The organism is Sporosarcina sp. NCCP-2331 (genome assembly GCF_023707945.1).
GTDB lineage: Bacteria > Bacillota > Bacilli > Bacillales_A > Planococcaceae > Sporosarcina > Sporosarcina cascadiensis.
Map to the genome: position 1 here is coordinate 173,015 of NZ_BRCD01000001.1, position 56,962 is coordinate 229,976.

The 56,962-nt window shown below is 43.4% G+C and carries 58 protein-coding genes and 1 pseudogene (2 of these 59 cut by a window edge); 22 read left to right on the plus strand and 37 right to left on the minus strand.

Features of this window, described 5'->3' with window-relative positions:
- The 5 genes from NCCP2331_RS00850 to NCCP2331_RS00870 all read left to right on the plus strand — a co-directional run.
- On the plus strand, positions 1 to 94 hold the 3' portion of the coding sequence (locus tag NCCP2331_RS00850; RefSeq protein ID WP_194841090.1) for a Bug family tripartite tricarboxylate transporter substrate binding protein. It extends 884 nt beyond the left edge of the window; 94 of the gene's 978 nt are visible here — the last part of the coding sequence; its start codon lies beyond the left edge, outside the window; it ends in the stop codon at positions 92 to 94.
- Positions 95 to 165: 71 nt separating this feature from the next.
- Positions 166 to 606, plus strand: a complete 441-nt coding sequence (locus tag NCCP2331_RS00855) for a tripartite tricarboxylate transporter TctB family protein (protein WP_153721618.1) — start codon at positions 166 to 168, stop codon at positions 604 to 606.
- A 29-nt stretch (positions 607 to 635) separates the two neighbouring features.
- Complete coding sequence (locus NCCP2331_RS00860) at positions 636 to 2,147, plus strand: tripartite tricarboxylate transporter permease (protein ID WP_153721617.1); 1,512 nt, start codon at positions 636 to 638, stop codon at positions 2,145 to 2,147.
- Between the two features lie 49 nt (positions 2,148 to 2,196).
- Entirely contained in the window at positions 2,197 to 2,853 is a 657-nt protein-coding gene (locus NCCP2331_RS00865) for a GntR family transcriptional regulator (protein ID WP_251667857.1), read from the plus strand.
- Positions 2,854 to 2,922: 69 nt separating this feature from the next.
- On the plus strand, positions 2,923 to 3,684 hold the full coding sequence (locus tag NCCP2331_RS00870) for a purine nucleoside phosphorylase YfiH/LACC1 family protein (RefSeq protein WP_251667859.1): 762 nt from the start codon (positions 2,923 to 2,925) through the stop codon (positions 3,682 to 3,684).
- Between the two features lie 154 nt (positions 3,685 to 3,838).
- On the opposite strand, the gene NCCP2331_RS00875 is transcribed toward NCCP2331_RS00870, so the two are convergent.
- The 6 genes from NCCP2331_RS00875 to NCCP2331_RS00900 form a co-directional block, all read right to left on the minus strand.
- The gene (locus tag NCCP2331_RS00875; protein ID WP_251667861.1) at positions 3,839 to 4,018 is read right to left on the minus strand and encodes a hypothetical protein; all 180 of its coding nucleotides are present in this window, start codon (positions 4,016 to 4,018) and stop codon (positions 3,839 to 3,841) included.
- A gap of 8 nt (positions 4,019 to 4,026) precedes the next feature.
- Positions 4,027 to 5,352 (minus strand): DUF4179 domain-containing protein, encoded by a 1,326-nt coding sequence (locus NCCP2331_RS00880; RefSeq protein WP_251667862.1) that lies wholly within the window; start codon positions 5,350 to 5,352, stop codon positions 4,027 to 4,029.
- The gene (locus tag NCCP2331_RS00885) at positions 5,345 to 5,869 is read right to left on the minus strand and encodes a sigma-70 family RNA polymerase sigma factor (protein ID WP_251667863.1); all 525 of its coding nucleotides are present in this window, start codon (positions 5,867 to 5,869) and stop codon (positions 5,345 to 5,347) included. Before NCCP2331_RS00885 ends, NCCP2331_RS00880 begins: the two co-directional genes overlap by 8 nt.
- Before the next feature lie 114 nt (positions 5,870 to 5,983).
- Positions 5,984 to 7,399: a VWA domain-containing protein gene (locus NCCP2331_RS00890; protein WP_251667864.1), complete on the minus strand. Its 1,416-nt coding sequence runs from the start codon at positions 7,397 to 7,399 to the stop codon at positions 5,984 to 5,986.
- A gap of 150 nt (positions 7,400 to 7,549) precedes the next feature.
- A complete protein-coding gene (locus NCCP2331_RS00895; protein ID WP_251667865.1) occupies positions 7,550 to 9,544 on the minus strand; it encodes a methyl-accepting chemotaxis protein in 1,995 nt (664 codons plus the stop codon).
- A 162-nt stretch (positions 9,545 to 9,706) separates the two neighbouring features.
- Positions 9,707 to 10,036: a DUF378 domain-containing protein gene (locus NCCP2331_RS00900; protein ID WP_153721606.1), complete on the minus strand. Its 330-nt coding sequence runs from the start codon at positions 10,034 to 10,036 to the stop codon at positions 9,707 to 9,709.
- 163 nt (positions 10,037 to 10,199) lie between these two features.
- Between NCCP2331_RS00900 and NCCP2331_RS00905 the strand changes: the two genes are divergently transcribed.
- Together NCCP2331_RS00905 and NCCP2331_RS00910 are read left to right on the plus strand one after the other, a co-directional pair.
- Positions 10,200 to 11,114, plus strand: a complete 915-nt coding sequence (locus tag NCCP2331_RS00905; protein WP_153721605.1) for a patatin-like phospholipase family protein — start codon at positions 10,200 to 10,202, stop codon at positions 11,112 to 11,114.
- A 75-nt stretch (positions 11,115 to 11,189) separates the two neighbouring features.
- The gene (locus tag NCCP2331_RS00910; RefSeq protein WP_153721604.1) at positions 11,190 to 11,342 is read left to right on the plus strand and encodes a hypothetical protein; all 153 of its coding nucleotides are present in this window, start codon (positions 11,190 to 11,192) and stop codon (positions 11,340 to 11,342) included.
- Positions 11,343 to 11,373: 31 nt separating this feature from the next.
- Here NCCP2331_RS00910 and NCCP2331_RS00915 read toward each other — a convergent pair whose 3' ends face one another.
- Entirely contained in the window at positions 11,374 to 11,601 is a 228-nt protein-coding gene (locus NCCP2331_RS00915) for a group-specific protein (RefSeq protein WP_251667866.1), read from the minus strand.
- A gap of 347 nt (positions 11,602 to 11,948) precedes the next feature.
- Here NCCP2331_RS00915 and abc-f point away from each other — a divergent pair, with 347 nt between their 5' ends.
- Positions 11,949 to 13,499: a ribosomal protection-like ABC-F family protein gene (gene abc-f, locus NCCP2331_RS00920; RefSeq protein ID WP_251667867.1), complete on the plus strand. Its 1,551-nt coding sequence runs from the start codon at positions 11,949 to 11,951 to the stop codon at positions 13,497 to 13,499.
- A 15-nt stretch (positions 13,500 to 13,514) separates the two neighbouring features.
- On the opposite strand, the gene splB is transcribed toward abc-f, so the two are convergent.
- Positions 13,515 to 14,543, minus strand: coding sequence for a spore photoproduct lyase (splB, locus tag NCCP2331_RS00925; protein WP_251667869.1), 1,029 nt, complete (start codon positions 14,541 to 14,543; stop codon positions 13,515 to 13,517).
- Between the two features lie 237 nt (positions 14,544 to 14,780).
- Here splB and NCCP2331_RS00930 point away from each other — a divergent pair, with 237 nt between their 5' ends.
- The 5 genes from NCCP2331_RS00930 to NCCP2331_RS00950 all read left to right on the plus strand — a co-directional run bounded on the left by NCCP2331_RS00930 (position 14,781) and on the right by NCCP2331_RS00950 (position 18,610).
- Positions 14,781 to 15,152: a GntR family transcriptional regulator gene (locus NCCP2331_RS00930; protein WP_251667871.1), complete on the plus strand. Its 372-nt coding sequence runs from the start codon at positions 14,781 to 14,783 to the stop codon at positions 15,150 to 15,152.
- A gap of 5 nt (positions 15,153 to 15,157) precedes the next feature.
- The gene (locus NCCP2331_RS00935; protein WP_251667873.1) at positions 15,158 to 16,018 is read left to right on the plus strand and encodes an ABC transporter ATP-binding protein; all 861 of its coding nucleotides are present in this window, start codon (positions 15,158 to 15,160) and stop codon (positions 16,016 to 16,018) included.
- A complete protein-coding gene (locus NCCP2331_RS00940; RefSeq protein ID WP_251667875.1) occupies positions 16,015 to 16,686 on the plus strand; it encodes an ABC-2 transporter permease in 672 nt (223 codons plus the stop codon). Before NCCP2331_RS00935 ends, NCCP2331_RS00940 begins: the two co-directional genes overlap by 4 nt.
- A gap of 81 nt (positions 16,687 to 16,767) precedes the next feature.
- Positions 16,768 to 17,694 (plus strand): ABC transporter ATP-binding protein, encoded by a 927-nt coding sequence (locus NCCP2331_RS00945; RefSeq protein WP_251667877.1) that lies wholly within the window; start codon positions 16,768 to 16,770, stop codon positions 17,692 to 17,694.
- Positions 17,672 to 18,610, plus strand: coding sequence for an ABC transporter permease (locus tag NCCP2331_RS00950; RefSeq protein ID WP_251667879.1), 939 nt, complete (start codon positions 17,672 to 17,674; stop codon positions 18,608 to 18,610). The genes NCCP2331_RS00945 and NCCP2331_RS00950 overlap by 23 nt, the downstream gene beginning before the upstream one ends.
- A gap of 140 nt (positions 18,611 to 18,750) precedes the next feature.
- Here the strand turns inward: NCCP2331_RS00950 and NCCP2331_RS00955 are convergent, their stop codons facing one another.
- Positions 18,751 to 20,205, minus strand: coding sequence for a protein adenylyltransferase SelO (locus tag NCCP2331_RS00955; protein ID WP_251667881.1), 1,455 nt, complete (start codon positions 20,203 to 20,205; stop codon positions 18,751 to 18,753).
- Between the two features lie 228 nt (positions 20,206 to 20,433).
- Between NCCP2331_RS00955 and NCCP2331_RS00960 the strand changes: the two genes are divergently transcribed.
- Positions 20,434 to 22,167 (plus strand): globin-coupled sensor protein, encoded by a 1,734-nt coding sequence (locus NCCP2331_RS00960; protein ID WP_251667883.1) that lies wholly within the window; start codon positions 20,434 to 20,436, stop codon positions 22,165 to 22,167.
- A gap of 56 nt (positions 22,168 to 22,223) precedes the next feature.
- Here NCCP2331_RS00960 and NCCP2331_RS00965 read toward each other — a convergent pair whose 3' ends face one another.
- Complete coding sequence (locus NCCP2331_RS00965) at positions 22,224 to 23,078, minus strand: YitT family protein (RefSeq protein ID WP_255425138.1); 855 nt, start codon at positions 23,076 to 23,078, stop codon at positions 22,224 to 22,226.
- A gap of 277 nt (positions 23,079 to 23,355) precedes the next feature.
- Between NCCP2331_RS00965 and NCCP2331_RS00970 the strand changes: the two genes are divergently transcribed.
- Positions 23,356 to 24,141: a TspO/MBR family protein gene (locus NCCP2331_RS00970; RefSeq protein WP_251667885.1), complete on the plus strand. Its 786-nt coding sequence runs from the start codon at positions 23,356 to 23,358 to the stop codon at positions 24,139 to 24,141.
- Positions 24,142 to 24,246: 105 nt separating this feature from the next.
- Here the strand turns inward: NCCP2331_RS00970 and NCCP2331_RS00975 are convergent.
- Positions 24,247 to 24,594, minus strand: a pseudogene (locus NCCP2331_RS00975) (glycosyl-4,4'-diaponeurosporenoate acyltransferase CrtO family protein); the annotation flags it as partial.
- Between the two features lie 383 nt (positions 24,595 to 24,977).
- Between NCCP2331_RS00975 and exaC the strand changes: the two are divergent.
- Together exaC and NCCP2331_RS00985 are read left to right on the plus strand one after the other, a co-directional pair.
- On the plus strand, positions 24,978 to 26,498 hold the full coding sequence (gene exaC / locus NCCP2331_RS00980; RefSeq protein ID WP_251667886.1) for an acetaldehyde dehydrogenase ExaC: 1,521 nt from the start codon (positions 24,978 to 24,980) through the stop codon (positions 26,496 to 26,498).
- A 21-nt stretch (positions 26,499 to 26,519) separates the two neighbouring features.
- Complete coding sequence (locus NCCP2331_RS00985) at positions 26,520 to 26,882, plus strand: DUF779 domain-containing protein (RefSeq protein ID WP_251667888.1); 363 nt, start codon at positions 26,520 to 26,522, stop codon at positions 26,880 to 26,882.
- Positions 26,883 to 26,951: 69 nt separating this feature from the next.
- On the opposite strand, the gene NCCP2331_RS00990 is transcribed toward NCCP2331_RS00985, so the two are convergent.
- The 6 genes from NCCP2331_RS00990 to NCCP2331_RS01015 form a co-directional block, all read right to left on the minus strand.
- Complete coding sequence (locus NCCP2331_RS00990; RefSeq protein WP_251667890.1) at positions 26,952 to 28,142, minus strand: M20 family metallopeptidase; 1,191 nt, start codon at positions 28,140 to 28,142, stop codon at positions 26,952 to 26,954.
- A gap of 75 nt (positions 28,143 to 28,217) precedes the next feature.
- Positions 28,218 to 29,045: a MetQ/NlpA family ABC transporter substrate-binding protein gene (locus NCCP2331_RS00995; RefSeq protein ID WP_251667892.1), complete on the minus strand. Its 828-nt coding sequence runs from the start codon at positions 29,043 to 29,045 to the stop codon at positions 28,218 to 28,220.
- 13 nt (positions 29,046 to 29,058) lie between these two features.
- Positions 29,059 to 29,712, minus strand: coding sequence for a methionine ABC transporter permease (locus NCCP2331_RS01000; protein ID WP_153721586.1), 654 nt, complete (start codon positions 29,710 to 29,712; stop codon positions 29,059 to 29,061).
- Complete coding sequence (locus NCCP2331_RS01005) at positions 29,709 to 30,731, minus strand: methionine ABC transporter ATP-binding protein (RefSeq protein WP_251667894.1); 1,023 nt, start codon at positions 30,729 to 30,731, stop codon at positions 29,709 to 29,711. The genes NCCP2331_RS01000 and NCCP2331_RS01005 overlap by 4 nt, the downstream gene beginning before the upstream one ends.
- Positions 30,732 to 30,939: 208 nt before the next feature.
- The gene (locus tag NCCP2331_RS01010) at positions 30,940 to 32,091 is read right to left on the minus strand and encodes a hypothetical protein (RefSeq protein ID WP_251667896.1); all 1,152 of its coding nucleotides are present in this window, start codon (positions 32,089 to 32,091) and stop codon (positions 30,940 to 30,942) included.
- Positions 32,084 to 32,608 carry a sigma-70 family RNA polymerase sigma factor gene (locus NCCP2331_RS01015; RefSeq protein WP_251667898.1) on the minus strand — a complete coding sequence of 175 codons (525 nt, stop codon included), beginning with the start codon at positions 32,606 to 32,608 and terminating at the stop codon, positions 32,084 to 32,086. Before NCCP2331_RS01015 ends, NCCP2331_RS01010 begins: the two co-directional genes overlap by 8 nt.
- A 199-nt stretch (positions 32,609 to 32,807) precedes the next feature.
- Here NCCP2331_RS01015 and NCCP2331_RS01020 point away from each other — a divergent pair, with 199 nt between their 5' ends.
- On the plus strand, positions 32,808 to 33,347 hold the full coding sequence (locus NCCP2331_RS01020) for an ECF transporter S component (RefSeq protein ID WP_153721582.1): 540 nt from the start codon (positions 32,808 to 32,810) through the stop codon (positions 33,345 to 33,347).
- Positions 33,348 to 33,391: 44 nt separating this feature from the next.
- Here the strand turns inward: NCCP2331_RS01020 and NCCP2331_RS01025 are convergent, their stop codons facing one another.
- From NCCP2331_RS01025 to NCCP2331_RS01055, 7 genes are all read right to left on the minus strand, one after another.
- Positions 33,392 to 34,099 (minus strand): ABC transporter permease, encoded by a 708-nt coding sequence (locus tag NCCP2331_RS01025; protein ID WP_251667900.1) that lies wholly within the window; start codon positions 34,097 to 34,099, stop codon positions 33,392 to 33,394.
- On the minus strand, positions 34,096 to 34,944 hold the full coding sequence (locus NCCP2331_RS01030) for an ABC transporter ATP-binding protein (protein ID WP_251667902.1): 849 nt from the start codon (positions 34,942 to 34,944) through the stop codon (positions 34,096 to 34,098). The genes NCCP2331_RS01025 and NCCP2331_RS01030 overlap by 4 nt, the downstream gene beginning before the upstream one ends.
- Positions 34,945 to 35,174: 230 nt before the next feature.
- The gene (locus NCCP2331_RS01035; protein ID WP_251667904.1) at positions 35,175 to 36,197 is read right to left on the minus strand and encodes a LytTR family transcriptional regulator DNA-binding domain-containing protein; all 1,023 of its coding nucleotides are present in this window, start codon (positions 36,195 to 36,197) and stop codon (positions 35,175 to 35,177) included.
- A gap of 149 nt (positions 36,198 to 36,346) precedes the next feature.
- The gene (locus NCCP2331_RS01040) at positions 36,347 to 37,846 is read right to left on the minus strand and encodes a malate:quinone oxidoreductase (protein ID WP_153721578.1); all 1,500 of its coding nucleotides are present in this window, start codon (positions 37,844 to 37,846) and stop codon (positions 36,347 to 36,349) included.
- Positions 37,847 to 38,095: 249 nt separating this feature from the next.
- Positions 38,096 to 39,364 carry a DUF4179 domain-containing protein gene (locus NCCP2331_RS01045; RefSeq protein ID WP_251667906.1) on the minus strand — a complete coding sequence of 423 codons (1,269 nt, stop codon included), beginning with the start codon at positions 39,362 to 39,364 and terminating at the stop codon, positions 38,096 to 38,098.
- On the minus strand, positions 39,357 to 39,887 hold the full coding sequence (locus NCCP2331_RS01050) for an RNA polymerase sigma factor (protein ID WP_251667907.1): 531 nt from the start codon (positions 39,885 to 39,887) through the stop codon (positions 39,357 to 39,359). Before NCCP2331_RS01050 ends, NCCP2331_RS01045 begins: the two co-directional genes overlap by 8 nt.
- A gap of 358 nt (positions 39,888 to 40,245) precedes the next feature.
- Positions 40,246 to 41,436 (minus strand): DUF4317 domain-containing protein, encoded by a 1,191-nt coding sequence (locus NCCP2331_RS01055; protein WP_251667909.1) that lies wholly within the window; start codon positions 41,434 to 41,436, stop codon positions 40,246 to 40,248.
- A gap of 176 nt (positions 41,437 to 41,612) precedes the next feature.
- Here NCCP2331_RS01055 and NCCP2331_RS01060 point away from each other — a divergent pair, with 176 nt between their 5' ends.
- Entirely contained in the window at positions 41,613 to 42,035 is a 423-nt protein-coding gene (locus tag NCCP2331_RS01060; RefSeq protein WP_251667911.1) for an organic hydroperoxide resistance protein, read from the plus strand.
- 41 nt (positions 42,036 to 42,076) lie between these two features.
- On the opposite strand, the gene NCCP2331_RS01065 is transcribed toward NCCP2331_RS01060, so the two are convergent.
- The 9 genes from NCCP2331_RS01065 to isdC form a co-directional block, all read right to left on the minus strand.
- A complete protein-coding gene (locus NCCP2331_RS01065; protein ID WP_251667913.1) occupies positions 42,077 to 42,703 on the minus strand; it encodes an NUDIX hydrolase in 627 nt (208 codons plus the stop codon).
- A gap of 825 nt (positions 42,704 to 43,528) precedes the next feature.
- Positions 43,529 to 44,812 carry a M48 family metallopeptidase gene (locus NCCP2331_RS01070; protein WP_251667914.1) on the minus strand — a complete coding sequence of 428 codons (1,284 nt, stop codon included), beginning with the start codon at positions 44,810 to 44,812 and terminating at the stop codon, positions 43,529 to 43,531.
- A 161-nt stretch (positions 44,813 to 44,973) separates the two neighbouring features.
- Complete coding sequence (srtB, locus tag NCCP2331_RS01075; protein WP_251667915.1) at positions 44,974 to 45,750, minus strand: class B sortase; 777 nt, start codon at positions 45,748 to 45,750, stop codon at positions 44,974 to 44,976.
- A gap of 11 nt (positions 45,751 to 45,761) precedes the next feature.
- Entirely contained in the window at positions 45,762 to 46,532 is a 771-nt protein-coding gene (locus NCCP2331_RS01080) for an ABC transporter ATP-binding protein (RefSeq protein ID WP_251667916.1), read from the minus strand.
- A 6-nt stretch (positions 46,533 to 46,538) separates the two neighbouring features.
- Entirely contained in the window at positions 46,539 to 47,504 is a 966-nt protein-coding gene (locus NCCP2331_RS01085) for a FecCD family ABC transporter permease (protein ID WP_251667917.1), read from the minus strand.
- Positions 47,505 to 47,545: 41 nt separating this feature from the next.
- The gene (isdE, locus tag NCCP2331_RS01090; RefSeq protein ID WP_309296350.1) at positions 47,546 to 48,463 is read right to left on the minus strand and encodes a heme ABC transporter substrate-binding protein IsdE; all 918 of its coding nucleotides are present in this window, start codon (positions 48,461 to 48,463) and stop codon (positions 47,546 to 47,548) included.
- A gap of 3 nt (positions 48,464 to 48,466) precedes the next feature.
- A complete protein-coding gene (locus NCCP2331_RS01095) occupies positions 48,467 to 49,378 on the minus strand; it encodes a hypothetical protein (protein ID WP_251667919.1) in 912 nt (303 codons plus the stop codon).
- A 106-nt stretch (positions 49,379 to 49,484) separates the two neighbouring features.
- Positions 49,485 to 50,957 carry an NEAT domain-containing protein gene (locus NCCP2331_RS01100; protein WP_153721566.1) on the minus strand — a complete coding sequence of 491 codons (1,473 nt, stop codon included), beginning with the start codon at positions 50,955 to 50,957 and terminating at the stop codon, positions 49,485 to 49,487.
- Positions 50,954 to 51,595: a heme uptake protein IsdC gene (gene isdC, locus NCCP2331_RS01105; protein WP_251667920.1), complete on the minus strand. Its 642-nt coding sequence runs from the start codon at positions 51,593 to 51,595 to the stop codon at positions 50,954 to 50,956. Before isdC ends, NCCP2331_RS01100 begins: the two co-directional genes overlap by 4 nt.
- 421 nt (positions 51,596 to 52,016) lie before the next feature.
- Here isdC and NCCP2331_RS01110 point away from each other — a divergent pair, with 421 nt between their 5' ends.
- On the plus strand, positions 52,017 to 52,508 hold the full coding sequence (locus tag NCCP2331_RS01110) for a hypothetical protein (RefSeq protein WP_251667921.1): 492 nt from the start codon (positions 52,017 to 52,019) through the stop codon (positions 52,506 to 52,508).
- Between the two features lie 170 nt (positions 52,509 to 52,678).
- On the opposite strand, the gene NCCP2331_RS01115 is transcribed toward NCCP2331_RS01110, so the two are convergent.
- Both NCCP2331_RS01115 and NCCP2331_RS01120 read right to left on the minus strand, forming a co-directional pair.
- The gene (locus tag NCCP2331_RS01115; protein ID WP_251667922.1) at positions 52,679 to 52,972 is read right to left on the minus strand and encodes a hypothetical protein; all 294 of its coding nucleotides are present in this window, start codon (positions 52,970 to 52,972) and stop codon (positions 52,679 to 52,681) included.
- 286 nt (positions 52,973 to 53,258) lie between these two features.
- Positions 53,259 to 54,047, minus strand: coding sequence for a TatD family hydrolase (locus NCCP2331_RS01120; RefSeq protein ID WP_251667924.1), 789 nt, complete (start codon positions 54,045 to 54,047; stop codon positions 53,259 to 53,261).
- Positions 54,048 to 54,135: 88 nt separating this feature from the next.
- Between NCCP2331_RS01120 and NCCP2331_RS01125 the strand changes: the two genes are divergently transcribed.
- Complete coding sequence (locus NCCP2331_RS01125) at positions 54,136 to 54,753, plus strand: YczE/YyaS/YitT family protein (RefSeq protein ID WP_251667926.1); 618 nt, start codon at positions 54,136 to 54,138, stop codon at positions 54,751 to 54,753.
- Positions 54,754 to 54,795: 42 nt separating this feature from the next.
- On the opposite strand, the gene NCCP2331_RS01130 is transcribed toward NCCP2331_RS01125, so the two are convergent.
- Positions 54,796 to 55,497, minus strand: a complete 702-nt coding sequence (locus NCCP2331_RS01130) for a peptidylprolyl isomerase (RefSeq protein ID WP_251667927.1) — start codon at positions 55,495 to 55,497, stop codon at positions 54,796 to 54,798.
- Positions 55,498 to 55,648: 151 nt separating this feature from the next.
- On the opposite strand from NCCP2331_RS01130, the gene NCCP2331_RS01135 reads away from it, so the two are divergent.
- On the plus strand, positions 55,649 to 56,458 hold the full coding sequence (locus tag NCCP2331_RS01135) for a DUF817 domain-containing protein (RefSeq protein ID WP_251667928.1): 810 nt from the start codon (positions 55,649 to 55,651) through the stop codon (positions 56,456 to 56,458).
- 78 nt (positions 56,459 to 56,536) lie between these two features.
- Here the strand turns inward: NCCP2331_RS01135 and NCCP2331_RS01140 are convergent, their stop codons facing one another.
- Positions 56,537 to 56,962: the 3' portion of a Fic family protein gene (locus tag NCCP2331_RS01140; protein ID WP_251667929.1), read on the minus strand. It continues 306 nt past the right edge of the window; only the last 426 of its 732 coding nucleotides appear in the window; its start codon lies off the right edge, out of view — the gene reads right to left on this strand; the stop codon is at positions 56,537 to 56,539.

Sequence of the window (56,962 nt, forward strand, 5' to 3'; positions counted from 1 at the left end):
GTCTGATTATATACTATATGGCGATGATTTCTCAGAGTTCCTTGAAGAAACTAACACGAAATTTAAAGATTCATTAGAGTCAGCGAACCAATAATTATTATAGAAACTCTGTCTTTTTGAAACAGAAGACAGAGTTTTCTTATCAGGAAAGGAGTCCAGCTTGAAATGAAAAATATATTTACGATCTTTTTATTAGTTGTTTCCTGCTTCTACTTATCCATAGCCTTTACGTTTAAATTCTTTTCAAATGATATACCCGGAAGTGGTTTTTTTCCTATCGTAATCGGCATAACACTTATTATTTTAATCGCATTTGATTTAATCAAGAATTATAAAGGTAATCGTGAAGAAAAGATTTCCCTCTTACACATATCTATTTTCTTCAAGTTATTAATTGTTACAACTGTTTACATAGCTATTTTTAATATTTTAGGGGCATTGCTGTCCACTATATTGTTTATGTTCGTAGTTCTTCTGTTATTTAATGAAAATAAGTTGAAGCAAAATATAATACTGGGACTTACAATTCCACTTTCAATCTTTATTTTATTTGAATTTCTTTTAAAAACAGGATTGCCTCAAGGCTTCTTTGAAAATATCTTTTAAATTCATACTCTCTTGTTAGGAGTGATATCATGCAAGAAATAATCACTAATCTGATTCAAGGTTTTTCTGTTGTATTGACACCGATGAATATGCTGCTTCTCATTGTAGGCGCTTTCATTGGAATGATTGTTGGTATTATTCCTGGTTTTGGGGCTTCAGCTGGAATAGCCATTTTATTACCTCTGACGCTCACCTTGGACCCAACTTCAGCTATTATTATGCTGGCAGGTATTTATTATGGTTCACAATACGGCGGTGCTACAACCTCCATATTAATTAATACTCCTGGGGATTCCGCAGCTGTAGCAAGTACATTTGATGGTTATCCCATGACGCTTCAAGGAAAAGCCGGAAAGGCATTAATTGTACAGGCAATCGCATCCTTTGTAGGTGGTACAATTGGCGTTATACTAATTTTCACTCTAGCACCCACATTCGCTAAAGTAGCTCTCAAATTTGGTCCACCTGAATATTTCATGTTGATGATCATGGGGTTACTCACCCTAATTTGGATGACTGATGACAGCAAATTGAAAGGTTTTATCTCGGCGTTAATTGGACTTGCAGTAGCAACCGTCGGAGTGGATGTTATCACAGGAACCCCAAGATACACATTTGGTTCACCTGAGCTAATCAGCGGTGTCAGTTTTATTCCTGTTACAATAGGGTTATTTGGAATTGGAGAGTTATTATTCAGGGTATACTCTGGATCCCATAAAGATGGAAAGTTAGAAAACTTAGATCTTTCTTTAAGAAGCAAGGAAAACTGGCCTTCTTGGAAAGAATTGATGAAAGCAAAGTTCACATTTTTAAGAGGTTCTATAATTGGTTTTGTAACCGGAGTGTTGCCTGGTGCAGGTGCAACAATTGCCTCTTTCTTCTCTTATTCAATTGAAAAGAAAGTATCAAAAGAACCTGAGAAATTTGGTAAAGGACATTTGCCTGGTTTAATCGCGCCAGAGACTGCGAATAATGGTGCTACATCTGGAGCTATGGTGCCATTAATGACTTTAGGTATCCCAGGTTCCGCATCAACTGCCATTCTTTTAGGAGCGTTCTTAATGTACGGTTTACAGCCTGGTCCTTTACTAATGATTGAAAGACCAGACTTTGCTTGGGGTATTATCTCAAGTATGTATTTTGGAAACGCAATTTTACTTCTGATCAATATAGTTGCTATACCATTCTTTTTGATGATTGTTAAATTGCCATATCGATTTCTCATACCTGTAATAATCTCTTTATGCTTAATTGGGACTTACAGCTTAAATCATAGTATAATCGAAATATGGATATTACTAATATTCGGTGTCATAGGGTTTTTCATGAAATTATATGGCTACTCTCCTGCTGCCCTTGTTTTAGCTTTAGTGCTAGGCCCATTAGCTGAAAATACGTTAAGACAGTCTTTAATCATGTCTGAGTCTGGACTTGGTATTTTTATCACTAGACCTGTTTCTTTATTATTTTTAGTACTCATAGCACTTATTGTTTTCTACCCTGTTTTTAAGCGCATTTTCATGAAAACACAAAAAGCTTAAACACGTTGTTTCATGAATCTACGACTAAAGCAAATGAAAGGAATATTATATGAGCATTGAAAATATTAAAACTGTTGGACGTCAGCCCTTAAATGTCATGGTTTATGAGAACATTAAAGTAGCTATTGTCGAAGGAGACATAGCACCGGGAACACGACTCACAGAAACCAAAGTAAGCGAGCAATTAGGCGTCAGCACCACTCCAGTACGCGAAGCTTTCAGGAGACTTGCTTCTGAAGGTTTGGTCAAGATCATACCTTGGAGAGGTGCGATTGTACAAGAGTTCACTACAAAGCAGTTAGCTAATGTGTATACATGCAGAGAGTCTTTGGAAGCTTTGGCAGTCGACTTGGCTATTGATAATATGGATGACAACGGGATAAGTGAACTCTATAATTTTGTAGAGCGCTCAGTAGAGACCACTTCTTCTTCTGAATACTTTGAACTCAGCTCTGCGATACACAATACCATCTTGAGATATGCCGATAATGACACGCTAAGCAATCTGCTTGTACAGTTGAACGACGTCATCTATCATAATAGAAATATATCTTCTTTTAACGATGAAAGAAGAAACGAAATCTATAAAGAACATATGGAGATTGTAAAAGCTATTGAAGAAAAGGATAAAACACAAGCAAAACTTGCGATGCAGTCTCACGTCAGAAATGGTTTCAATTATATTCAGAATCACTTAGCTAAATAAGTTTAATATAAGACGACTTCTAACTAGTCGTCTTTTTACTATTACTACGAATAAAGGAGTTGCTGGTCTATGAAAATAAACACCTACATTGAAAATGAAGGACTGCTGGCAGGCATGACGATGAAAGACAAGGCTGAACCCGAAAACGGCAACATGGCACTCCACGCCTGTGAATCTGCAGATCATGTCCGCAGCAACCGACAGCAGCTGGCGGGATTCCTTGGATGTTCGCCTGCTGATTTCGTCTTCGCCAATCAAACACATAGCGCGAATTTTCATCGTGTGACAGAAGGCGACCGGGGACGCGGAGCGGATGACCGGGAAACCGCCATCCCGGAGACGGATGCGCTGTATACATTTGATTCGGGTATTGTCCTTTGCACTCTGACAGCAGATTGTGTGCCTGTTATTTTTTACAGCGATGAAAATTCGTTGACCGGGGTTATTCATTCCGGCTGGCAAGGAACAGTGAAGGAAATTACGCTGAAATTATTCCGTCATTTGCAGCTGGAGGAACAATGCGATCCTCGGCGTATACACGTGCAGATCGGTGCGGCGCTCAGTCAGGAAAAGTTCGAAGTCGATGAAGATGTCTATATAAAATTCCATGATCTCGGCTATGCAGATGAATTTATAGAATATAATGCAACGACAAATAAATACCATATTGATAATCAGCTGACGGTGCAAAAGCAGTGTGAACTGGCCGGAATTCCTGCTGAGAACATAACAATTGACCGCACCTGCACATTCCAGAGTGCTGAAGGTTTTTCTTATCGTGAGGATAGGAAAGCGGGACGTCATGTGAGTTTTATTCAGAGAAAAGCATGAAAAAACAGCGTTGTTTCCGGGAGAGAAATCTCATTCCGGAACAGCCCTGTTTTCATTTAGTTGAATTAAAGCAGCAAAAGCGCCAAAGTTTGCCGGCACCGAACCAAACTCCCTGACGAACGAACCAAAACAGCCGTCAGCCGCACGTTCAATCTTATCCTGCAAAGCTCCAATTGCTCTCTATGAGCGCACGAAGCAACTCCATGATCAAATTCGAAAGCTCCATGATCACGTGAAGGACCGCCATGATCACCAGAGGAAAGTTAATGAGCACGAGCATATTTTTATGAGCGCACGCACCAAGTTCATGATCACCAGCGGCATTCCGCAGCATCCCCGACCCTACTTCAGCTCCAACTTCACATCGCCTTCCAGGTAATTTGGATAGGCAGACAGCTCCAGCTTCAGCGGATTTTGGTGATCAGTCGGACTGAAGCTGATATTCCAGTGATCGAAACCGTCTATTGTATACATCCCGGTGGATGTTTTGTTCACTTCTTTTCCTGCCGAATCTGTTATTGAGCTGAATAAATCATAATGCACGCCGTTCTCCCCTTCGCTTGGCATCCGGAGTTCCACATGATATTTATCTGATTCCACCAGCTCGATTTTCTGATCGGCCGGCTGATTGAGCCACTCTCCTGTTTCGGTGTTAATTTCCGCAACTGCATCTTCCTGCCTGACTGCCTGCACTTTGTTCATGCGTAAATAAAGCTTTTTCGGCTGGTTGAAGTAATTACTTTGCAGGAAATATGTTCGTCTGCTGTCGTCCACTTCACCAAAAGCCGTGGTGCCGTTTTTGATAGAACTCCAAACTTCTCCTTTTTCGTCTTCCAGCCTCATATCTTCAAAATTAAGGATTTTCATGCGATTAGATGGATCAAGCACAATCTTTACTCCCACCCGCAGCGGCGAAATGGTGACAGTTTCCACTGTAAACTTTTGTGAATCAATTTCGACTTCTTGATTCAATGTATATACTTCGCTGGATTTTATTTTCTCCGGGACAGTAAACGGCACAGAAAACGCCGTACCCTCTCCACTCACCAGCGCCTCCACTTTCAAATCGAATGAAAGATTTTGCGATAGATAGGGATCTACAAAATGAAAATCTATACGATCTGTATACTTTCGGTCCTTTTCATCCTCTTCCTGCGGCGAACCGTATGAAACACTTCCTTCCGGCATGCCTCCTTCCATTTCTAAATCGACAGTTTCTATCCTTATACGTTCCAGCAACTGCTCCGAATCAATCGTATAGAACACATTCATTCCTGATTCATCCAAAATGACTCCGTCGATTGTAAGTGTCAGATCGCCGATTGTTTGCGAAGCTCCGATCTGCTGATAATAATCATTTTGAAACGCTGCATCGAGACCTTTGTCCATTGAGATGAGTTCAACGAATTTCTCCATTCCTGGAATGGAAGCCACCGCATTCGCAAACGCAGGAGAAACACGGATCGAAGTAACAAACGTCAAAAGCAGCAGCGCAACAACCGCGACAGTGCCATAGAACCGCTTGCGTCTTTTCCGTACCTGCCGAGTTTCCCGCTTCGCCCGCTCCATTCCTTCACGAATTGCCTGATCAGCTTCAGTCAAAGGCAGGGGGCGACTGTCCAATTGCTCTTTCAACTTCTTCAACTTTTCCTCTTCCTTCTCATACATGTCCGGTTCCCCCCTTCTCTTCAAAATAAGATCGTAGTGTCCGCAAAATTTTATGCAGCCGCGATTTCACTGTTCCTTCCGGGATATTCTCCAGCTGTGCGATATCTTTGATTTTTACTTCCTGAAAATATTTCAAATAAATTAACTGCTGCTCTTCATTTGATAATCCAGCCAGCGCCTCCTGCATTTCGAGGTATGAGACATCTTCTTTTCCTGCTGCATATATACCGGCGTTATCCGATGTAAATCGCTTATTATTTTTCAATTGATCCTGGCAATAGTTCATCATGATGCGGATCAGCCACGTTTTGACAAAAGCCGGATTTTTTACTGTGTGAATCTTTTTATAAGCACGGTATGTCACTTCTTGCAGCGCCTCCAGAGCGTCATGCTCATTCCGCAAGAACGCAAGAGCCGTCCGCAGAAGATCTTCTTTATATAACTGCATCAGCGCGAGAAAGGCTTCATCATCGCCTGCAATCGCTCTTACTTGTATCTCTCTGTCTGTTGTTTCCATTCAGTCCCACCCCCGCTTCTTATACATTAGACTGCGCAAACCTGAAAAAGTTCAACTGTTTTTGAAATTAATAAGGACCCCGGTCATCACTCGGGGTCCCGTTGACATCTAATTTTATTCCAATACCCCAGACCACTCTTCCTTCCACTCATTCACTGCCTCATCAATTTCTTCTTTTGCCGCTTCAGCTTCATCATTTTTCTGGTTTTTCAGTTCTTCAAAATGTGTATTTCGCATCTCTTGCTGCTGCTTTGCTGTTTCAATTACTTCATCCGCTGCTTCATCGCTGATATACCCTTCATTGCGCAGGAAAGAGGCAGCATCTGTAATTCTTTGGCTTTCGCGCGTCGCAAGATTGGTCAGCCGGCCATATAAATCAATCAGCTCTTCCATTTTCCAGACAGAGTCCTGCAGTTTCACACCCTGCTGGGTAATCACTTGCATACGGCTGGGCTGCCATTTATGGATCAGCACTTCTTCAAATTCTGATTGGTTTCGAACCGTCGCATATTGACCGCCCCCTGCCTCCGCCACTTGCTTAAGCTGGTTTTGGCCTTCATCATCAACGTCAAAACCGATAATGTTGACCTTGGCTTCAATTTGACTGTCATGCAGCCGCTTCGCTGCTTTCATCGGATCGCCGCCGCAAGTTTCTACGCCGTCACTGACGATGTAGATGATATTACGGTGCTGTTCTCGATCATAATCAGACAAGTACTCGCGCGCTTTTTCCATAGCACCTGCCAATGGCGTCCATCCGCTTGCCTGAAATGAATTCAATGCTTCATGAAACGATTCTTCATTATAGGCATTTAACGGATACAGATTATCTATAGATGCACACGACAACTGACGGTCCGCCTCCGTGCCTTTTCCTTTATGACCATAAGCGAATAATGCAATATTCACCGTATTATCCAATCCGCTGGTGAATTGATCAATTGCATCTTTTGCCAGATCCATCATCGTTTCCCCCTGGATTTCGGCTTTCATGCTGCCGCTCGCATCCATCAAGACAACAATATTGGTCTTTTGGGCTTTCGCACGTTCAATTTCATCTTCTCCATCCGGCAGTTCAGGCATGATATAGCCATGATCGAAATCTTTCAGCTGCTCATAGTACTTCTTGTACTGGCCTGAACCAAGTGTATACACCAGATAATTATAGACATGGTCAGCATCTGCTTCCGGATGCTCTTTAAAATAGCCTGGCAAATCATTCTCCACTACACTCTTAAACGTATCTTCATAAAAACGGAGGTAATGAACGAAATTAACCGTCCGCGATGCCTCAATATCAGGATCCATGAATTCTTCCACCAATGTACCCGGAGGCTGTTCCATCAACTCCTCAATGGTTTGTGCAGCAGTTGGAAAATTATCGCCTCCGTTTTCCTCTGTCACTTCTTGATCATCTGTATTTGCAGCAACAGAATCCTGAATCTGCTGATCCTCTGTTTGATTGGAACAAGCTGCCATCAGTAAGAAACTGCATGTAATAAATAAGAACATGATCTTTCTGCGTGTCATTCCGACCCCTTCCCTTCGTAACTATCTGTACTCTATTTACGTTTTGACAGACGAAGAGGTTTCTATGTAGAACTTCCTGACTTTTCCACTACAACTTTCATTACATAGTAAAAAAGACGCTGACTAGGTCAACGCCTTTCTGAATTTATATTAAATCTTAAACTTTTCAATTGCGTCATTCAGTTCTTCACTGAGCTCGGTCAGTTTCATTGCTGAATCCGTTACTGATTGGGTAGCGCGCAGCTGCTCTTCTGTTGATGCACTCACTTCCTCACACGCTGCTGCTGTTTCCTGAGAAGTTGCAGCCATCATCTGAATGGTTTGTGCCACTTGTTCTTTATATTCTGACACGCTCTGCACTTGACGGAATACATCATCAATTGACTCCTGCATACCGCTCATCATTTTCGAGATGTCTTCAAATATCATTTCTGTATCTTCCACGACACCACTTTGACGATGAAAGTTATCCATTGTCTCTTGCATTTGGGCCGTAACCATTCTGGATTCTTCCTGTAGCTCCAGCACAGTTACCTTGACTTCGTCTGTAGAGCGGGCAGATAGCTCTGCCAAATTTCGTACTTCATCAGCCACTACCGCAAAACCTTTTCCATGCTCTCCTGCGCGGGCAGCTTCAATACTTGCATTTAACGCCAGCAGATTAGTCTGAGAAGAGATGCCGGTTATAGTTTCCATGACACTGCCGATTGCTTTCACCTTATCTCCAAGATTGCCGATTACGCTGAACATAGATTTCAAATCGTCTTCCCAATCTGTGAATGAACCCTGCATCTGCCTCATCTGACTGGAACCTCTCGTGTTCATCACACCGGCTTGCTGGGCCATTTCCGTCATCTGTTGAGAGCGGCTGGCAATTTCATTGATTTGGTCGCCTAATAACTCTGCCTGGGCAGTGACCTCTTCTGCGTCCTCAGCAGATTTTGATGCACCTTTTGCAATTTCATGAACAGCATGAGCCACTTCTGAGCTGGAAGCACTGGTTTCTTCCGCCACAGCACTCATACTCTCTGAATTCATTCTGACATCTTCTGAAGATCGATTGACCACTGTAATGATCTCGTCCATATTCTCGACCATCGTGTTAAATGAATTTCCTAAATCACCAAATTCGTCCTTCGACTGATTAACGGAACGGACAGTCAAATCACCTTGTGCGACAGAGGCCATAAGATTTTTCAGCGCACTTACCGGTCTCAATGTTCTGGACATCAATACGTATAAGAAAGCAGCGATGATGATCAGTGTAAGTACGGTAATCACAATCATGGAGATTCTTAACTTGGATGCCATTGCGTTCACGTTCTCCGTGTCATAAACCGCACCGATTTTCCAACCCAAATCAGGGAGTGTAGAATAGACCATTAAGTGATCCTTGCCATCTAATACATACTCGAGGATGCCTAGTTTCTTATTTTCCTTATACAGTTCGGCAATGAAAGGAAAATCCATGACGCTTTCCCCTTGAAGAGTGGGGTGTGAAATAGCTGTGCCTGTATTGTCCAGCATAATCGGATAACCATTGAAACCCAAATCGGTTGATTCCAGTTCTGATGTAAATGTGGACAAATCCAGTGTGATACCGATTACCCCGGCAACCTTTCCGCCTCTTACAACTGCTTTTGCACCTGTAATAGCCAATTCATTCGTTCCTGCATCTATATATGGATCTGTCCAAAATACTGAATCAGGATCTTTTTCAGCTCCTATGTACCAGCCTCTGCTTGTTGGATCAAATCCTTCTTCCATTTCAATAAACGGAACATGAAGCATATTTTTATCAGGTGTCGCATAATAAATAAAAGTTGTTTGGTCATAGACATCTAAAAAGTCCTGTAATTCTTCATGGAGCGGCTGCTGCGTGGTCGATTTAAACTGAGCGGAAGTACTTTTATACCCTTCGAAGTCTGATGATTTTGCTAACTGATCCAGACCTTTCTCGAATTGCCCTATGTATTTCTCTATCGAACGACTCATTTCATTCACAATCGCTGCACTTGCTTCCACATTGTTTTCAAAGGAATTACTTTGTACAGCCGAACTGCTAAAAACTGTCATTACAGTGGCTCCTAAGAAAAACAGAACCATAGAAGTGGTGATGATTTTTGTTTTAATTGATCTTTTCATGTACTATTCTCCCTATCCGTGTATAATGTTATACAAGTTAGTTATCGGTCAAAGGACTCAAAACTTTAGTTTTTTTCAAATATTTTTAAAAATATTATATTTTAAAAAAGAAAAATCCCCTCTACCTAAAGTAAAGGGGACTGCTGTTATACCATATGATAGTTATTGCTTTTTCTTACTATCATTCTGCTTGGTATCCTTGCGTACGTCGGTAAAGTCCGGCTCATCACCGAATTCTGTGCTGTAATCCATATTTCTGGCTGTGTCCCGGTTTGTTCTAACCGCTTCTTCCGCCTCTTCATCCGGACGGAACAGCAGTGCTATCGCAGCTAAGCCGCTAAGCCCTACTACCGCATAAATAATCTTTGCCAATAGAGTGTTCTGTCCTCCAAAAATAGTGGCTACCAAGTCAAAGCTGAAAAATCCGATCAGTCCCCAGTTAAGAGCACCTATAATGACCAAAGCCAATGCAACCCGCATAAACATACTCATTCCATACACCTCCTCGGCATCACATGATTGAATCCAATGATGAAGATTCTTTCCTATGATTCGCCAATCGGGCGTTTTCATGCATCTTTCATGAGGATTCGGTTCTATTTCATTGTGTGCAGCTCTACAGTAGAAGAAGACTACAAATGAAAGCAGGGATGATGTGCGCATTGACGGAGTGTTCTCAGGCGGCGGATTGAAAGGATTTGCATTAGTCGGGGCTGTACAGGAATTGGAGAGACAGGGTTATCAATTTGAACAAGTAGCCGGAACAAGTGCTGGCGCCATATTGGCCAGTTTTTTAGCGGCCGGTTATACAGCAGATGATATTGGGGAACTCTTAGCAGAAGAAGATTTTCAGTCACTCCTTGATCCCAGAAAAACACTGCTTCCGTTTCCTTTCATGAAATGGGTTTCGCTTTATTGGCGGATGGGACTGTACCAGGGAAAGGCACTGGAAGACTGGTTTTTCGATAAGCTGGCTCGCAAAGGCTGCTATGCATTCGGCGATTTGCCGAGCGGTTCATTAAAGTTAGTCGCTTCTGATCTGACCAATGGCAAAATGATGGTGCTTCCTGATGATTTAGAGCAATACGGTTATGATCCTGACAAATTTTCCATCGCCAAAGCATTGCGCATGAGCTGCGGTATCCCTTACTTTTTCGAACCCGTCCGTCTCGACGCACCGAAAGGCACTATTGTTGTAGACGGCGGCGTGCTCAGTAACTTTCCCATGTGGATTTTTGACGATAGGAAATCAAAAAAGCGTCCGGTGATCGGGCTGAAATTAAGCCGGCGCCAAGAAGACATGCCGGGGCGTACCATCCATAACGCGTTACAGCTATTTGAAGCTTTGTTCTCCACCATGAAAAATGCACATGATGAAAAATATATATCCCGTGAGCACGAACAAAACATCATCTTCATTCCGGTCGATGATTACAGCGCCACACAATTTGACATGACAGAGGAGCAAATGGAAGAACTGCTTACGATCGGAAGAAACCGGACAAAACAATTTCTGCGGACCTGGTCCCCCAATCGTTTGCAGTTAGTCAGACAGCAAAATGTCATCTAAATGAAATATTTGACTGATATTCAGTTTATAACCGCTTTGTATCGGGTAAATTGACTTATAAGGAGGGTCGCGATTATGAATAATATAAAAGAGAGTTTCATTCTCAGCCGAGAACTTCAACTTCTGACAGACGAATACAATACTGCACCCGCCGATATCAAAAGCATTATCCTTGAAGACATCAAGCTGCTTACATCAGCAATTGCTTTATTGCTGGGCGAGTTATAATACATTACACCCGGTTGATTTCACTATTTACTCAACTAAGCAGTTTCTCAAGCTGCTGATCCCGCTCCAGTCTTTCTTTTTCCGTTGCCAAATCATATTTTTTCAATAGATGAAACACCTCATTCAATGTCTCCTGTCCCAATGGCCTTCTCAAAAAAATCTCACAGCTTTCCATTAGACTTACCGGTAAATAATCCCGCTGTTCTTGCAGCTTTTTCAGCGTGTCTTCTTGTGAATGATCTATTGTACATCTGCCCATTAATCTACACTCCCTTTGCACCAGCTTATCACAGTATTTAGACAATTTGAAATAACGCTTGGCCAGTTGAACCTTTGCCAGTCTCAAAAGTTTTATCTTAATTTGACAATTCAGAGATTGCCTACTATACTAATTCTACTATTACAAGATCGGAGTGACGGGTGGACGATGGATAACTAATCTATGGCAAATGAATGAAACGAATATTTTTTCGCTTTCAACACCATAGGATTAGTCTGTACATTTTGCCGCCCGCACAATAATTGTGTGTTTTTTACACATGGCTAATCCTTCTAAACTATTCGTTTAGAGGGATTTTTTTCTTTCTAAACAAAAGGAGAGAGATTATGCAAATCACGGTATCGCATCGTTTATTCGAAGAAAAAAACGTATCCATTAAAAAAGGTGAAGTAATTGGAATTATAGGAAGGAATGGTTGTGGCAAATCTACCTTACTGCATCAACTACACGCAGCCATCAAAACGAGCTCCCTTGTGGAGCAAGAAACACAAAATGAAAAACTGGACTATACATCTGAAGAGTTGGCTCTTCTGAGTGATTGGAGAGTACCTCACTTTGCTTACAGGGAATTAAGCGGAGGCGAGCAATTAAAGATACGGTTAGCCAAGGCTTTAACATCAGGCGCCTCTATTATTTTACTTGATGAACCAACTAATCACTTGGATGAGGCCAGTGTAACAAAATTAATTGAAATAATTACAGCAAGTTCTAAGACTTGGCTCATTGTTTCGCATGACCGCTTCTTTTTAGATCAAATCACGACAACTATCTGGGCAATTACTGATGGTAAAATAGATGTATTGCCTGGTAATTACAGTCATTATGAATCTTGGCGTAAAGCACAGCGCGACAGCCAGGAACACGCATATGCTGTCCAACAAAAAAATATAGCGCATGTCGAACAGCAGATGGACGATTTGAAAAAATGGTCCGCCACTATGCATAAGGAATCTACGGCTTCGCACCATCCAAAAGCAATGGGTGCGAAGGAGTATTACCGCACCAAGGCCAAACGTGCAGATCAGCAAGTGAAATCAAAAAGAAAAAAACTGGAACAGCAGCTGCAGGAACATCGTGTGGAAAAGGTAAGTAAAGAACAAAGCATTCACTTCTCCATTAAAACGGAACAAACAGTGGGCAAACGGATACTGGAGATAAAAAAAGGTGCGGTTTATCCAGTATTACGAGATATCAACCTGGTAGTGACACGCGGCGAAAAAATCGCAATACTCGGTGCCAACGGAGCCGGAAAGTCTACTCTACTGCGTGCGATTTATGCTAGTACTGTGAGTCAGGGAGAACTGTGGCTTTCTGAATCGGCTAATACAGGTTATTTATCTCAATCCGTTTTTGACCTCCCCCTTCAGCAAACTGTTGCCGAATTTTTTTCGTATGAAAACTTTGATGAAGAAGGCCAGATTCGTACACAGCTTATCCTTTTAGGTTTCAGCGATGCTCACTGGCACACAGTGATTAATAATTTAAGTATGGGCGAGCGTATTAAACTCAAAATTGCCCAATTTATTTTTGAGGATAGAAATCTGCTGATATTGGATGAACCAACCAATCACCTTGACCTCGCCTCACGTAAGCAGCTGGAAGAAACATTAGCTGCTTATGAAGGCACCATACTATTAGTTTCACATGACCATTTCTTTCGTGAGAAAATCGCAACCAGAAATGTCATAATTAAAAACGGAACCCTTCATTTACCTAACGCTGTGAACAATACAAATGAAGAACTGCTTGCACTAGAAACAGAAAAACAAGCCGTGTTAGGAAAACTATCCTTTATGACACCGAAAGATCCGCAATATAAGGCTCTGGACAAGCGATTCAATGAATTATTACAACTAATCAAAAATGTGAAATCCTAACGCTGCAATTAAAGATCAAGTAAAATATTCCAGCTTCGCATTCGGGAAATATTCATCGATATAGCTGTACAGCCTGCCCTTAATCTGATCTTCCTCATTTTTCGGATAAATATACTTACCGATTCCGTATTTCCCCCATTTATACCGGCGCTTTTCTTCATCCAGCTCAAGCTTCGTCTTGGGATAGTTTTTTTCTATGACTTTCTTAGCCGGTTTTGTAAATCGATGCTGAATTAATTCGAAAGTGATGTCATCCCGGGCGTCTTGCGGCAGTTCTTCATCGAGGCGTTCAAATAAATGACGGTAGCCCTCTTCCCAGCCATCATGCAAATAAATGGGTGCTACAATGAAACCAAGCGGATAGCCCGCCCGTGCCACTTTCCCCGCTGCCTCGATTCTTTTATCCAGCGGGGAGGTGCCGGGTTCAAAATTTTTGATAACGTAATCCGCATTGACGCTGAAACGGAAGCGAGTATTGCCATTGTGCTCCGCATCTAATAAATGATCGACAAAATGAAACTTCGTTACGAATCGCAGACGGCCAAGCTCAGTCCGGCCGATATGCTCAATCGCCCGTTTTAATGAATGAGTCAGGTGATCTATGCCCACGATATCGGAAGTGCAAGTCGCTTCAAAACGAGTGATTTCCGGTGCACGCTCTTCGATATACTTGTCGGCAGCCTCTAAAATTTCTTCCACATTCACATACGTCCGGATATACGGCTTGGTCCCCATCGTCGTCTGCAAATAGCAGTAATGGCAATGGCCCATGCAGCCTGTCGCCAGCGGAATGGCATACTCCGCAGACGGTTTGGAAGTATCGAATTTTAATGTCTTTCGGATACCGACGACTAATGTGGACTTGGCAATGCGATATTTCTGGGCATCTGTCTCACCGGGCAGATTACGCACTTGATTATGTGAAGTCGTATAGCGGATTTCAATGTCCATCGCTTCAAATTTACGTTTCAATTCTTGTCCGAGCGGATATTCCAAGGCATTCGGTTCAAAGTAGACTAACTGCGGAATGAAAGGTTTGTTCATTTCAGCATGATCTCCTCGCATATCTGATTTTCTGTAGTGTGAGCCATTTCAATTAGATTATAAGGAAGACAGCTCATACTTCTGGCAATTTAAAACTAGGAACGCCTCAACATAATTGGGACTGCACAAGAATTCAGTTAGCTGACTTCTTATGCAGCTCCCTTTTTTATTGTTGACACCACTGCATCGACCGTATATACTGTGCATATACAGTTTACTAAAGAAAAGGGTGATGTATTGAATATCGTCATCTCCAATTCGGTGAATCAGCCGATTTATCTGCAGATTAAGAACCAGTTGAAGGAGCAGATCTTGCTGGGAGAGCTGAAAGAGAAGGAAGCGTTGCCTTCCATTCGAAAACTTGCAAAAGATCTGCAGATCAGTGTCATTACGACAAAAAAAGCTTATGAAGAATTGGAACGAGATGGCCTGATTGAGACGTTTCCCGGAAAAGGCTCCTTTGTCGCTGCGCAGAACCATGAACTTTTGAAAGAAGAACAGTTGAAAAAAATTGAAGAACAGCTAGCCAGCGTCATAGAAGACAGCCGGGCGTTTGATGTAGGCCTCGAGGAACTAATTCATATGCTGACATTGCTGCACGAGGAGTGAAAAAAATGGAAAATATAGCGGAAGTACGAAACCTGACGAAGCGGTTCGATGGTTTTGCGCTGAATGGCCTCAGCTTTGACATTAAAAAGGGATTCATTACCGGATTCATCGGAGCCAATGGTGCGGGGAAAACGACGACCATTCGCTGTCTGATGGATTTGATCAAAATCGATCAAGGAGAAATACAGGTGTTTGGCGAGTCACACGGCAGCCATACTGCCGAGATTAAGGAGCGCATCGGTTTTGTTTACGACGCAAACTTTTATTATGAAGATCTAACCATCGAGAAAAACAAAAAGATTCTCGCCCCTTTTTACTCTCAGTGGGATGACGAACTTTTCTATCGCTATCTGCAAAAATTCAAACTGAATAAAGCGAAACGCGTCAAACATTTATCGAAGGGAATGCGAATGAAGTTTGCACTTGCGATGGCTCTGTCACATCACCCTGATTTTATTATCATGGATGAACCGACAGCTGGCCTCGATCCGATTGTCCGCCGGGAGCTGCTCGATATGATGCAGGATCTCATACAGAACGAGGAAAAAGCGATTTTCTTCTCTACTCACATCACGACTGACTTGGAAAAAATAGCAGATTTCATTATTTTCATTCATGAGGGGCGCATTATCTTTCAAGGGGAAAAAGATGAATTTACAGAGCGCTATGTGTTAGTGAAAGGCAAATCGGAGCAACGCGGGCTGCTTGAAGGACTGTCTGTGATTGGCATGCGCGCAACAGATGTCGGATTTGACTGTCTGGCGGATACTTCGGAAATCCCTCAGGAGCGTTTGGAGCCTTTTCTTACGGAAAAACCAAGTCTTGAAGACATCATGTATTACACAGGAAGGAGCAGATCCGAATGAACGCTTTGATACGAAAAGATTTATATACGCAAAAGGCGAGTACTTATTTCCTTGCCGTCCTGTGGTTTATCATATTTACAAACTTTTTCACGGACGGCCAGCCTGTGCGTCATGTGCTGCTGCTGATTTTCACCGCTTATTTCATAGCTATTTCCAATTGCAATAAGGCTTTCGAAAAAGAATCTGTCCTAGTGAACAGTCTGCCGGTTACAAGAAAACAATTTGTACTGGCCAAGTATGCGGCAGGTCTCATGTGGTTCGGACTGTCCGCGGCAGCCGTTCTGGCTTACATCTTCCTGTTCGATACGTTTGCCCCCTTCCCTACCAGAATGATGACGATACCTGAACTGCTTATCGCGCTCGGCAGCTTTTTCATTATTATTTCTTTGTTCTATCCCCTGCAATTCAAAGCGGGCTATGTATTGGCAACTTCTTTGACCATCATACTGCCTTTATTTAGTATGATGTCGTTCAGAATCATACTGAATATCATGGAAAATCCGAGGATGGTCGCAGAACAAAATTTCTTTCTGAAAACAGCGGAGCTTGTTACCGCTAACCAATGGACAGTCGCATTCTCAGTCCTTCTGGTCAGCGCTTTGCTGACATGGCTGTCTATATTATTATCGTTCCGAATTGTCCGCAAAACGGATTTTGATCATGCGTAATTTTCTAAATCCAATAACTTTTTTAAATAGAAATCGTTAGTTATTAGAGTACAAAATTCATTTGAGGCAAGTAAAAGGAGGATGTATGTTATAAAACCAATAGTCGAATTACAAAACCTGACGAAAGTCATTGGAAACAAGAAAATCATTGATAATGTGAGCCTGTCTTTATATCCCGGCCAAATCACCGGCTTTCTGGGGCCGAACGGAGCAGGCAAAACGACGACGATCCGGATGATGGTCGGACTGATGAAGCGGACGAGCGGCGAAATTCTAATAGACGGCAAGCCGCTTTCTGAGGACTTTGAAGAAGGTCTGGCGAAAGTCGGTGTTATCGTAGAGAATCCCGAGATGTATAAATTCATGTCCGGCTATAAAAACCTTTTGCACTTCGCACGCATGCAGAAAAATATCAGCAAAGAGCGAATTGATGAAGTCGTCCGGCAAGTCGGACTGGAACAGCGGATTCACGAAAAAGTGTCCACTTATTCCCTCGGCATGCGGCAGCGTCTTGGTCTGGCACAGGCTTTGCTTCACCGGCCAAAGTTCTTGATCCTGGACGAACCGACAAACGGACTGGACCCTGCAGGCATTAGGGAATTCCGTGAACACTTACGGGTCATTGCTGAAACGGAAGGAGTATCTGTCTTCGTTTCCAGCCATATGCTTTCAGAGATCGAATTAATGTGTGACCGGATTGCGGTGATCCAAAACGGCCGCCTCGTCGATATACGTGACATGTCGGTATCTGTACAGTCTCATTATTATTTGGAACTATCCCCTGCCGAAAAAGCAAAGGAGCTGCTGATTTCAAAAGGTTTTACAGTGGAATCACTTCCTGTAGGATTGGTGATGCCGGCTGAGAAAAGTCAGGTGCCATCTATCATCCAGCTGCTGACTGCCAATGAAATCGAAGTGTTCGCTGTACAGCCGCACCGCAAAACACTAGAGGATCAATTCCTGGAAATGACGGGAGGCGGACAGATTGCTGAATCTCATACGAAATGAATGGATGAAACTGTGGGCTAAAAAAGGGACATGGATCATGACGGTTCTGCTGATTGCCTGCGTCATCGGTCTGATGGCGCTGACGAAGTGGATAAACAATCAGAATACGACCGAGCATACTGACTGGAAAGCCAACACACAGGAGCAATTACAATATACAAAGGAAGCGATTGAACGCGGTCTGCCGGAGATGGAACGAGAGCAGAATGAAGAAACTGTTAAGATTTTGGAATACCGGCTGGCGAATGATATCCCGCCGCTTGCTGAAGACGGCCGGGAATCGCTGATCATTAACCCGGTAGGCATCGGCAGTCTTGTCGTACTGCTTACCGTCATTGTTGCAGCGGGAATTGTCGCCTCCGAATTTTCCCAGGGAACGATTAAGATGTTGCTGACGCGGCCTGTCAAACGATGGAAGATCATGACGTCTAAATACGTGACGGTTCTATTATTCGGTATCCTGCTAATGTTTATCGGATTTGCAGTCACCGTGATCTGTGCGTATATTCTGTTCCCTGCAGGAGCGGGTCAGGAATTGAAGTGGGACGGCAACGCGGTTGTTTCGGTATCTGTCTGGGGGCATGGCTTGTATATGCTTGTTCTGGCTTTCGTCAACGTCATCATTACGGCCACATTTGCTTTCATGATCGGCAGTGTCTTCCGTTCAAACGGGATGGCCATCGGTCTATCTCTGTTTATTTTCTTTACAGGTAATATGGTTGTTCTGCTGCTTTCACAGTATGAAATTGTAAAATATCTGTTGTTCACACATATGGACTTGACGATGTATGAAAGCGGTTCAGTATTTGTGGATGGAATCACTATGCCGTTCTCACTCGCTGTTTTGACGGTTTACCTGGTTATTTTCTTGTTGATCAGCTATACCGTATTTACGAAACGGGATATTACTGCATGATGCCTGCCTTCTCATCAAAAAAAGCTGTCTTGGAAGTGAAATTACTTTCAAAACAGCTTTTTCTAATAAAACTTTATCGAACCAGCAAAGCAGCACGTCAAAAAAGCAGTTTGCCGCACCAATCGCCCCCGATAGTTTTTTCATGTCCCGCAATACGTCTGAAAAGAACTTCCGTCTGCAGGCGGGTCTATATATTCTTCCTGTTCCGCTGTATAAGCATACGGATTTTCCAGCACGCTCAGCAGCTTCATAAAGAGCCCCATATCACCCGCTTCCGCTGCCTGCAATGCTTCTTCCACTCGATGATTTCTTGGAATCACGGAAGGATTATGCTGTTTCATCATTCGCTTCACTGCTTCCTTGTCATTCGGTTGCCGCTGCAGTCTCGCTGTCCAGCGCTCTTTCCATTCAATAAATCCTGGTGTGCTGAACAGTCCTTCCGACTCGCCTAGCGTCAATGAGCGGAACGTATTCGTGTAATCTGCCTGGTGTTCTTTCATCAATTCCAATAAATCTTTCACAAGTGTTTCATCTTGCTCTTCTTCGTTGAACAGACCAAGTTTCGCTCTCATGCCATTCATCCAGACCGTCACGTACAATCTGGCAAATTCGGAAAGCTTACTTTCAGCTAGCTTTACAGCTTCTTCCTGATTATCGTGCAGCAGAGGTAATAATGTTTCGGCCAACCTCGTCAAATTCCACTCTGCAATGCCCGGCTGGTTTCGGTACGAGTAACGCCCCTGTACATCAATTGAACTGAACACAGTTGCCGGATCGTACACATCCATAAAGGCACATGGCCCATAATCAATTGTTTCACCACTGATTGTCATATTGTCTGTGTTCATGACGCCGTGAATGAAACCGAACAGCTGCCACTTTGCGATTAATGAAGCCTGTCTTTTTATGACGTTTCCAAGCAAAGCAAGATAGGGCTGCTCTTCATTCGCTGCTTTCGGATAATGACGTCTGATGGCATAATCAGCCAACGACTGAAGATCTTCCGTTACTTTCCTGGCAGCCGCATATTGAAATGTTCCCACTCGCAAGTGACTAGCGGCTACACGAGTCAACACAGCACCTGTCAATGCAGTTTCACGCAATACCGTCTCTCCCGTCACTGTCACGGTAAGACTGCGTGTCGTCGGAATTCCTAATCCATGCATCGCTTCACTGATCATATACTCGCGAAGCATCGGGCCCAGCGCTGCACGGCCGTCTCCTCCGCGGGAATACGGAGTCCGACCAGAACCTTTCAATTGAATATCCACATGATTTCCCTGAGGTGTAATCTGCTCCCCAAGCAGCAGGGCCCGTCCGTCTCCGAGCATCGTAAAGTTCCCAAATTGGTGGCCAGCATACGCCTGTGCAATCGGTTCGATTTCTTCGATTTTTTCATTGCCTGCAAAAACAGCTGCTGCGTCTGCTGTCTTCAATTGTTCTGTGTCCAGTCCAAGCGTAACTGCAAGTTCATCATTCAGCAAAATGATTTGCGGTGAACTTACAATGTTTGGCTCCACTTCCGAATAAAACGCTTCCGGTAGCTCACGGAAACTCATTTTCATATTCCAGCCAATAGGATGTTGTATATTCATATGTTCTCCTTTCATTTCATTAGACATATGATAGATCTGATCTTATCGTCCTTGAATCATAGCCAAATGTCCACTTCTACGATCCAGACCGATGACAGTAGACATAATGAACTGTCAGAGATGAAAACTTTATACCCGAAAAGTAATAATGCTATTTCATATGTTGTATTGATTTATACCCAACATTACCTATACTAAGGATAACTATATTTTTAGGAGGCCGACTTCATGTCATCATTTCGTCCCAAAATGAATGTGGATCAACTGTTGCAGCGAGGTACAGATTTGGAAGCACCTCAGCGTTTAAAAGAAACCTTGTATTACAATCATTTCCGACAGGCAGATGTTCAAAACCTGCAAGAGTTATATAAAAAGCTGGAAAATATGGCGCCGAAAATAATAAATATTTTTGAGCAATATTTAGAGGAGATCTCCCCTGATCATAAAAATCCTATCCCCAAGTCGCTGATTGACGCCTACTTAATAAATTTCTTCACTCACACACGTGATTCAGAATATATGGAACAGGCATTGAACTTCTTCTTCGCTCTACGGAAAAACCAGTTTGAACCAGGAAAAACGATTGTGCTCTTCAATCAGTTTGCATTTTATATCCAGACACACCTTTTATATCATTTCGGATACCGCCCGGCAAAAGCTTTTGAATTGCTGAAATCACTGCAAGCAGCGGTAAATATTGATCAGCAGCTTTATATTGAGCTCATGACCGAGCAGACTGTAGAACATGTCGTAACGGAAATTTCCCAGCTGGTCGATGCCAATGCCAAGATTATGTTCATGAAAGACTTGATTTTCAGCTTGGATCATCAGACTGACGAAATTCAATCTTCCACTGCAGCTACCGAGCAGATTACCGCATCCATTACAGAAGTAGCCAATACCTCTTCACGTATTTCTGAGAAGACTGCTGACTCGGTTAATTATGCAATTAACAGTAAAAAAACAATTGAAACGACATTAGCAGACATTTTCCAGACTGAAAAGCAATTTCGGTCGATAGTGGAAACATTTGCTTCCTTACAGCATCGCATCGGGGAAATCGAAAATGTCGTGCAGCTTATCAATAATATTGCCGGCCAGACGAATTTATTAGCATTGAACGCATCAATTGAAGCAGCACGTGCCGGGGAACATGGAAAAGGATTTGCAGTTGTTGCACAGGAGGTACGAAAACTTGCGGAAAGTACAGTTTCTGCACTGGCAGAAGTGACCGATAATGTTGGACAGCTGAAATCGTATACAAACAATATGTCGACTTCAATTGAAGACACAACGAAGATTATTACCCACGCAACTGAAGAGGCAAAGAATGCCCTGCCGTTACTGACAGCTATTGTCACAGCAATTGAGGAAATTAATTTAGACGTCAGCAATACAGCAGCCATTTCTGAGGAGCAGGCTGCTTCGATTGATGAAGTGTCCAATCGGATGATGGCTATTTCGCGGACTCAGGAAGATATTCGTCATTTCGGCGAAAGTACGTCTTCTTCTATTTACCAACTGAGTCAGGAAATCAATAACTTCCGCCTGCGTGTCATAGAAGAAAATAATGTAAAGCTATCTACCAGTGCTCTGCTGCAGTTGTCGAAAGCAGATCATATTCTTTGGAAATGGCGAATTTACAATATGCTGTTAGGCTTGGAGTCAGTCAAACCAACAGATGTTTCATCGCATCAGGATTGCCGGCTCGGCAAATGGTATAACCAAGAAGCAACGAAGAAAAGACTTGGTCATTTATCCTCCTATCAGCAAATAGACAGCTATCATGCTGATGTGCATAAATATGCGCGTGAAGCAGCTGTTAATTTCGAAAGCGGCAATATTGCGGGGGCAGAAGAAAATTTACGTCAGCTCGAAACCGCTTCTGCTCAAGTCATTCGCTTTCTTGATGATCTACTCGACATCATCGCTAACGAGAATATGGCTTTACAGCCGGTATAAATTTTGAAAACGGGCGATCAGGAAGGTCATTAAAGACTCTTCTGATCGCCCGTTCTTTAGCTCTTCGCCAGCGAAAATCCTCTTCCCAAAATCTCTGACGCATTCAAAAACACCACAAAGGAGTGCGGTTCTTCTTCCTGCAGAATCTTTTTCAAATAAATAGCTTCCTGCTGCTCCACCACGCATAAGATCATCGTCTTTTCTTGATTTGCAAAGCCGCCGACAGAGCGTACTTTTGTTAATCCCCGGTCGATTTCTTCTTTAATAATCGCCTGAATGCGCTCTTCTTGATCTGTGATGATCAACACCAGTTTTGAATGTGATGTCTGCAATTGTACAAAATCAATAACCTTACTCGTCACAAAAATCGCCATCATCGCAAACAGCGCCAGCTCCAAATCAAAAACAAAGGCAGAAGCGATGACTACCATCCCATCTACAATCATTTGGGCATAGCCGCTGGACAAGCCGGTATACTTCTTTACAATTTGCGCAATCGTAGCCAGACCGCCCGTCGATCCGTTGCCGCGATAAACAATCCCCAGTCCGAATCCCAATAAAATTCCTCCGTAAATAGCGGATAATAGAGGATTATCGATTGTATAGGGAATGTCTCGGCTCAGATAGATGGTCAGCGGTACAAAAAATGTACCGACCAGCGTTTTCAGGCTGAAATCTTTTCCAAGCAATGCCAATCCAAGAAAAAAGATCGGGATATTGATAATCCACTGTACATAGGCTGGTTCAAAGTTGTAGAGCTCATATAATAGGGTACTGACCCCTGACACTCCGCCTGCCGCAAGTCTTGCAGGAAGAAAAAATATATTAAAGGCCAATCCGACAAATACCGATCCGACCATAATCCACAAGTATTCGTTGAGCAGCTTTCTTTTTGCTGATGTTGTCTTCACGTTTCATTCCGTCCTTCCAGGCAACTTAAGCTGCCATTGCCATTTTACATGAAAATGAAGGACTTGGCATCTGTGTATGTTTGGCAGCTGATGATATTTCATTACGCAAGAGAACTAATATTCCCGCTTTAATATGGAAAGCCCCATATTCATTCACGTCTTTGATCCGTAAGTATCGCTTGTAAAGAAAAGACCGGGACATCACGTTTCAACCCGACAATTAACAGGAATAGTTGTCTAACATCGAAAATACTATGCATAGAGAGGGAGTGAGAGTATGAGGGACAAAAAATCTTCTGTATGGTTCACTGCCGGGCTTATCATTACCTATGTTCTGATGATTGCCGTAAATGCACTGGCAAACATCCTGCCGATCAACGGACAGACGACCGGCGAAATATCCGACAAATACGGAAATCTATTTGCACCGGCCGGATTTACGTTTGCTGTCTGGAGTGTCATCTATGTATTACTGGCATTACATGTCCTGTATCAGCTGGGGCTATTTCAAAAAAAGCATCGTTCGGCTCTTCTGCATCCAATCGGTATCTATTTTTGTATTTCTTCCGTTCTTAATGCGGTGTGGATTCTTGCCTGGCATTATGAACAGCTGCTTCTTTCCGTTTTGATCATGCTGGGTATGCTGGTGATCTTAATCAAAATCAATAAACTGACTCATGAATATGGTCTGTCACGCAGGGAAGTCTTCTTTGTCAGAATACCTTTCAGTGTCTACTTCGGCTGGATTACCATCGCCACTATTGCGAACATCACAGCCTATCTTGTGTCTATTGACTGGGATAGTTTTGGCTTGGCTGAGGTAACGTGGACGATCATGATTTTACTGACCGGCGCTGCCATCGGAATCCTGGCTATACTCCGCCTTAAAGATATCGCTTACGGTCTTGTACTGATTTGGGCATACTATGGTATTTATTCGAAACATATATCAATAAGCGGATTCCATGGAGAATACCCTGCCATCATCACAACCATTCTGATCTGTCTGGCACTGATAGCATTGAGCATTGTCTTCATTGCATTCAAAAAAATACGAAACTAAAAAAGCGCAAAGGAGAAGGGCTGCTGCCCGCGCTCTTTTGCGTTAAAGTTTGCTGTAAATCAAATTTGTTATCATACTGCACCCAATCTATCATACTGCAAAAGCCTACCTTGTTACACGCAAAAGTCTTTTCAGCCGAGGCCGGTTATATCGCTGCACAACGACTAACGGCAGATTGAATAATACCGCCTATGCTGCTTTAAGCCAGGCTGCCCATACCGGATTCCATAAAAAGAACAGAAAACTGGGCAGTATCGTTATCCAGTGAGCCCACTTTGCCCGTCTGGACTCCAGCAGAACATCGTAAATAGATGCCCAGTCTCCGCCATGCAGCCCGCTTTTATTGTAGCCATTTCTGATAAACAGCGTGCCGTCCGGGATATGCCCTTTCCACTTCTTTACACGAAACAACCGCTGCCAGATCTGGCCTTCCTGCTCCCAGGAAAAGCTTTCGGACCAGCGATGATTCCGATTAACGGCACCCCCTCCCCCCTTCTTTGCTTACATATCACCGCGGCCTTCATGCCATAAGCGCCTGCCCATGCTATACAAATCATAAGCAAGTTGGAAACTGGCCTTCTATAAATATTTAGGTATATTACCTCAGACAAATAAACCTTGCACAGCAATATACTTCCCCCTTCATTTCCACACAACACGTATATCAATATATCTTTATTAAATAAAACCACAATAGAAAGTTTATGATTCTTGCATTTTAAAGCGATTAGGCACATTATAATAATAGGACATCACCTGAATAACATTTTTACACAATAACTTTTCGATATGATTTGGGTGGAGTTCCAAACTACTCTTAAAGGAGACATACATCTATGATTTACTCAAACCCCAATACTAAGGGCTCAGTCGTTCAATACAAGGAAAAATATGATAATTTTATTGGCGGCAAATGGACAGCCCCTGTAAATGGACAATACTTTGACAATAAAACACCGATTACCGGCGAAGTATTCACAAAAATCGCCCGCTCTTCTGCTGAAGATATTGAACTGGCTCTCGATGCCGCTCATGCTGCAAAAGACGCATGGGGCAAAACTTCCGCTGCGGAACGTGCACTTATTTTGAATAAAATCGCTGATCGCATGGAAGAGAATCTCGAAATGATCGCGGTTGCTGAAACTTGGGATAACGGGAAAGCGGTCCGTGAAACATTAAATGCGGATATTCCGTTGGCTATTGATCACTTCCGCTACTTTGCCGGCGCAATTCGTGCGCAGGAAGGCCGTACATCCCAATTAGATAATGACACGGTTGCTTACCACTTCCAAGAACCGCTTGGTGTGGTAGGACAAATTATTCCTTGGAACTTCCCGATTTTAATGGCTGTGTGGAAAATTGCTCCGGCTTTAGCCGCAGGGAACTGCATCGTTCTGAAACCGGCTGAACAAACACCGGCTTCCATCATGGTTCTTATGGAATTAATCCAAGATCTACTTCCAGCCGGCGTGCTAAATGTCGTCAACGGATTCGGAATTGAAGTAGGCAAGCCGCTTGCGACAAATCCTCGTATTGCAAAAATTGCTTTCACGGGATCTACCGCAGTGGGACGCCAGATCATGCAATATGCTACGGAAAATATCATTCCAGTGACTCTTGAACTCGGCGGTAAATCACCAAACGTGTTCTTTGAAGACGTAATGCTTCATGATGATGAGTATTTGAACAAAGCAATCGAAGGTTTTGTCATGTTCGCTTTGAACTCAGGCGAAATTTGTACTTGTCCTTCTCGAGCTTTGGTCCAAGAATCCATTTACGATAAATTCATGGAACGCGCACTTGAGCGAGTGAAAGCCATCAAAGTCGGCAACCCGCTTGATACAGAAGTGATGATGGGTGCACAAGCTTCAAATGAACAAAAAGAAAAAATTCTTTCTTACATCAAACTGGGTGCCGAAGAGGGAGCAGAATGTCTAATCGGCGGAAAAGAAAATCACTTGGGCGGCGATCTTGAAAACGGCAATTACATTGAGCCGACTGTATTCAAAGGGCACAATAAAATGCGCATCTTCCAAGAAGAGATCTTTGGACCTGTTCTTGCTGTCACAACGTTTAAAGACTTCGACGAAGCTATGGAAATTGCAAACGATACGTTATACGGATTGGGCGCAGGCGTCTGGTCACGTTCAGGCGACACCGCATACCGTGCAGGACGCGGCATCCAAGCAGGCCGGGTATGGACAAACACTTATCACCAATACCCTGCAGGCGCAGCGTTCGGCGGCTATAAAATGTCGGGTATCGGCCGTGAAAACCATGCTATGATGCTCGATCACTATCAACAAACAAAATGTTTATTGGTCAGCTACGATAAAAGCTCTCAAGGATTCTTCTAAATCGAAAGGATTCGTTGCGTTATGATTGAACGAGTGACAGCTACAGAAGAAGCTTTGTCTTTACTGAATAAGATAAAGAACATTCACGGCAGCGTTTTGTTCTATCAATCAGGCGGCTGCTGTGATGGTTCTGCTCCAATGTGTTACAGAGAGGGCGATTTTCATCTTGGGGATGCGGATGTATTGCTCGGCATAATTGACGGTACTCCTTTCCATATGCATAAAAGTCAATATGAATATTGGAAGCATACTCAGCTCATCATTGATGCAACGCCCGGGCGCGGAGCAGAGTTTTCATTAGACAGTATTGAAGAGAAACATTTCATTACCGAATCACGTGTCTTTACAGATGAGGAATATAAAGAAGTGAAAAAGCTTCTGTAATAAATTAAAAGCTGTTCTGCAGGTCGTTTTTGATACGACTGCGGAACAGCTTTTTTGATGAACTTTTATTCAAAATACATAATAAGCAGCAATCTTCGTAAAAGCCCTTGCGATATTTTCTAAAGCTCTCTCGTCAAAATCAAATTTCGGGTGGTGATGAGGATAATGGGTGGCCGGATCTTCATTTCGTGAACCTGCCCTAAAATACGTGCCGGGCTTCTCCAACAAGAAATACGAAAAGTCTTCTGCCCCCATGGATGGCTCCATTTCTATTACTTGTTCAGCTGAAAACTCCTCCACAAATAAAGTGCGTATGGTTGCCGTCTCAGCCGGCGGGTTATATAAAGCGGGGTAACCGTTTAGATAGTCGATGAGGCAGGTAGCTCCAAAAGCAGCAGCAATGCCTTCGGCTATCTGATAGACTTGTTTTTCTACTTGCTTCCGCACATTTGTGTCAAATGTCCGCACAGTTCCCTCTAATAAAGCTTTATCGGCTATAATATTAAACGCACTCCCTGCTTGCAACACGCCGATTGTAACGACTGCCGACTGCAATGGATCGACTTGTCTGCTGACGATCTTCTGCAGGGAATTCACGATTTCAGTGGCAATTACAACAGCATCCACTGCTTGATGGGGCCTTGCACCGTGACCGCCTACGCCCTGAATCTTTATGGAGAACTTATCAACCGCAGCCATCTGGTAACCTTCTCCGACAACCATAGTCCCTAAAGGCGTTTGAGAATCCAGATGTGCCCCAAAAACATAATCTACACCTTCTAACACTCCTGCTTCCACCATGAACTTTGCGCCTCCCGGAGGTAATTCTTCTGCAGGCTGAAAGATGAAAACAATCTTCCCATGGATATCCTGTTTGAATCTGCTGAGTGTTTGCGCTGTCCATAATAATGCTGCCGTATGCCCGTCATGTCCACAGGCATGCATCACACCGGGGTTCTGTGATTTATAAGGAACTTCTTTCTCATCCTCAATCGGCAGTGCATCAAAGTCCGCTCTGAACGCAATCGTCTTTCCTGGGTGGGCTCCTTCGAGAACAGCTGTAATTCCGTATCCTCCGATATTTGACGTCACTTGCAATCCGAAACTGTGCAACTTTTCTTGAATGTATAATGCTGTTTTTTCCTCTTGAAAAGACAGTTCGGGATGCTGGTGCATATGACGTCTCCACTCGACTGCTTCTTGAGCCGTCTTTGCCAACCTGTCATGTAGATTATTAATTGTTGTTTGCTTGCTAGCCATATTCTTATTCCTCCTTTATCGTAATGAAAAAACCCGCAAGGTCAACTACATACCTTGCAGGCGATACACTATGAATTACTGCAATTCTTTCGGAACAAACCAGTAATCATCTTTATTATGTTCCTTCAGATATTCTTTGAATTCGTCAGACTTATATGCGGCCGCTACGTCCTTCGCCCATTGTGAATCTTTATGCTTTTCAGTTGTTGTAGCCACTAATACTAAATGATCCTCTACATCTTCCGAAACCAGTTTAGTTGAAGGATCCATGTTCGAAGCAAAGACGATACTTCCCGGAACCACGCCATACTCCAAATCACTTAACGAACGGGGAATCTGTGCAGAATCCATCTCTACTATTTTTACGCCATGAGGATTTTCTTCAATATCGGCAGCCGTTGCTTTAATTGGTTCTACGCCGTCTTTCAGTTTGATAATTTCAGCTTTCTGAAGGATTGCGTATGCTCGAGCTGCATTCGACGGATCATTCGGAATTCCGATGGTGTCGCCTTCCTTTATATCATCCAATGAAGTTTTCTTACCTGGGAATAGACCTGCCGGCACCGTTGGAATTGGAGTTATACTCGTTAAATCAGCTTTCTTATTTTCATTGAAATTTTCCAAATACGCTGTATGCTGATCCACGTTCAAATCAATACCGCCATCTGCCAATGCCACATCTGCCTGCAATAGATCATTAAATTCCACTTGTTTGATTGTATAGCCTTCCTCTTCCAAAATCGGTTTAACTGCATCCAAGAACAATAAACTGTAAGGACCTGGTGATGTCCCTACTTTAATCTCTGTTTTATCTGCATCATCTGCATTATCATCTTTTCCACAGCCTGCCAAAGCCAATACAAACACTGCCAATAAACTTACGATAATCGAAAACTTTCTCATTTTCCTGTCCCCTTTACTCATGTCTTAGTTTTTTTGCCAGGCGATTGCCCGCCCCTTGAATAATCTGTACAATAATAACCAAAATGACGACTGTCAGCACGATGACGAATGTATTAAACCGTTCATAGCCATATGTGATTGCCAGACTTCCTACCCCGCCGCCGCCAATTGTCCCCGCCATCGCAGTAGCCCCGATTAGACCAATCGTTGCCGTTGTCAGCGTCAGTACCAGCGAACCGAGTGCTTCAGGAAGCAGGAAGAATCGGATCGTCTGGAATGTAGTTGCACCCAGTGATTTGGCGAGTTCCATAATACCCGGTCCGACCTCCAGCAAGGAATTCTCTACCAGCCTTGCAATAAACGGGGCGATATAGACGAGAAGCGGCACGATCGCCGCTGTCGAACCATACGTCTGCCCGACGATCAGCCGGGTAAGCGGCGTAATCGCAACCAGTAAAATAATAAATGGAATGGACCGTAAAATATTAATAAGGCCATTCAGTACGGTGAAAAAAACTGCATTTGGCTTAATACCGTTCGGCCGTGTCAACACCAATAAAATCCCCAGCGGAATACCAATCAACGCACCGATTAAGAGGGAAACAGAAACCATATACACCGTTTCATAGATGGATCGCATAATTAACTCTGTCGATACACCATTCATAGCTTCACCTCCTGAATCAAAACTTCTTTTTCTTTCACGTAACGGACCATTCGCTCAATTTCAGGATCATCGGCGTAAAAAGCGACAGTAAAGATTCCGAGTGTCGTGCCTTGAAGCTCTGTAACGTTTGCAAACAGAATCTTGATCTCGGCTGTAAACTGTTTTGACAGTTCGAAAAGCAGTGAGCTGGTAGAATTTTTACCGAGAAACTTGAACTGAAAGATCCTGCGGTTTATTCGATCATCCTGTATTTCGGCGATCACACTGGGTGGAATTTCATCATGAATGACTGTCTTCACAAAACCCTTAGTTGTGGGATTTTGCGGGTTTCCGAATACATCCAGTACGTGCCCTGACTCAATGACACGCCCATTCTCCATTACCGCTACCTTATTGCAGATTTCACGTATGACTTCCATCTCATGTGTGACAACCAAAATAGTGATGTTAAAATTTTCATTAATCTGTTTTAAAAGATTCAATATAGAGAGTGTCGTTTTCGGATCCAGTGCGGAAGTGGCCTCGTCGCAAAGCAAGATTTCCGGATTCGTTACCAGTGCCCTGGCAATACCGACCCGCTGTTTCTGTCCGCCTGACAATTGTGCCGGATAGTTTTTCTCCTTATCAGCCAGACCGACAAATTCTAATAACTCTCTGACTCTTGTCTGAATTTCTTTTTTATTTACTTTATTGAGAACGAGTGGAATGGCGATATTCTCAAACACCGTCTTAGACTCCAGTAAGTTAAAATGCTGGAACACCATTCCTATATTTTTCTTCACTTGAGAGAGTTCACTGTTTGAAAGTGTTCCCAGTACTTTCCCTTTCACTTTGACGTTTCCTGCTGTGGGAGCTTCCAAGGCATTCACCATACGGAGCAGCGTACTCTTGCCTGCTCCGCTGTAGCCGATTACTCCATAGATGTCTCCCTTATCAATGGTTAACGAAACATCATCTAAAGCTACAATTGTATTGCCCTTGTGTGTAAATTGCTTTCCTATGTCTGTAAACTCGATCAAGGACAATCACCCTCTCTTTTTATATACCAAGTTAACTAATATGAATTAAATACAATAATACCTTATTAATCCGATTAGTCAATAGGTTTTATGGATATAGTATGTTGAGGAAACTATTTTGTTCTATATTTTGATAAAGTGCAGAAAATCCGTGTGCCTTCATTTTTTCAACATGAAAAAAGCCAGGCAAATGCCTGACCGTATTCCCTTATTTAAGTGTCTCCGTATGCAGAAGGTGCATGGAACGTATTGCACCCTCGCCATTCATGACCAGCGTTCCCTGTTCAGTAAAACGGGGACGGACTAAACGCTCTTTTATATCCTGTAAGTATGGCTGGATGACTGCTTTGTCACCTTCCAGTTTATATACTTTCACTGTATCCGAGGTTTTATCCGGCACGCTCAATGCGAGCCAATCACCGTGGACTGCGTAATCAAAGTGCCGAGGTGCATCCAGTTCATTGAACGTACCGTCACTCACAGAGATGTAACCAAGGGCATAGTTCTCCCCGTCCGCTGAAACTTCCGCATAGATTCTGTCATCTGCCAATTCCACTTTTCCGATTTCTCCATAAGGAATCTCGTATGTTCCCAATTGTACCCGGCTTTCTAAATCATACAGTGTAAGTTTCGTATACTGCCCCTCTTGGCCACTGAGCTGTTCTGACAAGACCGCTTTGCTTTCATTAGCGGTGAAGGCTTGTTTATTCCCTTCTCCATCATATTCATGAAGCAGATACAGCTCCTTTGTACGCAAGTCCATCTGCATGACAGCCGGGAATTTCTGCGTGGATAAATAGAGCAGGGACTGATCCGCTATCTGCTGCATGCCGAAATGTTCTGAGATATCCTGCATCTCTCCCGTTTCTCTGTTCAGTATATGGATCAGACCGCCGGATTCCCAGGAGATCCACTGTGCATCCGCCGCAAGTGTGACACCTGAAATCCTGTCCTCTGTGCCTTCTGCAAGTCGCGTTTCCTCCAGTGTCTCCATTGGATAAGAGAAGATATCATGACCATCCGTATAGATCAATTCATCATTCTCATCTACATAAATCGAATTAATGAGATCACTATATTCTACATGATCCATGACCACCTGCTGTTCATGTGTTACCACTTGCGGCTCGGGTGCGGCAGACTGCTCCCGTTCTGGCTGAAGATAAGGAAAAGCAAGGAAACCCGCTAATCCAATGACTGCGATGAAAGCAAGAACAGGCGCTGTCCGGCGATTCTTCTGCGATGGCTCAGAAGTCATACGCCTGTGTGCAGCCGCCAGGATGGTTTGTTTTTTCTCCTCATTCAATGTCAGTTTTTCAGGTATGGAGTTATGCAGATCCTTTTTAATTTGCTTACTCATCGTCACTTCTCTCCTCCCATACAATCCGCGCCAGTTTCCTGCCCCTTGCCAATCTGGTTTTTACTGTATTGACCGGGCAGTCCAGCACTTCACCAATTTCATTTACAGACAGTTCCGCATAATAATAAAGCCAGATGACTTCCCGGTATTTGACCGGCAGCGCTTCTACCATCTGCGCGACATGACTTGAAGATTCTGCGAACAGCACTTTCTCTTCAGGTGTTTCCTTTGAAACGAGCAAATTCTGAAACAGATTGGATATCTCAACTTTTCGATAGGTCCAGCTTTTAAAAACATTTTTGCATTCATTCATCGCAATTCTATATAAGTACGTCTTCACAGAAGAACGGCCTTCAAATATGTTCAGATGCAGATAATAGCGAATGAATACTTCCTGCACAATGTCCTCTGCCCGCTGTGCGTCTTTTACAACCGCAAAGACTACACGCAGAAGATAATCACCGTGTTCATCCATCGCTTCATGCAGCATCTGATCACGTTCCTGCTTTTTCAACACGCCGCCTCCCTGCCTGAATGTTAGACAACACTCCATTGATTTTAGTTTCATTTTCATACGAAGAAATTGCAACTGGGATTATTTCCAACTTCCACAAGAAACTGACCACTAAACTTTAATAGAAATTGATGCTTTTAAAAACATCAGATATCTATTATTCTAAATGAACCAATCTCACAATGTTAGGAAGGTTCAGAGCATGCAAAAAACACACAGCTATACACCATCCCGTACAAAAACGTTCGACTTAATCATAACTTCTATGCTGGCCGCACTTGTTTTTACAGCGACATTATTATTAAATATCAAGCTGCCGATTGCTGCAAACGGCGGACTGATCCATCTTGGCACGGCCATGCTATTTATCGTTTCGATTTTATTCGGGCCGAAAAAGGGAGCGATAGCAGGCGCAGTCGGAATGGGTCTGTTTGATTTATTCGGCGGCTGGGCCTTATGGGCGCCCATCACGATCATTACGCGGGGACTGCAAGGCTATGTAATCGGAAAGATTGCCTGGTCGAACGGTCGCAAAGGCACAAGCTCTTCATTCAACCTGCTGGCTATGATCCTGTCTATTCCTGTTACGGTAGCCGGTTATTATATTGGAGAAAGCATTCTGTATCATAGCTGGATTATCCCGTTGGCTTCGATTCCGGGCGATCTCGTTCAATGTGCTGTCGGAATTGCAGTCGCTATTCCTGTATGTACGATGCTGAAGAAAGTTCCAATGTTTAAATAATAAAAAGTGCCTGGGCTGTTTTATAGCGCAGGCACTTTTTATTATTAATCAACCATTTTCTTGCGGTAAATGACACGTGTCAGCAGAAACAGAACGACAACCCATGCGAATATAATCAGAAGTTCTGTCAGTACATTACTGAAGCCTCCGCCCGCTTCCACTTTTACAGCCAGCTCGATCAACTGAATGTTCGGCAAATACATTCCTATTTTAGCGATCGGATACTGATCCACAATTGCCGGTAAAAATGATCCGAGTGAGAAAACCGTAACGACCGGCATAACGATGACTGAAGCTTCGAGAACAGACTTTGAAAATAGACCAAGCAATGTTCCAAAAGCAATATAGAAAAGAGCAGAAAGAATGAATGCCACCGCAATTACACCTAAATTCGCCGGTCTGTAATCCGTAAAGAATATAGTGATGATGACAGTCAGCATAGTCAGTATAAACGTCAGCAGACATTTACCGCCTATTATCTCCGCTGTGCTCGCAGGCGACAGCATCAGCCCGCGAAGTGTGTTCTTTTCCTTTTCTTCTGCGATCAAGCAGCACTGAACAAAAGCAGCAACCATTACGAAGGCCAGATTGATGAGCAGAAAGTTTGCCTCAATCGAATTCGGACCCGTCTGGCCGTACATAATTCCGAGTCCGATCGGTAAGATCAATACCGTCGAAACCGCCAAGTTCCGAGAGAAGTCCTTAAAGTCTTTTACTAATATTGCATTCATTCGTTTTAATGAAATCATCATGCCAATTCCCTCCCTGTCACTTGTACGAAAATTTCTCCCAATGTCGGCTCATTTGAATGGACCGTCACTACCTGATTATTGTTCATATAATCAAACAGCCGATTGGCCCCTTCATTTCCCGCAGACAGCACGACCTTTTCCTCCGTTGCCAGCTCCACAGTAATTGTTGAATCAGAGAAACGCTGCTTCAGTTTCTTCGGCGTATCAAGAAGCTGAATCATTCCTTGATCTAAAAAGGCAATGCGGTCACACAGCAGTTCTGCTTCCTGCATATCATGTGTGGTCAGAAAAATAGTCGTTCCTCTTTCATTGAGCGCACGCAAACCCTCGTGTATGTGAAGGGAGTTTCCGGGATCCAGTGCAGAGGTTGGTTCATCCAAAAAAAGTAATTCAGGTTTATGAATCAATGCTCTTGCCAGTGTGACACGCTGTGCCATCCCCTTCGACAAAGCGGATATCCTTTTCGATCGATCCTGACGCAGATTCACTGCATCGAGTACTTCATCAATTTCCGAATGAGGCACGTTATACAGATCACAGTACAGTTTTAAGTTATCATGAATTGACAGTCTTTCATAAAGACCGCTGTTATCCGTAAGCACGCCGAAACGGCTGCGATATTCTGATTTCTTCAACTGAGATACCGGCTCGCCAAAAACCATTGCCGTCCCGCTTGTAGGAGTTACCTGACCGGTAAGAATTTTAATGGTAGTTGTTTTACCTGATCCACTCGGTCCCAAAAAACCGAAAATCTCCCCTTTCTTCACTTGAAAATCTACACTCTCCAATGCTGTTTGATTTCCGAATACTTTTGCGAGTTCCTTCACCTCTATAATATTTTCCATTTTCATCCTCCTCATGATTTGCTGTACGTGTTTTCTTTGCATCTTTAGATTAAGGGAAAGAAAAGCAGCGAGCATCATATTTTGAATGAAAAGAGACTGACAGGGGATGAATGGAGCAAGCAGATTGCTGAATGAGCAGCTGAATACCCTTTGATTCAGAAAGCCCGGCCTAACGCAGGCCGCTGTATCTCTAAAATATTCCCCGGGAAATAATGCATATTTCGACAGAATCAGAGTCCAAGCATCTCTTTCAGTTCAACCATTTTCGTTTTAGATAAAGGGATTGTGGATTTCTCCATGTCATCCAGTACAAGACTGTAACTGTTTCTCGTCCATGTAATTACTTCACGTACTTTCTGCAAATTGACGATATATGATCGATGGCAACGGAAGAAACCAAACGGCAGCAAGCGATCTTCTAATTCATTCAGAGTGAAATTCGTCGAGAATGATTCTCCCTTTATATGTAAAAAGGATTGTCCTTCATTACTTTCAATATAATCAATTTCAGGCGGATCAAATAAAACAATCTTGTCATTTACTTTTGTGGGAATCTTTTCAAAACGCACCGGCTGTACCGACTCTGCTGAAATGGATGACTCATCTGCAGCAGATTGGTCTTCCACTGCATCGCGTGTCTGAATCGAATGGAGTCCATTGTCATCTAACCGATAGACCTCGTCGGCAGCAGTGACTGCGCTCTCCATATTTCCCGTCAGAATTAATACACCTTTCCCTTGTTCCTTCAATCCCTGCAGTATCGTAAGAAAAATACGTTTAGATTCAAGATCCATATTTTGATCCGCCTCTTCAAAAATATAATAAGAAGGATTTTGCATCAGCAAGCACGCAAGCTGCATACGTCTTCTTTCCGAATAGCTCAGTTCTTTTATCTTCACTTTCCGTTTTGAATGCAACTGTACAGCATGCATGGTATCTTCTATGGATATTTTGGATGTATAGAGCTGCTTGGTGAAACGGATCATTTCTTCAATGGATAATCGTTCATACAAGCCTTGATTCAGGAACAAAAAGCCCAGCAGCTGTTTACTTTTATTATAAGAGTCCCCTGCTATCTGAACTTCTCCGGCTGAAAGCCTAATCTTTTCTAACAGCACTTCCATTAACTGCTCCCGGACATTAACACTTGAATAGATTGCCACAGCCTTACCAAAACTAACCGTTAAATTAAATGAAGGAAATATCATAGAATCATGTATACGTTTTTCTGCATTAATAAATTGAAGCGTCATTTGCACAAACCTCATTCCGCATATTGTCTACTATATTTATAGTAGTGGAAGTGGTGTAGGATTTCTACCGGGTATTTCATTTCAAAGATTTAGACAGACAAAAAGGCTCCGCTACGAATGAACGTAACAGAGCCTTCATCTTTTATTGATCAGTTGTGAACCGCTTCTTTTTCAGCTAGTCCTAATGTTTCAGCAGTTGACGCATGAATTTCTTTAAGAAGTTCAGGGTTTTCCACTAGGGACTTGCCGTAAGAAGGAATCATTTCTTTCAGTTTTGGCTCCCAGCCTTTGACATACTCCGGGAAACATTTTTGCAAGAGGTCCAGCATAACGGATACTGCTGTTGACGCACCAGGAGAAGCACCTAAAAGTGCAGCAACTGTACCGTCAGCGTCCGTTACTAATTCTGTACCGAACTGCAGTGTTCCTTTGCCTTTATCTGTATCCTTGATAACCTGCACACGCTGGCCCGCAGTCCATAGATCCCAGTCTTCGCTCTTCGCATCTGGAATAAAGTCGCGCAGTTCATTCATGCGCTGTTCTTTTGTCTGTACCACTTGTTCTACCAAGTACTTAGTCAACGACATATTTTTCGCACCGCATGCAAGCATCGTCGTCACATTATTCGGTTTAACAGAGCCGATTAAATCCAGCATAGATCCTGTTTTCAGGAACTTTGGCGAGAAGCCTGCAAACGGTCCGAAAAGCAAGGATTTTTCGCCGTCGATATAACGCGTATCCAAGTGAGGAACTGACATTGGCGGTGCACCGACTTTTGCTTTTCCATATACTTTCGCATGATGCTGAGCAATCACTTCTGGATTTTTACAGATCATAAAGATTCCGCTGATCGGGAATCCTCCGATATGCTTGCTCTCAGGAATATTTGTTTTTTGAAGCAATGGAAGACTTCCGCCTCCGCCCCCAATAAAAACAAATTTCGCTTTGTGATATTCAAGGACACCATCACGATTATTCTTTATTTTTAATTCCCATTCGCCGTCACTAGTACGTTTGATATCTTCTACTTGGTGACCATAGTTGACATCCACATCAGCCTGTTTCAAGTGGTCGATTAGCATACGTGTAAGCGCACCGAAGTTTACGTCCGTTCCAGTATCGATTTTAGTTGCAGCAATCGATTCACCCAGTTGACGATTCTTCATGATTAACGGAATCCATTCTTTTAGTTTTTCCGGATCATCGGAAAACTCCATTCCTTCAAATAATGGATTCGCAGTCATAGCTGCTACACGCTTTTTGAGATACGCTACATTATCATCACCTTGAACCATACTCATATGCGGCAATGGCATAATGAACTGCTCGGGGTTTTCAATTAACTTCTGGTCTACTAGATGGGACCAGAACTGCATGGACAATTGGAATTGCTCATTGACTTTGATTGCTTTGGTAATATCAATGGAGCCATCCGCTTTTTCAGAAGTATAGTTCAGTTCACACAATGCTGCGTGTCCTGTTCCTGCATTGTTCAATTCGTGAGAACTTTCTTCTCCTGCTTTATCCAGCTTTTCAAACAATGAGATTTTCCAATCCGGCGCTAGTTCTTTAAGCATTGTTCCTAGCGTCGCACTCATAATCCCGGCACCGATTAAGATAACATCTGATTTGGTTTGTTTATTATTCATTTTGACCTTCCTTATATATGAAATTTACAGAACTGTAAATGTTCCTGAATAAGGCGTCACAACGAACATGGCGCACACGAGGAGCACTTTATTCTGTCTTAGTTATCGTACATCTACTACATCTTTTCTAGTATACATCAAATGTAACCCGGATTAAAGAGACTTGTTTAATTGTAAGGATTTAGCAGTGAAAATGTCGAATTTTTGATACATATAGATAGTTTTATGGCATTTTCTGCACCAAATTACTTATTTCTTGATTGTGATATTTATAGTTTCTCCATACTCTTTCTCATAATGTATCCCTTTAATCCTCATTGTTTCCGGGAACTTGCGTGTATTAAATAACAGTGTCCGCTCTTTATATTCCTTGCCGTTTTCACCTATTACATAGTCTTGACCCAGCGTCGTTGTCAGAGGAATTTTTTCATTTCCTACATGAACCGTCACAGCATCGAGCAAGATATTTTCTTCCGTCGCAACTGTGACCTCTAAACCATCTGAAGTAACTTCTGCCTGTCTGATTATCGCTTCATAACCGTCTAGATCTGCAACAGATTCCTCTCCTGCTGTCAAAGGTATCGTTTCATTTACCTGTTTATAGCCGACAAATGTATCTACCTCGAGAGCAAGCGAATCCAATTGATCCGGCAGAGCATCATAATCGATTGTAAATGTATCTCCATTGAATGCGGAGGACACCCCGCTGCCCACAGAATCCATTTGCACCCCGTCAACCAGCAATTTCACGCCTTCAAATCCCAATGAAATCCGGTCATAGTTATCAACTTTGATCTTCCCCTTAATTGTCGTCTGACTTGGCGTTGCTGTGATGGAATCAAACCGGATATTACCCTGATCGACTTGCACGCTCTTTTTAATGGACTGCTTCAGTCTCGTCTCCAGCGCAGCGTCCGGATTATAGGGGAATGTAATTTCCAGCGGCTCTTGTGAGTTGGCATCATGAAGTTCCAGCGTCAGTTTTTTGGCAAACGGGCTGACCGGCTCAAAAGTCCGCATTCCTTTTAACCGCGTACCGTTTTCATTGATAGTGGACGTGCCATGAACGGAATAAGAGTTTGTGAGGAAACCGTTCAGTTGCATAAAATCTAAATCTTCTTTCACTCCTTCAGAATGATCAATCGTATAGTAAAGTACGAAACGGTTTTCATCTGCTAAAATACCCTCAATTGTAAACTTTGATCCATCAGGCAGCATCATCTCTTTATCCACATTTTGACCGTTTCCTGCCTGATTAAGCTTCGTCAGTGTATCAGGCATAATTTCTTCAAAACCAAGCAATTGTTTCCCGTAATAAGCAAATGCATTATATTGATAGCCGGCCAATGACAGAATGAGTAATGCAGCCGCCACTGAAATCCATCCCGGCATACGGTGTTTTTTCTGCTTCGGTACTTTATCCAAGGCATCACGCAGCCTTCCTTCCAATTCACCCGGCGCTGTTATTTCATCGAGCCGCATTTTCTCTTCTTTCAGCTTCCGCTCAAGATCAGTCATCAAATTCACCCCTTGCCGCTTCACGTATTTTATTCAATCCATTAAAAACTCTTGATTTTGCTGTACCGACAGACACTTTCGTTATATCCGCTATCGTTTTATAATCCAAGTCATGAAAGTATTTCAGCTCAATCGTCTCTCTCTGCTGTTCATTGACAACAGCAAGCATTTGCTGGATATCGATCGACTGCTCCGTTCGCTCCAGCAGGACATCTTCCGAATGAAACTCCTCCGATTCAAAGCTCTCGAGCAATAGGAGCCGGTCCGCCTTGCGCAGCATCTGCCTGCATTGATTTACCAGTATCGTTTTGCTCCAGCTATAAAACGACTCGTTTTTTTTGAGTTTCGGAATATGACGGTACAGACTAACAATCATTTCCTCCATCGCGTCCATGGCATCGTGTGAATTACCCATATAGCTCAGAGCAAGCCTGTAATACTCATCTTGCTGCTCACTGATTAACTGCAGCAGCGCTTCTTTGTCACCTTTTTTAGCCAGCTTCACTAACCGGGCCATTCTCATATCTTCACCCCTCACTTATAAGAGTCTGCAGGACGGCAGAAAGTTCATTTGTTAATAAAGAAACATAGTTAAGGTTCAATGTGATATCCGCTTAATCCCATTTCCCCCCATGCCCCTTGACCAGGCACAGTGACGATGCATTGGTGCGGTAAACGTTTAGTTTGGAGCGCACCTTGCACAGTATAGCGCGGTGCCGCAACAAAATAGTTCGGCTGCGGCAGACTTTGGTGCGGTTGCAACCCTTTTTGGTTCGTTTCCAGGATGTTTTGGAGCGCGACACTGCATTTGGCCGCAGAAATATAGAAAAAGCCGGCCGGAAAGCTATTTCATTTTCCAGACGGCACTTTGCAAACAAGTATTAATTTAAAAGTTTCTCCGAAATCAACTTAAACCCATCAATAATCGTATCTTCTTCTACCTCTATCAAAATACATCGCTTGCCGTCATAGTTGACCTGTTTGACATACTTCAAGTCTTGCGGACTGACCGAAATATTGGCTACCTTCGTTTCAATCTTTATGGATTTCGACGTGTAGCTCGGTACAATATGGCTCGCTTTCATTTCATACATATCATTATCGACAACGGATTCAAAAGCATTCTTTACTTGCTCCGCGTCGACATAATCCACGCCGCTCATTTTCAGTACACGCTCAACCTGTACCTTATCCAGCGCCGGCGGTTCTTCCGGATCTTCCTCTTCTTCATCGACTTCTGTTAGACGGTGCACCGCCTCATACACATTGGCAAGCGTCTGGGAAGCGACTTCTTCTCCCACCACATGCTTGATGATTTCCTCAAATACCGCTTTATCATCCGCAGCGGTCATGACCTCTTCGCCGTTCAGCACTTCCTCAATAAAACGGTAATCCGGCTTATTCATCCTGCCGGCAGCATACAAAATATGATTGACGTCCGCCGCGTTATCCGTGAAGCTCGGGAACAAAAAGCCGCCGACCGGTGACGCCAAGTTAATAATCGGATCAATCATCGTATTCGCCTTGAATTCCCGTCCAATGAAATCAAAAACAATCGAGCGTTTCGGCAAATCGGTATGATTCATGCTGCACAGAATAAAAGGTGTCGTGAACACTTCATCGCGCGCATCTATTTCCGTTTCTTCGCTGTTACGCTTGGTCTTCTTAAAATAATTCCCCCGAATGAACGTTACGACAAGATCCTTTTCATACTGCACTTCTTTCACCATTTTTAAAGCCAGATGCTGCATTTCATCTTTCCATTCATCCGCCTCTTCCGCTTGAAGCCCTGCGTATAACAGCTTTTGTGCATGATCGGGCTGTTCATCCGACTGAGGTTCAAACTTCACTTCAAACAGCTTCATTCCGAGCTTGCCGCCAAGCACCTTTTTGAAGTTAGCCAAGAACAGCTCTTGCTGCTCACGGTCCAGCAGTGCAAATGCCTGACTCTCTTCATGATAGATCTCACTGCTTTCTTGTCGAATATAAATATTATAAATATCCGTGATTGTCAGCAAATCTGAATCCACTTTAAAACGTTTGCGGATGTCTGCGATATCATTTTTATTCATCTATTATTTCCACTCCTGATCATTAACATTCTATTTTTCATTATAACGGACTTATCCTGCATAAATTGACTGATTATCACGGTAAACGAAAAATTTATCTATTACAGACATAATCTATAGGAATTGGGGTAAACAATCAAATAGGTCAATACATTTTGAACAGGAGAAGTGATATCATGTCAGAAAAATTATTTACCTCAACTGCTACAGCTACAGGAGGCCGTGAAGGTCATGTTAAATCCTCAAACGGCGTTGTCGAATTTGATACAGCAATGCCCGGCACGAAAAGAGAAAAAGAACTTTCGAACTCTACGAATCCAGAGCAGTTATTCGCAGCCGGCTATGCATCTTGCTTTGATGGCGCGCTGCAGTTAGTTGCAGGCAAAGAACATGTCAAATTCTCTTCCGAAGTTACCGCAAATGTCAGTCTGTGTAAAGACGAAGCAGACGGCGGCTTTAAGCTCGAGGTGAAGCTGCAAGTAAAAGGAACAGACATCGAAAAGGACAAACTTGAGGGCTTGGTAGAAAAAGCGCATCAATTCTGTCCCTATTCAAAAGCCACAAGAGGCAATATCGAAGTTACATTAGAAGTGCTCTGATAGAATCGGTCAAAAGGCTGCAGACAATGTCTGCAGCCTTTTTATGCTGTTTTTCTCATAATCTCAATAAAATGCTTGAGTATTCTTGCGGTAAGTCCCCACACGGTATAATTACCATACTCGTAAAACCACTCTTCCAGTGAATGACTTCTCCACTGGTACTGATCACCATTCATAATTTTCTCGAACGGAAAGTTTGAAGATGGAGATGATTCAACGGTTACGAGATGCATGTACGGCTCATGCTCAAGCAGCCACTTGACAGGAATCGTAAAGACCTCTTCCACTTCATCTTTATTATAGCTGCGGACGATTTCATGGTAGTCAATCACCGCCACAAACGGATGTACGACAAACGACGGCGAAGCAATATACGGGCTTAATTCACCGATCACCTTCACGGTGGCGGGGTCAACGCCCAATTCTTCCTGTGTCTCCCGCAAGGCCGCCGCCATTGGGGATGCGTCTGTCGGATCTATGCGTCCACCGGGGAAACTAATATCTCCCGGCTGTTTTCTCATTGTGAAGGAACGCACTTCAAATAACACATGCCATTCTCCGTCCGACTCCACAAGCGGAATGACGACAGCCGCACGAAAAGCCGTATCTTCTCCGATGAACAGCGATTTACTATCTTGAATTTTATCATGCAGTCGATCCAAGTTCATAGAATACTCTCACCTCGGTGTTTTTATCTATCGTATCATTACTATAGTCCGGATAAAAGATATACAAAAAAGCCACCCTAGTAGAGTGACTTTCATGATCAAATTAAGGCTCATCACCAAAACATGTGCTTGACAGTCTATTTCATGAGCAGTTTGAGATTTGACTGTGATTGCGTAGGACAGGATGGGAGTGGAGGGAGACCGTTTCCCTGCGTTCCAGGCGGACGCGTTCTGGAGGGCCCGCGGTGAGCCAAGCGAACAGCGAAGGGTTCGCTTTGCCGTATTTCTGCGTTTTTTGCAGAAATTAAGGCAAACTGTGCTCATAACGCTACGCTTTTATTCGCAAAAGCCTTTCTTCGTAAAGGCTTTCGCTCCCGCAAGTTGTCTCACCTGTCGGGCTGATCCTCCCAGAGTCGCCGCCTTCCACTCCGGTACACTAGGCTGGTGTTTTAATACTTTGTGTGTGAGTAGGCAGTATGAGCATCATATTTGAAATGATTACGATAGGTTAGGTGTTTCATGCAATACTTAGCATTCTGCAAAGGCTTAAGTTTTTGTGATCAATGCGTTTGTAAAGTCGAGCAACGGTAACACATCAACTCAACACGCTACTCTGCAAAAAAGCAACAAGTCATACATTCTCCACAACAGCGAAGGCGCAACTGCGGGGTTAGCCGTTGCTGCGAGACAACTGGCGCGTTCTTCGCCAGCTGGCTCATAGCGTAAGGCAATCCCCCAGCGCCGAAGCGGGTTTAAACTGCAGCATAATTTTCGCAATACATACTTGACAAGTCGTCAAGAACCGATTTTGGTGCAGACCCCAAATTAATACTGCAGCATCTCTTCAAATTCCTCTTTGGTTTTAACACCCAAATAACTTACTCCCGATTCGCCATCAACATCTTTTACTAATGGGTCTGCGCCATATTCATAAAGCAGCGCAGCCAGCTCATAATCTTCATTTGCTAATGCCGCGGTTAAAACAGTTGAGTAATTATCCGAGTCATTTGGATTTGCCCCGTTCTCCAGCAATACTTCGGCGGCTTCCACATTACTATTGTAGACTGCGTAGTGAAGGGCAGTTGTCTGCTCGTCATCTTCTTCAAAAATATCATGACCCTCTATCAAGATTTTCTCTACTTCACTAACATCGCCGTCCGCTGCCGCCTCCATGAGCTGAGTTAAACCAGGGGAATCGTATTCATCCGCTCCGGCTTCTTGGAAGCCTCCAAGGAACGTTGAGAGAATAGTAGTACCCAGAACAAAAAAGAGAATGATACCGACATACAGAGCGGTAAGAGCTCCGCCTGCGATAAGAGCACCTACTGTAATTTTCCCTGCATTCGTCCGGAAGTTCGGCGTTCCTTCCACCTGCATGAACTGGCCGACTGCCTGAATTCGTTTCGGCAGATTAGGATGGCTGGCCAACACTTCGGAGAACCATACTGCCACATTGGATTCGCTTTGAATTTGTTCAAGATAAGCAAATTCATTCACTTCTTTATAGAGACCTTTCCCTACGCCTAACATGGTAAGCGCACATTTGGCAGCGAAACCATCCTGTGTGTAATAGGCCGCATACCGATCGCATGTATACTCACAGGCCCGGCTGTATGCCTGTGAAAGAAAAGGGATAAAAGCGGCAGGCATAATCAGAATGTTTTTCCACACATGTCTCCGTTTAATATGGGCCAGTTCATGTGCAATAATGAAATCCAGTTCCTTTTCTCCCTGCTGTCTCGCCAGTTCGAACACTTCTGAATAAATCACCATCATATTTCTTCCCATAAATCTTGTGGCAAAAGCATTTAAAGCACCTTCTGAATTAATGACGAATACATCAGGCACTTTGGCTACTCCCATTTGAACGGATAAGTCCACTACTCTTTTATAAACATCAGGAAATTGCTTTTCATTCACCCGGATCCCGTTTCCACGAATACCGCCGATCATGACAGCATTCAGCACTAATATGATTGCAAGTATGGCTGCAGCAATTACGATACCGACAACGCTGATGACAGCTAATAAATAGATGAGTACACTGAAAACAATACTAATAACAAAATACGGTGTTTCTTTACTGGAGTGAAGCGATTGTGTTCCCAACAAAAAACCTCCTATGAATGGTCTGTAACTCAGAACTATACACAGACCTCTTTTACTTATCAATCCGCTATTTTTCCTAGGAAAAACAAAAAAGGAATGCATACCCACGCATTCCTTTTTTGTTCCTGGTCTTTTCACACCCTTGTGCACCTGGTACTTATTTATCTCTTCACTAATTTCCCCTGCACTACGTAGCGCTTGTCTTTACTGTTCACAGAGTTATTGCATGTGGAAAGCGTAACAATTTTATCATCCGGTCCCACTTCCACCGGCATCTCAATCAGCGAACGTGATTCCACTTCCCCTAAGAAACCCGCAAACTCTTCATCCGACTGGAAATGCGTCTCAATATAATAAAAGTCGATCGTCGTTTCATAAGCGGCAAACACTTCAATGTCATAACCTTCGTACAGCGTATCCACATAGATCACGGAATGTTTATTGGCATAGTCCTGATCTCCAAACTTCTTCAGGCTGCCGAACATCGTATCGTTTCTCATGGCATGCCCGTAAATCACTGTGTTACGGCTCATATCGGTGACATCGTTGCGGTAATCCATGAAGACACTTCCTGCACGGCTGTAATCACCTTTGAAGTTCCGGTTCAGATAAAAATCATTATCCTCCGCCTGCAGTATCGGGTTATTGACCTTTGAGCCCTCAACTGAAATCCAGCCGACAATATCGTCATTGATTTTATGCAGCTCATCAAACTGCGGCCTCATCGTATAGCGTGATAAAATATCCTCTTTATTTGACCCTACTGAAACGGCAGGCTCTGCCTCATTTTCCAGCGCCGTCTCATAGATTTCCTGTGTTTCTTTCAATGTACCCGCAGCTTCTATATATGTATAAAGATACTGTACCAGCAAATAACCTGAATACAGGAAGACCGCCAGATAGACAAACGGCATCAGCTTCGATAGGCGTTTTTTCATTCGGAGACCTCCTAAATACCGAGTGACATCATATAGAGGCCGAGTTCGTCGTCTTCCTTAAAGACCGCGTTCACGCCATAGACCTGCTTAATGACATCTTTCGTAATGACTTCACGCGGCGGTCCTTCAGCCACAATCTGTCCAGTCTTCATCAGGATGATTTCATCACTGTAACGAATTGCCTGGTTGATATCATGCAGCACCATAACAATCGTCAGGCCGTATTCTTCATTCAGCGACTTCACCAGCTCGAGCAGCTCAATTTGGTAATAGATATCCAAATAAGTAGTCGGCTCATCCAGGCACAGAATCTCAGAGCGCTGTGCCAGTGCCATCGCAATCCACACACGCTGGCGCTCACCGCCGGATAATGCCTCCAGATCTTTATCGCGCTTATCATTCAGGTTCGTCACCGACAGCGCCCAGTCGATTGCCTGAAGATCCTCTTCCCGCGCGCGCTGCAGCAAGTTTTTATGCGGCAGCCGGCCAAAGCCGACGAGCTTTTCAATCGTTAAATCTTTTGGTATATCATTCTGTTGATAAACTATCGCCAGTTTTTTTGCGAATTCCTTTGGCTTATATTGCAGCAGGTCACGATTTTCCAATGAAACAGCACCCGACTTCGGCGTATTGTTTCTGGACAGCACACTTAATAACGTCGATTTCCCACAGCCGTTCGGACCGATAATTGTCGTAACTTTGCCTTTTTGTATCGACGTCGTCACACCGTCCAGATGGTTCGTTTTATTATCATGGGAGACAATGATACTTTTCATTTCCATAGCAGGTCACTCTTTTCGCAGTAAGAATATGAGGAATGGGCCGCCAATGATTGCCATGATCGTCGATGCAGGAATCTCCAGCGGCGCCACAATCGTCCTTCCAATGGTGTCAGCCAGCAAAATAATCAATGACCCCAGCAATGCGGTAAATGGCAGGAGCACTTTATGGTCATAGCCGACTAACCGGCGTGCGATATGTGGTACGAGCAGGCCGACAAATGAAATGACCCCTGCCACGACGACTGAAATGGCTGATAATAAAACGGCCGTTGCCGCAATGATCAGCCGTGCGCGCGCCACATGAAAACCAATACTCTTTGCTGTTTTATCCTGCAACACCAGCAAGTTGCACCAGCTGTACAGTGCAAACGCCAGCACCAGTCCAATCGTTCCATATGTAACAATTGTTGAAACATCTTTCCACGTCCGCAGTGTCAGATTCGAACCGATGACACTTGACGCCGAGACATTCAACGAGCCGCCAAAGCTGATGAATGCTTCCGTCAGGCCTGTGAACATCGCATTGATCGCGATTCCTACAAGGATTAATTTCAACGGACTGAGCCCCGACTTCCATGACAGCGCAAAAACGAGGAAGCAGGCAAACGCGCCGCCCATAAACGCGAATAAAGGTGTCATGAAAAAGAGTGCGGGGAAAAATGAAATAATAAATAACTGAACAAAAGCAGCGCCGGATGAAATTCCGATAATTCCCGCGTCTGCCAGCGGGTTACGCATAACAGACTGCAGCAGAACACCGGAAACCGAAAGGGCCGCCCCGGCAAATAAAGCAACAATGATCCGAGGAAAACGCAGATCCCGGATCACTTCCATCTGACTGTTTCCCTTTTCAAAAAGCGCACCCAAAAATTCGAAAAAGCCCATCTGAATACTGCCTGTCGCAGCTGAATAAACGATGGTCACGATGAGCAGCACAGCTACAGCCACATAACTAACAATTCTTTTTGTCATAACGGTCTTCCTTTTTCACCGTAATTCATCAATCATCCTGATCAACGATAGAAAATCTTAATTAATTCTTTCAATGCTTCCGGTACCTGCAGTGAAGCGGTCGTTCCGAAAAGCTCTTCTTCTAAATCATAGACTTTGCCGTTTTTCACCGCATCAAAGTGTTTCCACACGTCGTTCGTTTTGAACTCTTCCTCAAACATCTCCACCACTTCTTCCGGCATACCGTGTGACAGCCGAAGAATTATGTCAGGATCGCTGTTATGAAGATATTCTGTATTGGAAGAAAGATATTCAGGATCCTGCCCTTCCATCACGTTAATACCGCCCGCGCGCTTCACCAAATCACCTGCATAGGAATTTTCGGTAGCTACCAGATAGCTGCCTGGAATCCCGAGTAAAATCAAAACACGCGGTCCTTTACGGTTCGCTGCGACTGTTTCTGCTGCTTCAATATTCTTTTGCAGATTCGAAACCAGCTTATCTGCCTTTTCTGTGCGGTTGTAACGCTCACCCAGTGTCTGAATTTCTGTGATCATCGAGTCAACACTTTGGAAGTTCAAAAATTTCACCGGTATATTCAACTGCTCAAAACTGTCCGTCAAATCATATTCCAGTGTGGACACGGACAATACTTCTGTCGGGTCCAGCGACTTCACGATCTCCATATCGGGCGTCATTGCATTGCCGATTGTTGGCAGTCCGTCAAAACGCGGCGCCAGCTGTTTTTCTGATTCGGGTATCGCAATTGCGTCAATATCTAATTTATCCAGGATATCTGCGATAACGACTGTCCCCGCTATGATGCGTTGATCCGAACCTTCTGCTTTGTCATTACCGGCTTCAGCTGACGCACTTTCCTTATCTGTATCTGCACCGCAGCCTGCCGCAAAAGCTAGTAACAAAACGGCTGCGAACAACGTAAAATATCTCCATGTTTTCTGCACGCTGTGATCCTCCATTCATCATTTACTGATAACTTCTTTTTTTCTGCTGACCAGTCGCCGAATTAATAAAGCTCCTGAAAGGATACAGGCAAGAAACAGGATACAGGCTTTTACAACATTAAATGGAATAGCCTGGCCTTCTGCTGTATGAACTGAAGTGGATGCCACTTCCGCTTTTTCCCCTGCTATCTGTACGACTGCCGGTCTCACAGGAGTCTGCTCTTTTACTGCTGACTGCACTTTTGCTGCTGCATCCTGTGTACGATCAAATACCAGCTGCTCTTCTTCAGTTGCTGCTTTTCGTGCCGTTTCTGCAGCCTGCTTTTTCTCTCGGGCTTCTGCAGCCTCTTTTGAATGCCTGGACGGCCGGGGGGTATAGGTACGTTTTTCCCGCTCTTTTATGATTGGAGTTTTATCCCGATGGACAGATTCAGTTTTGACGGGCAGCTGTTTATTTCCGTCGGTCAGCACCGTGCCATCAGCTGCCGGCTTCTGCTCTTCCTTCGGTAAAGAATCTGCAAGAATTACTATTTCCTGCGAGAAGGATAGTAAAAGATCATCTTCGGACCATTGATACTCTCCTTCAATCATGACACTTGCCAGTACATTCTCCATATCAAACTGAACTAAATTTTCATCCGCATTCAGCGATGACTTCATCTGGTTTCCTGACTGCTGAACGGTTACTTTCTTGATGACGTCCTGATACTTTACTGGAACCGAGAGAATGTAGCGACCTTCTCTAACCGTCAGTTCAGCCTTGTCGCCGAATAAAATTTCCTGACCTGCTGATTCATCTGATTGAAAACTTAGCTCAACTTGATACACACCATTGACGTTTTTTTGTTCAGCCGCGTCTGCAGTTGAATGATAAGGCAGCAGTACAGAGATCATCAAAATCAGGATGGAAAGACCACCTATTCTTTTCATTTCAAACCCGCACGCTCCCTTCCTATTCTGGCCGATTACAGATAAAACGACAGGAACTTCCTCCCGCTTAATGAAAAAAGCGAGAGGAAGTATCTGTTCGAATTACTTATTTATTTTTGTCCATAAAATCCAATGAACCGTTTAAGATCTTAGCCATTTGTGTGCGCTGCAGCGGGCTGCCTGCGTTAATTACCTTTTTACCGTCAGCCGTCTGAGAGCCTGTCATGATTCCTCCTGCATACAATAAAGCAAATGCTTTTTTCGTTTCAGGATCTGTGACAACTGCTCCGTCTGCATAATATTTAAGGCTTGTATCGCCGATATTCATTTCATTTCCTGCCGCGTGATTCACAGCACGGTAAAGCATTAATGCACCTTGCTGGCGAGTCAATGTGTTATTCGGATTGAACTTTTCGTTCTTTTGAACAATACCTGCTTGCGCCAAGGCATTGATAGCGTCTACGCGCTCTTTATCTGTAATATTGCCAAGGTCTTTAAAGCCTGCAGATCCTGAAGATTTCAAGTCTAATGCACGTGCGATCATCAACGCAAATTGTGAGCGGGTGATGTTGTTGCGCGGGTTGAACTTGTCTGCACCTTTGATAATATCTTTCTTGTAAAGTGCAAGGATTGCTTCTTTATTGCCGTCTTTATCGATGTCTTTGAATGGATTTACGATTGGATCGGGAGTAGGTTCAGGCTTTGGCGTTTCCACTGGCTTGTCGCCCGGCTTCGCTCCGTCCAGTCCAATTTGAACTTTATGATTTGAATCATACTTAACGCCCGCTTCGTCTACAATCACATGCAGGTCAGCATTCACTAATTTTGTTAAGTCTGCTACTTTGAACGTATACGTACGTTCACCTGTAGACTTGTCGTCTGTAGCAATTGCTACAACCTTGCCATCCACTTTGAACTCTTGGATGTAGTGGCCTTTAGGGAATGAAACCGTTACTTCATTGCCGTCTGCCAGCTTCTTCACAGATGCAGTTGAAGACATGTACTGTTTCATCATAGACTCTTCGCTTGTTCCATCTTTATAAACTTTTACAGGTACTGATTTAACTTCTGCTTCTACATCGTTTTTAGCTGCTGTTGCTTTGAAGTCGAATTCATACCATGTGTCCATGCTCATCGCCGGTACTACCACATGAATCTTACCTGGATAAACTGTATCTTTAACAACCGGGAAACTGTATGTGATTGTGCCATCTGTGTTTTTCACACCAGCTGCATCAACAAACTCTTCGCCTTGTTTCGTTTGTAAACCTGCAATCATAGGTGCAGATTTAGCTGCAACCGTTAAATACGCTGTAGTTTTTCCATCTTTTTCAACAAGTGTCCCCTGAGGTACGATGTGGCCGCTAATTGCCGGTTGTGGTTCAGTTGTTCCTGGCTTATATACGTGGAAGTCGATAATCTGATCTGCTGCAATTGTCTCAGCAAGTGTCGTCGCTGCATTATTGCTTGAGCTGATCGGGTTCGTGCTTGCTGAAGCAGCTGATGGAAGTGCGATGGATGCTGCCAGTAATGAAGCCAGTACCGCTTTTGTTGCGCGTGATGTAGTCTTTTTTGTCATGATTGTTCCCCCTGTTTTCTTTGGTTTCTAGTTCTATAAAGTAAAAATGCTGAACCTGCTAATGCAAAGATTAGTAAGTACGGCGTTGAATCACTAGTTTGCGGATTTTTCACTTGATTTTCAGCCGACGGTTTCTTTGTTCCTGTCGTACTGGAAGCAGGTGCTTTATCCTTTTCCGGAGTTGGTTTCACTGTTTCATTTTTTACCGGTGGAGCGACTGCCGCTGCTTCGTCAAAAACGAGGTCAACCGAATATTCATGGTGGTAATTAATATCATCTACATCTACCTTCATTTCGATCGTGAGAGGCTTTGACAGATCGTTCACTGTAAACTGTACGACACGTGTATCTGCTGCCTTATCCTCACTGAGTACAGTCGCACCGCCAGGCGGCTGGAATTTTGTGATCCACGTGCTGTTTTTCAATGTAAGCTCCACTGTGGCAACCCCATTTTTGACCGTTGCCTTTGCGGGCTTCAAGAAGTAATCATTGGCAATCGAAGCAGAGCTGCTATTTGGCTGATTCACCTGATAATCGAGTGAATGCGTTCCATCTGCAACTTGTGCCGATGCTTGCGGCAAAGCCACTGTCAGCATGAGAACACTTGCTAATAAAACAAACATAAATCCTTTTTTCACTATTTATTCGTCCCCTTTCAGTATGTTAGTTCTATCTTAAGGATAATTGATATAGGTTTTTCTATATGCTGGGCAGATTCCCACCTATAAAGTATCTCACAAATCCCATGTCTTTCGGCCATAAATTCAAAGATTTATTATGAACCTTCATGACATTTGTGTGACTGGCGGCCTTTACTATGTATATCTTTTCATACCATCCAATTAATGAGAACGATTATCATTTACTATATCCTGTCTTGCCTGCCATGTCAATTATTTCCGGGATGAATCACTCGTTACTTTTCGACAGAAAACGATCTTATTAATTTAGTACTGAATGATTCAGCAATCTTCCATTAGACTTTCTGTCCGTATTCACCGAACTTCAAAATTTACATAGGCTATACAAGTGGACTGATTAAATAACGGAAGGGGCCGAATGATGAACTTTCTATCTTTCAGCGGCACAGTGATGATGATTGAGGACTTTTCGATTGGGCAGGAAAATGAAGCCGGATGCTATAAAATGTTCACGGTCGATAACGGGTATGGAAATATTGTCAATTTTGTTGTGGAGCCGACAACCTATTTTGTCGATCATGCAATAATCAATACAGGCGACCGGGTCACTGGATTTTATGATGCAAATGCCCCGGTACCCATGATCTATCCGCCCCAATACAGAGCCCTCATTATGAGTAAAGATTCTCCTTATTACCGTATAAAAGTGGATTATTTCAACCGCCGTTTAGAAAGCCGTGACGGGACGCTGAAACTGAACATTTCTCCCCAAACACAAATAGTACTGCAAAACGGGCAGCCGTTCACCGGCGAGGTCGGCGGAAGAAATTTAATTGTGGTATACGGAGCAACTACGAGAAGTATCCCCGCACAGGCAGCACCTTCTCAGATTATTGTACTTTGTTCGTAATGTGTGAAGAGATAGTAGAGATGAAATAAAAAGCCTGTATCTTAGATTACAAAGTAATCTGAGACACAGGCTTTTCGGTTATAATTATTCGTATCTTACTAATTTGGTCCAACTCTGCAGCCAGGCTCTTTAACAATTGCTTCTGATTATAGTAAATTCTACTAGAACGATTAATTGAAATCATAATTAATTAAACGCCCTCCCATATTTACCAGTCGTTCCGGTATTGTATAAATATTAGTTGAAATTGCTCCTGCGATTATGGCCAGAATCCAAAAAACGATTTTATAACTTATGGGCCCATCTAAAAAACTAGAAATGATCGCTAGAAAGAATAGAAATCCAGTAATCACATTCATTAAACAGCCTGAAACTGTCGCCAGTAATATTAGACCTTGCCCTAAAATTACTAATAAGAAACCAATGACCTTGAGTATAAATTTCATTATTGCTTTAATAATCATGTTTATCCTCTCAACTCTTTGTTTATTTAAGAAATTGGGACGTTTCTGGAACCTCAAAAATGTTTTCTTTACTCCAATAACACTATACCAAATATACCCTAGAATTGTTTGAAATATTGAAAAATCAAGCTGAATACCTAGTAAGTTACTTTTCTACTCTTGTATGCGCAGGCACGACTGCGGGGTGTGCCCGTTGCCCTGAGACTGCCAGCTCACTCTTCGCCAGTAAGGCCAAGGACGCAGGCGATCCCTCAGTGCCGAAGCATAGCAAAACCACATACATTTTTTACAATACTTCCTCAATCCGATAAAACGCTTTAGTTGTTTCATAGATACTTTTATACACTTCATCCGCATTCATTCGCTTGATATCAGCAATCTTCTGTACGCTCTCATGCATCATCGAAGGATGTGTAAGCCTACCTGAAAAGCGCTCTTCAAATGGCCAGGGTCCATCCGTTTCCACCATCAGCTGTGACAGCGGTGTCTGTTCGACAATGTGCTGGATCTTTTCTTTATACACCACATCAGGTGTAACGGAAACGACATAGCCATTTGCGAGGATTCGCTCCAGCACCACATCCTCCCCCTTGAACCAATGAAAATGAGCAGCCGTAATCGAATAGGCTTCCAGTAAATCACATACGGCAGCTGCATCTTCGTAGACCGCATGCAGAACGATCGGCAGCTTGGTATAAGCAGCTTTTTGAATGAATTTCTCGAGTACTTTTACATAAGGCGACAAGTCCAGATCGGGTGTCCCTTGCCGCAGATAATAAGGCAGCCCTACTTCACCGACCGCCGTCAGAAGATGATGATTTTCATCAATCAAATTCAAGATTGCCTGCAGTTCTTCTTCACTTGGCACAGCTTGCTCTGGATGCCAGCCGATTGCCGCCTTAATTCGGCTGTCGAAACGTGCGGACTCCAGTTGTCGATGGGAAGACGATAAATCTTTTGAAACCGCAACCAATGCATCGACAGAACTTGCTTCCAGCTCTTTCAGGAGTAAGATTCTTTCTTCGTCGCTGTACATATCCAAATGAATATGCGCATCGATCAGGCGTCTGTTCATAATTATCCCCGCTTTCTATAGAAGGCTATACCTATGTAGGTTACAATAAAAAAGAGAAGATTGCGTCATATGAAGGAGATGAAATATTTTGCGACTATTACAGGCTGGATTTCATAATTATCTCATCGGCCTGATTGTTTTAACATTAGGCATCACCTTTACCATACAATCAGCGCTCGGTGCTTCCCCGTTTGACGCACTGCTCGTCGGCTTGTACCGCACATTCGGCTTGACCATCGGCAGCTGGGAAATTGTCGTCGGGGCATCACTGGTCTTATGCAACGCCATCGCTGATAAAAAAAGACCGGAGTATTACGCACTTATCACTTCGTTTGTTACAGGGCTTGGAATTGATGCGTGGTTATTTTTATTGCGCGACTGGATCGTACCGCAAACTTGGATTGGTCAGTGGACATGCGTAGTCTTAGGTATTGTATTAATCGGTTTGGGCGTGGCAATTTATTTACAATCTTCATTTGCACCAAATCCCATGGATCGTTCCATGCTAATATTATCCAGGTTAACCGGATTAAGTACAACGTATGCACGAGCTATTATCAGTATTATTCTCGTAATCATAGCTTTCTTTTTTGACGGAGCAATCGGCATTGGTACATTGGTAAATGCACTTTTCACAGGCGTGTTTATTAGTTTATTTATCCCCTACATAAAAGCCATGACCATTCAGCCGACGCTGCACGAATAAAATACAGGCTGCCCTTTTTATTGAAGGGCAGCCTCGTGTGTTTTACTTATTAACTGTTGGGGACGGATAGTCAAAACCTTTTGTATCCACTTCAACTGTTTTCATTTTCTGATCCTTTAAAGGCTTGTCTGAAGGATCTGTTTCAGCAGCCACGATGGCATCCACTGTTTCCATTCCCTCGATTACCTTGCCGAATGAAGCATAATCCGAATCAAGATCCGGTACATCTTCTGCCATAATGAAAAACTGTGAACCGGCAGAGTTCGGGTCTTGTGTACGGGCCATAGACAGAACACCGCGCTCGTGCAGCATATTGTTTTCAAATCCGTTATTCGTAAATTCCCCGTCAATTGAATACCCTGGACCGCCTGAACCGTTTCCTGAAGGATCTCCGCCCTGAATCATGAAGCCTGGAATGACACGATGGAAAATCAATCCGTCGTAATAGCCTTCTTCCACCAATGAAACAAAGTTCGCTACCGTGTTCGGCGCTACTTTGGGCTCTAGCTCCAAGACGATCTTCTCATCGTTTTCCATCGTAATCGTCACGATTGGATTTTCTTCTACGTCTGCTGAATAATCTGCTGCTTTTTCCTTCGCTTCTTCAGGCTCGTTTACCGGCTCTTCCGGAACTTCCTGTTCTACCAGTTTTCCCTCTTCTGCTTTTGATCCGCAGCCCATCAGCAAGAAGACAAGCGCGGTTAAGCTGAATAGTAAATAGAGTGTTTTTTTACGTACGAACATATTTTTTACAACTCCCTTATGTATGGTGCGTACTCATTATATAACAGATAGCCAGCTAATTCCCAACAAAGAGTGAACCATAACAGCTCGGCTATCGTCATACTAATTTCCAGAAAGAATTCGGTCTATTTTGATAAAAAGGCGGTGTCCTATGCAAAAAACTTTGACACAGAAAAAAACGTTTAAAATTACCATCGCATCAGCATGGATGCAGCTCGTCCGCTTTGGCTGGCAGCAGGCTCTTTCCTGTCTGTTCCCGGTCGTTATTTTCGGTTCATTGGCGTTGACCCAAGTGATACCTCTGCCTTTCCTGCCACGCTACGACTGGCTGCTGATTATTTTTCTGCTCATGCAGTGGTGGATGGTGCGTTCCGGCCTCGAAACGCGCGATGAATTAAAAGTCATTACGCTTTTCCACTTAATTGGACTGGCTCTGGAAATATTTAAAGTGAATATGGGGTCCTGGTCGTATCCGGAAGAAGGCTATTTCAAAATACTCGGGGTGCCGCTGTACAGCGGATTCATGTATGCCAGTGTCGCCAGTTATCTGTGCCAGGCATGGAGAAGGCTGCATGTGGATTTGGTGAAATGGCCGCCGCTTTGGCTCGTTGCACCGCTCGCTGCCGCCATCTATCTGAACTTTTTCACTCATCATTACTGGATCGATATCCGCTGGTGGCTGTCTGCGCTCGTGCTGATCGTCTTCTGGCAGTCATGGGTAACGTATGAAGTCGGCGAAACCCGCTACCGTATGCCAATCGCATTTTCATTTGTACTCATTGGATTTTTCATCTGGGTGGCCGAAAACATCGCCACATTTTTCGGTGCCTGGAGATACCCGAATCAAAGCGAGACATGGCATCTGGTTGGGATCGGGAAGCTAAGTTCGTGGCTGCTGCTGGTGATCGTCAGCTTTTTGATTGTGGCAACGTTAAAACAGGTGAAGAAGAAACAAGATTAGATTGTGTATGAATGATTAGCTGAATGCTAAAAGCACCTGTGATCTCACTATAAGATCCAGGTGCTCTACATTCGTCTATCAACAATTTACTGCTTTTACGTACAGGTTCAGTGCAGACTCTGCTTCCCCCGCCACTAAATCAATAAAATCCTGATAATCTTCAGTCGTATGGGCTTTGTCTAATGCATTGTAATAAGTTAGACGATTTTCCACTCTAATTATTACAGGAGGATAACCAGCCTTCATTAGTTCCAGGTTCATTAACAGTCTTGATGTCCTTCCGTTGCCATCGATAAATGGATGAATTCCTACGAATATTGCATGCAGCATGGCAGCTCTGGCAATCGGATGCAGACTTTGTGCTGCCCCATGATACCAAATAAGAAGCTGTTCCATTTGTTCTTGAATTTTAAAAGGCTCTGGCGGTATATGCTGAGCGCCTGAAATAAATACTTGCTGATTTCGATAGACACCCGCATACTCGTCGTTGATTCCCTTCAAAAC

What these genes read in the sequence shown, in the direction of transcription:
- NCCP2331_RS00855 (WP_153721618.1), top strand. Translation starts at nt 166, where the DNA reads ATGAAAAATATATTTACGATCTTTTTATTAGTTGTTTCCTGCTTCTAC.
- NCCP2331_RS00860 (WP_153721617.1), top strand. Translation starts at nt 636, where the DNA reads ATGCAAGAAATAATCACTAATCTGATTCAAGGTTTTTCTGTTGTATTG.
- NCCP2331_RS00865 (WP_251667857.1), top strand. Translation starts at nt 2,197, where the DNA reads ATGAGCATTGAAAATATTAAAACTGTTGGACGTCAGCCCTTAAATGTC.
- NCCP2331_RS00870 (WP_251667859.1), top strand. Translation starts at nt 2,923, where the DNA reads ATGAAAATAAACACCTACATTGAAAATGAAGGACTGCTGGCAGGCATG.
- NCCP2331_RS00875 (WP_251667861.1), bottom strand. Translation starts at nt 4,018, where the DNA reads ATGCTGCGGAATGCCGCTGGTGATCATGAACTTGGTGCGTGCGCTCAT.
- NCCP2331_RS00880 (WP_251667862.1), bottom strand. Translation starts at nt 5,352, where the DNA reads ATGTATGAGAAGGAAGAGGAAAAGTTGAAGAAGTTGAAAGAGCAATTG.
- NCCP2331_RS00885 (WP_251667863.1), bottom strand. Translation starts at nt 5,869, where the DNA reads ATGGAAACAACAGACAGAGAGATACAAGTAAGAGCGATTGCAGGCGAT.
- NCCP2331_RS00890 (WP_251667864.1), bottom strand. Translation starts at nt 7,399, where the DNA reads ATGACACGCAGAAAGATCATGTTCTTATTTATTACATGCAGTTTCTTA.
- NCCP2331_RS00895 (WP_251667865.1), bottom strand. Translation starts at nt 9,544, where the DNA reads ATGAAAAGATCAATTAAAACAAAAATCATCACCACTTCTATGGTTCTG.
- NCCP2331_RS00900 (WP_153721606.1), bottom strand. Translation starts at nt 10,036, where the DNA reads ATGAGTATGTTTATGCGGGTTGCATTGGCTTTGGTCATTATAGGTGCT.
- NCCP2331_RS00910 (WP_153721604.1), top strand. Translation starts at nt 11,190, where the DNA reads ATGAATAATATAAAAGAGAGTTTCATTCTCAGCCGAGAACTTCAACTT.
- NCCP2331_RS00915 (WP_251667866.1), bottom strand. Translation starts at nt 11,601, where the DNA reads ATGGGCAGATGTACAATAGATCATTCACAAGAAGACACGCTGAAAAAG.
- abc-f (WP_251667867.1), top strand. Translation starts at nt 11,949, where the DNA reads ATGCAAATCACGGTATCGCATCGTTTATTCGAAGAAAAAAACGTATCC.
- splB (WP_251667869.1), bottom strand. Translation starts at nt 14,543, where the DNA reads ATGAACAAACCTTTCATTCCGCAGTTAGTCTACTTTGAACCGAATGCC.
- NCCP2331_RS00935 (WP_251667873.1), top strand. Translation starts at nt 15,158, where the DNA reads ATGGAAAATATAGCGGAAGTACGAAACCTGACGAAGCGGTTCGATGGT.
- NCCP2331_RS00940 (WP_251667875.1), top strand. Translation starts at nt 16,015, where the DNA reads ATGAACGCTTTGATACGAAAAGATTTATATACGCAAAAGGCGAGTACT.
- NCCP2331_RS00945 (WP_251667877.1), top strand. Translation starts at nt 16,768, where the DNA reads ATGTATGTTATAAAACCAATAGTCGAATTACAAAACCTGACGAAAGTC.
- NCCP2331_RS00955 (WP_251667881.1), bottom strand. Translation starts at nt 20,205, where the DNA reads ATGAATATACAACATCCTATTGGCTGGAATATGAAAATGAGTTTCCGT.
- NCCP2331_RS00960 (WP_251667883.1), top strand. Translation starts at nt 20,434, where the DNA reads ATGTCATCATTTCGTCCCAAAATGAATGTGGATCAACTGTTGCAGCGA.
- NCCP2331_RS00970 (WP_251667885.1), top strand. Translation starts at nt 23,356, where the DNA reads ATGAGGGACAAAAAATCTTCTGTATGGTTCACTGCCGGGCTTATCATT.
- exaC (WP_251667886.1), top strand. Translation starts at nt 24,978, where the DNA reads ATGATTTACTCAAACCCCAATACTAAGGGCTCAGTCGTTCAATACAAG.
- NCCP2331_RS00985 (WP_251667888.1), top strand. Translation starts at nt 26,520, where the DNA reads ATGATTGAACGAGTGACAGCTACAGAAGAAGCTTTGTCTTTACTGAAT.
- NCCP2331_RS00990 (WP_251667890.1), bottom strand. Translation starts at nt 28,142, where the DNA reads ATGGCTAGCAAGCAAACAACAATTAATAATCTACATGACAGGTTGGCA.
- NCCP2331_RS00995 (WP_251667892.1), bottom strand. Translation starts at nt 29,045, where the DNA reads ATGAGAAAGTTTTCGATTATCGTAAGTTTATTGGCAGTGTTTGTATTG.
- NCCP2331_RS01000 (WP_153721586.1), bottom strand. Translation starts at nt 29,712, where the DNA reads ATGAATGGTGTATCGACAGAGTTAATTATGCGATCCATCTATGAAACG.
- NCCP2331_RS01010 (WP_251667896.1), bottom strand. Translation starts at nt 32,091, where the DNA reads ATGAGTAAGCAAATTAAAAAGGATCTGCATAACTCCATACCTGAAAAA.
- NCCP2331_RS01020 (WP_153721582.1), top strand. Translation starts at nt 32,808, where the DNA reads ATGCAAAAAACACACAGCTATACACCATCCCGTACAAAAACGTTCGAC.
- NCCP2331_RS01025 (WP_251667900.1), bottom strand. Translation starts at nt 34,099, where the DNA reads ATGATGATTTCATTAAAACGAATGAATGCAATATTAGTAAAAGACTTT.
- NCCP2331_RS01030 (WP_251667902.1), bottom strand. Translation starts at nt 34,944, where the DNA reads ATGGAAAATATTATAGAGGTGAAGGAACTCGCAAAAGTATTCGGAAAT.
- NCCP2331_RS01035 (WP_251667904.1), bottom strand. Translation starts at nt 36,197, where the DNA reads ATGACGCTTCAATTTATTAATGCAGAAAAACGTATACATGATTCTATG.
- NCCP2331_RS01040 (WP_153721578.1), bottom strand. Translation starts at nt 37,846, where the DNA reads ATGAATAATAAACAAACCAAATCAGATGTTATCTTAATCGGTGCCGGG.
- NCCP2331_RS01045 (WP_251667906.1), bottom strand. Translation starts at nt 39,364, where the DNA reads ATGACTGATCTTGAGCGGAAGCTGAAAGAAGAGAAAATGCGGCTCGAT.
- NCCP2331_RS01050 (WP_251667907.1), bottom strand. Translation starts at nt 39,887, where the DNA reads ATGAGAATGGCCCGGTTAGTGAAGCTGGCTAAAAAAGGTGACAAAGAA.
- NCCP2331_RS01055 (WP_251667909.1), bottom strand. Translation starts at nt 41,436, where the DNA reads ATGAATAAAAATGATATCGCAGACATCCGCAAACGTTTTAAAGTGGAT.
- NCCP2331_RS01060 (WP_251667911.1), top strand. Translation starts at nt 41,613, where the DNA reads ATGTCAGAAAAATTATTTACCTCAACTGCTACAGCTACAGGAGGCCGT.
- NCCP2331_RS01065 (WP_251667913.1), bottom strand. Translation starts at nt 42,703, where the DNA reads ATGAACTTGGATCGACTGCATGATAAAATTCAAGATAGTAAATCGCTG.
- srtB (WP_251667915.1), bottom strand. Translation starts at nt 45,750, where the DNA reads ATGAAAAAACGCCTATCGAAGCTGATGCCGTTTGTCTATCTGGCGGTC.
- NCCP2331_RS01080 (WP_251667916.1), bottom strand. Translation starts at nt 46,532, where the DNA reads ATGGAAATGAAAAGTATCATTGTCTCCCATGATAATAAAACGAACCAT.
- NCCP2331_RS01085 (WP_251667917.1), bottom strand. Translation starts at nt 47,504, where the DNA reads ATGACAAAAAGAATTGTTAGTTATGTGGCTGTAGCTGTGCTGCTCATC.
- isdE (WP_309296350.1), bottom strand. Translation starts at nt 48,463, where the DNA reads ATGGAGGATCACAGCGTGCAGAAAACATGGAGATATTTTACGTTGTTC.
- NCCP2331_RS01095 (WP_251667919.1), bottom strand. Translation starts at nt 49,378, where the DNA reads ATGAAAAGAATAGGTGGTCTTTCCATCCTGATTTTGATGATCTCTGTA.
- NCCP2331_RS01100 (WP_153721566.1), bottom strand. Translation starts at nt 50,957, where the DNA reads ATGACAAAAAAGACTACATCACGCGCAACAAAAGCGGTACTGGCTTCA.
- NCCP2331_RS01110 (WP_251667921.1), top strand. Translation starts at nt 52,017, where the DNA reads ATGATGAACTTTCTATCTTTCAGCGGCACAGTGATGATGATTGAGGAC.
- NCCP2331_RS01115 (WP_251667922.1), bottom strand. Translation starts at nt 52,972, where the DNA reads ATGATTATTAAAGCAATAATGAAATTTATACTCAAGGTCATTGGTTTC.
- NCCP2331_RS01120 (WP_251667924.1), bottom strand. Translation starts at nt 54,047, where the DNA reads ATGAACAGACGCCTGATCGATGCGCATATTCATTTGGATATGTACAGC.
- NCCP2331_RS01130 (WP_251667927.1), bottom strand. Translation starts at nt 55,497, where the DNA reads ATGTTCGTACGTAAAAAAACACTCTATTTACTATTCAGCTTAACCGCG.
- NCCP2331_RS01135 (WP_251667928.1), top strand. Translation starts at nt 55,649, where the DNA reads ATGCAAAAAACTTTGACACAGAAAAAAACGTTTAAAATTACCATCGCA.